We start from the raw sequence: 57671 nt of genomic DNA, 5'->3' as shown, positions 1-57671 counted from the left end.
TCGGTGCCTGGGCAGCCTACGGGGCGGATGTCCTGAGCTATGTGTTCGTTATCGCTGCGCTGATCTGGTGGAAGCGGCCGCATAAAGCGAAAAATGAGCTGTCTGAACATTTCTTCGGGGCGTTCCGTGCGGGCATTCGCTACGTCAAAGCCAGCCGTGAATTGCACCGGGTGCTGGTGCGCACCGCGATTTACTTCTTTTTTGCCAGCGCCATTTGGGCACTGCTGCCGTTGGTGGCGCGTCATTTGTTACAGGGCAGCGCCGGGTTTTACGGCACGCTGCTGGGCGCGGTTGGTATCGGGGCGATTACCGGGGCGCTGCTGCTGCCTGTCCTGCGTCAGCGGATGAACGTTGACGGGTTAATGCTGCTGTCGGCGGGGCTTTCCGCGCTGGTGATGGTGGTCATTGCCCTGCTGCCGATCAAAGCGCTGGCTCTGCCGCTAATGGTGCTGCTGGGCATCAGCTGGATTATTGCGCTGACCTCACTGAACGGTGTGGCGCAGGCGGTGCTGCCCGACTGGGTGCGGGGTCGCGGTCTGGCGGTCTATCTGATGATTTTCAACGGTGCTATGGCCGCAGGCAGCCTGTTCTGGGGGCTGGTGGCACAGGAAACCGGCCTGGTGGGAACCCTGCTGATTGCCGCTCTGGCGCTGACGCTTTCCGCGCTGTTGTGTCTGCGCCTTAAACTTCCGGCAGGCGAGGCTGACCTGCAACCGTCCGGTCACTGGGATCAGCCCGCGTTAGAAACACCCGTCACGGCAGATCGTGGCCCGGTGATGATTCAGATTGAGTACCAGGTCGCACCCGAAGATCGTCCGGCGTTTCTGGCAGAGATTAAAAACCTGTCGCTTACCCGCCGCCGTGATGGGGCTTACGCCTGGGGCATTGCCGAGCACAGCCACGATGCCACCACGCTGATCGAGTGGTTCCTGGTGGAGTCCTGGCATGAGCATCTGCGTCAGCATCAGCGCGTCTCCCATGCCGATGCGGATTTACAAAGCAGCGTGACCCGTTTCCATCAGGGAGAGGAAAAACCGTTGGTCAGGCACTTTATTTCGCTGGGCTGAAGGGCAGTGATCTCGCAGCGATCAACGAACAGCGCAGGCTCCCACTCCCCACCGACAGAGTCGATATGACTGACTGCATGATAATCATCCCTCCAGGGCCGTTATTGCGGCCCTTTTGTTACGTCTTGTTCGTATTATCCTGCTGGCACTCTAACGCCTGCATCAGCTGAGAGAGAGACGCATCAAGACTCGCCAGCACCTCCGCGGGCAACACCGATAGCATCTGACGTTCGTTCTCAACATGCGGCCCCACGGCGCGTTCAATCAGTTCCAGCCCCTCGGGTGTGAGCTGCACCAGGGTGCTGCGTGCATCTTGCTGGCTGGCTGTACGCATTATCAGCCCCCGGGTTTCCAGCCGCTTCAGGCGGTGGGTCATGGTGCCCGATGTCACCATCAATGTGGAGAATAGTGCGGTCGGGCTGAGGCAATAAGGTGCGCCAGAACGACGCAACGTGGCCAGCATATCGAACTCCCAGCTCACTAAATCAAAGCGGGCAAAACCCACTTCCAACTGCTGCTCAAGCAGGATGGCACAACGCTTTATTCGTCCGATCGGCCCCATCGGGCTGGCATCCAGATCGGGGCGTTCGCGCCGCCATTGTTCGAGAATGATATCGACCGCATCACGCGGCGTTGGAGGGGTTCGATTATTCATTTGCCTTGACTTCAAGATAGTTGATCAACAGAATCATAATATCTTGAATTGAAGGTAATGTCATGAACACTACACCCTCTTTGCGCTACTGGCGCGATGTCTTGCTGACCGCCCTGGCGCCTGCCATCTGGGGCTCCACCTATATTGTGACCTCTGAACTTCTGCCACCCGATCGGCCATTCACCGCGGCATTAATCCGCGTGTTGCCCGCAGGCCTGTTGCTGCTGCTTTTCACGCGACAGATGCCCGCCCGGCGTGACGTGTGGCGGTTGATCGTGCTCAGTGCCTTAAACATTGGTGTCTTCCAGGCTCTGCTGTTTGTCGCGGCCTATCGCCTGCCCGGTGGCCTGGCTGCGGTGCTGGGCGCTATCCAGCCGTTGCTGGTGATGGTGCTGGTCTGGGCGGTGGATCGCCGATCACCGGCACAAGCCACACTGTGGTCCGCGGTGGCGGGAGTGGTGGGAATGGCCGTGTTGCTGCTCTCGCCACAGACGGTGTTCGAACCCCTCGGCATGGCAGCGGCATTCCTGGGCGCCGCCTGCATGGCGACAGGTGTCTGGCTGACGCGCCGCTGGCGAGTGGATCTCCCCGTGCTGTCGCTCACCGGCTGGCAGTTAGTGATTGGTGGGTTGATGCTGGCGCCCGTGGCGTGGCAGGTCGATGCGCCACTGCCGGAACTGACTCTGACGCAGTGGGCCGCCTACAGCTATCTCAGCCTGGCCGGGGCACTGCTCGCCTATTCACTCTGGTTCCGCGGTGTGGCCCGTTTGCCGACGGTGGCCGTGGCTTCGTTAGGTTTACTTAGCCCGCTGGCTGCCGTGGTACTGGGCTGGGCGTTACTGGGGCAATCCATCACCGGTACGGCGTTACTGGGGCTGGTTGTCGTGCTGGCGAGCGTATTTGCCGTGCAGTGGACAACCACACGCGCCCGCTAAGAGCGGCAAAGGCTGATGCCCGGGTGACCCCGGGCGCAGTATTCACTCCGCGGCATACACGCTGCGAATACCCTCGAAGTTCTGGAGCCGCTCACGCCACCACATGGCCGCATTCCCGGTGGCGCTGTCGCTCCAGGCCAGAAATGCCTGGTCACGCCGGGTTTCACTGTCCAGCTGGCGTTCGACCAGCGCGCCGCTTTCCAGATGCGGGGCCGCCAGATAGCGCGGGAGATAGCCGCAGCCCAGCCCGTCCACCTGTGCCTGCAGTTTATCGCTGAAACTGTGCACGCTGAGAATCGGCTGCTCATCCAGTACGCGTAAATCGGTGCCTTCGGCATGGCGTGAGCTGTCGTGGACCACTACCGCGCGGTACTGGCGGATCTGCTCGCGCAATAATGGGGCAGGCAGCGCCGCCAGCGGGTGATGGGGCGCAATGGCGAAGGCATATTCCAGCCAGCCAACCGGCACACAGCTGACACCGCTGTGGCGCACCGGTTCCTGAACCGCGCCGAATACAATATCGGCCAGCCCATAACTCAGCGCCTCCCAGCAGCCCGCCAGCACATCCTGGCGGAACAGCAACTGAGTATGATGATGCTCCTGATAAAACGCATCAATCAGGCCAGAGAGCAGGGAAAACGGCACCGAAGCATCAAGGCTGATCGTGAGCTTACTTTCCCAGCCGCTTTCCACATACTGCGCCTGCTGCTCAAGCTCCCCCACGGCGCGCAAAAGAATGCGACCTTTTTCCAGCATTAAGCGCCCGGTGGGGGTAAATGTTGCACGATGACCGGAGCGATCCAGCAGCGTGATATTCAAATCGCTTTCCATCTTTTGCACCGTGTAACTCAGCGCAGAGGCGGTTTTAAACAGCCTGGCCGCCGCTGCGGCAAAGGTTCCGTGTCGGTCCAGTGCATCCAGAATCAGCAGCGCTTCAAGGTTTAATCGCATGGTTTTCCCCAAACCCAAAATTTGTTTAACAACAACCTCAATTCTTTCCGTTATCAACCCGGGCGGCCATTTCGTATTGTGTTAACACGCAAGACAAACCCGAAACCTGAAACGTAAAAGGAATAAAAAAATGTCTAAATTCGACCTGCTGGACCCACAGAACTCCACCCTGATTTTCATCGACCATCAGCCGCAGATGTCCTTCGGTGTTGCCAACATCGATCGTCAGCAGCTTAAAAATAACACCGTTGCTTTGGCAAAAGCAGGAAAGATTTTTAACGTGCCGACGATTTACACCTCGGTGGAAACCGAAAGCTTCAGCGGCTATATCTGGCCGGAGCTGCTGGCAGTGCACCCGGAGTCTACGCCGATTGAGCGTACCTCGATGAACTCCTGGGAAGATGAAGCGTTCGTGAAGGCAGTGAAGGCCACCGGGCGTAAGAAGCTGATTATCTCGGCCCTGTGGACCGAAGTGTGCCTGACTTTCCCGGCGCTGATGGCGATGAAAGAGGGCTTCGAAGTTTACGTGGTGACCGATACGTCCGGCGGCACCAGCGTGGATGCGCACGAGCGCTCTATCGACCGTATGGTGCAGGCGGGCGCGATCCCGGTGACCTGGCAGCAGGTGTTGCTGGAGTACCAGCGCGACTGGTCACGTAAAGAGACGTACGACGACGTGATGGATCTGGTGCGCGAGCACAGCGGAGCGTACGGCATGGGCGTGGATTACGCCTACACGATGGTACACAACGCCCCGGCCCGCAAAGCCTGATGGCCTGGCCCCCCTGGCGGGGGGCATTAAGGAGAACGTCGTGGATTACCCCCATCAGCCTGAACACATTACCCTGGTGATTACGCATCGCCTGCTGCCCGCGAAGCAAGACGACTATCAACGCTGGCTGAAAACTATTTTACCGCAGGCGGCGCTGTTCCCCGGTCATCTTGGCGTGAATGTACTGCGCCCGGTACACGGTGAAATGACCTGGACGATACTGGTCAGATTCGACAACCTGGATAATCTTTATCAGTGGCTTAACTCGCCACAGCGGGCGGCGCGTGTGGGAGAGCTGGCGGGGATGCTGGCGGGGCAGGAGCATATTGAGATGCGCCCCGGGGCGGCGTTCTGGTTTACCCCGGCCGAGCCGGGACGGGCAGCACCGAAACAGTGGAAACAGTTTCTGGTGACGCTGGTGGTGATTTTTCCCTCCACTAATCTGGTTCCCTGGTTTTGGGGGGCGTTGCTGCCCGCCAGTAAAGGAACGCTGTGGGGACACTTTCTTAACGATGCCTGCGTGGTTGGCCTGGTGGTATATCTGTGGATGCCGGCGATAACGCGCTTATTAAACGACTGGTTGTCCCCGCGCGGGAAAACCAGCCTGGAGAGTAATGATGAATAATGCCTCATTGATTCTGACCAACGGTAAATTCCATACGGTTGACCGTGAAAACCCACTGGCGACGGCGGTAGCGATTAAAGACGGTAAGTTCCTGGCCGTAGGCAGCGAAGCAGAAGTGATGCAGTTTGCCGGGGATGACACAAAGCGGGTGGATCTGAAAGGCCACACCGGTATCCCGGGGCTGAACGACTCGCATCTGCATTTGATCCGCGGCGGGCTGAACTACAACCTTGAGCTGCGCTGGGAAGGCGTGCCGTCGCTGGCCGATGCTTTACGTATGCTGAAAGAGCAGGCGCTGCGTACGCCAAATCCACAGTGGGTGCGTGTGGTCGGTGGCTGGAACGAGTTCCAGTTTGCCGAGCGCCGTATGCCAACGCTGGATGAAATCAATGAAGCCGCACCGGACACGCCGGTCTTTATTCTGCACCTCTACGATCGTGCGCTGCTGAACCGTGCCGCCCTGCGTGTGGTGGGTTATACCAAAGATACGCCAAACCCACCGGGCGGCGAGATCCAGCGCGACGGTAACGGCAACCCGACCGGGATGCTGATTGCCCGTCCTAACGCGATGCTGCTGTACTCCACGCTGGCAAAAGGGCCGAAGCTGCCGCTGGAACAGCAGGTGAACTCCACCCGTCAGTTTATGCGCGAGCTGAACCGTCTGGGCCTGACCAGCGCCATTGATGCAGGCGGCGGTTTCCAGAACTACCCGGATGATTACGAGGTGATCAGCGAACTGCACGAGAAAAAGCAGCTGACGGTACGCATTGCCTACAACCTGTTTACTCAGCGACCGGGTCACGAGCTGGAAGATTTTGAACGCTGGACCGATATGCTGAAACCGGGGCAGGGCACAGACTTTTATCGCCATAACGGCGCGGGCGAGATGCTGGTGTTCTCGGCCGCTGACTTTGAAGACTTTCTGGAGCCGCGTCCGGACCTGGCACCCGGAATGGAAGATGAGCTGGAGCGTGTGGTACGTCACCTGGTCGAACACCGCTGGCCGTTCCGTCTGCACGCCACCTATAACGAATCGATCAGCCGTATGCTGAACGTGTTCGAGAAGGTTAACCGGGAGATTCCGTTCAACGGTCTGCACTGGATTTTTGACCACGCAGAGACCATTACCGAAGCCAATATCGAGCGGGTTAAAGCGCTGGGCGGCGGGATTGCGGTCCAGCATCGCATGGCGTTTCAGGGCGAATATTTTGCCGAGCGCTACGGTCATGAAGCGGTGAAGCAAACGCCTCCTGTGGCGAAAATGCTGGAAGCGGGGGTGCCGGTTGGTCTGGGCACGGATGCCACCCGAGTGGCCAGTTACAACCCGTGGACGGCGCTCTACTGGCTGGTGTCTGGCCGCACCGTGGGCGGTATGGCGATGTATGACGTCAATGCTCGTCTGGACCGTGAAACGGCGCTGATGCTGTGGACGCAGGGCAGCGCCTGGTTTTCCAGCGAGCAGGGGAAAAAAGGGCAGATCAAAGTGGGGCAACTGGCTGACCTGGCAATCCTGTCACAGGATTATTTCAGCGTGCACGAAGAGGCGATCAAAAGCATTGAGTCGGTGCTGACCGTGGTGAATGGCGATGTGGTGTATGCCGCAGGCAGTTTCAGCCCGTTGTCACCGCCGCTGATACCGGTCTTGCCGGAATGGTCTCCGGTCGTGACCACACCAGGCCATTACCGCAGTGCGCCACCGCTGGCGAATGGTCGCGTGGCCTTTGCCTCACAGCCGCACCAGTGCAGCGGACCTTGTGGTGTGCACAGTCATTCGCATGATGTCGCGCGCCGTTCCAGCGTGCCGGTATCCGATGACAATGCCTTCTGGGGGGCGCTGGGCTGTTCCTGCTTTGCGTTCTGATCGCAGGGGGTCAGGCATGCCTGACCCCTACATTGACCTGCTAATCACAGGTTCCTGTCACGGGCTTAGGGCACACTCAGTGCACGAATCACCGGGTCGCGATAGTTCTCATCAATCCTGATGCCTGCCGCGCGCAGTCGTGCTTCCTGCTGCGCACGCTGTGTGGCCATCTTTTTCAGTAATGCAGGCAGCAGGGTTTTCCAGCGGTGGCGATCCTCATACTTGAAGTAATCCTGGTACGTCTGTTCCTCACTACGGAACGCCAGGGTGAACAGATAAGTGCCGCGCTCGGCGGGCGCGGTTTTACTGTTCTCACGCTGTGCGCTGAGGGTCAGGTATTCGTTACCACGATAAAAATACCAGTCCGCTAAAAACGGCAGTGCCAGCCACTGGGCGTTATTGAGGTGGGATGACGGATCGTTAAACGGTGTCGAAAGGCTGGAAGCGGTCATCACCTGTTCAATCCGCATGGCATTAGCCACTTCAGACCCCGGAAGACGCGGTTCATTCTGGGTGATAAAACGCTGCCAACCGGCAGCCTGAAGGCGGCCGACCAGTTGATAGAACCACACCCTGCTATCCGCCAGCAGGCTGTCTTCCGGCAGGCCGAGAGGGTAAATATTGATTTCATCAAAACGATCGTGGTTCTCTTTGTAGACCGGGGCGGAAAAAGAGAACACACCATTGATGGTGAAAGAGCGATCGCCGCCGAGGATCAGATTGAGGGTATTGCCGCTTTTCGAGGGCTTGGTGAAATTATACCAGCACATCGTGTCATCGCAGTCGCGGGTGAGATCCTTGCCTAATGCCGCCTGCATCGGTTCGATACTGTCGCCCAGCCACACCTTTACGGTGCGGGTCACTGGCGTACTGGCGTTATCACACCCCGACAGTAGCACCAGCAGAAAAAGCAGTAACGATTTCACTGTCCAGCCTCCCTGTCTGATCATCAGCGCTGCTCTAGTTTCAGCAGTTTTAACAGCTCTTTGTCATTGAGATGAAACGCCAGTTTTTCAGGTAAGGGGCGTTCAAAGTCGCGTAGGTCACTCAATTCATAGAAAAAGTTGTTGCTGTAGAATGCATTAATCGCGGCCAGCTCTGGCATGAGATCCAGCATCGGGGTGGCGGTGTTGTAGCCCGATCGCACCCGGGCCAGCGACTCGAGGGGAGAACTGCATGCGGCGCATCCCAGATTCACCCCTTTTGCCCACAGTCGGTAAGCGTCTAAACGATGTCCCTGCATCCATGCCAGCTTGCCAAGGCTGGCATACGCCGGGGCATAACCCTGTTTAACGGCACATTCCAGCATCGCTTTGCCGATCGGATGCAACTCTCTGGCCTGCGGAACAATGGTCCCACCGGCCAGGTCCATCGCCTGCGGGCTGCCGTGATCGACCGCCGCTGACAGCAGCGTATACATGGTGTTGTAATCACGGCCATAAAGTGAGGCGGCATAGTCAGACATGGCGATGGGGATACCCTGTTGAATCATCTTTTGCAGGGTGGCACTGGCCTGTGTTGCGGCCTCAGGGGTGGCCGGATAACGCAGTGTCCAGAGAGTATCGAGGTAAACCGCCTTCCAACTGCCGGCCTTCACCGCGGCTGCCAGCAGGTCTTCGCGTTTTTTACGATTCCCGGCATCCAGCCAGAAGTTTTCCACCGGGTCGCCCTCTGCTGCATAGTCCACCAGCTGGCGGAAGGCCGCGGCTGCCGCGGGGCTTTCCTTCGGCGTGGCGCCCTCCTCCGTGCGACAGACAAATTTTTTATCTTTAAATTCTGCCAGCAAATGCGGCTCAGGGGAGAGTTGATCCGAACTGCCATAGACGGGGGGCAAGTGATTGAAGTCTTCTAATGATTTTGCCGATGCGCTGGCACAGAACGCAAACAGGCCGGAAAACACCAAAGCAGAAAGCGAAACGAGTTTCATTGAGTCCCTTTAAGCGGGCCTGGCGTATTGGCTGGCCCGTCAGAATACGCGACACTGCGCGCAAAATGGCAATAATCCATTAGAGCATTGTTCGACTCAGGGGGCTATCAGACCCATAAAAAAACAGGCCAGCAATCGCTGGCCTGTTTCGTTCTTACCGGGTTCAGAATGCGTCAGGCTTATGGCAGCGCGTAAGCAATCACATCATCACCACGGTTGTCGTTAGTGCCGGTGCGCGTAGCGCCGCCTGCGACTACGACCACGTACTGTTTACCGTCTTCCGCGATATAGGTCATCGGTGCGCCCTGTCCGCCAACGGGCAGACGGCCACGCCACAACTCTTTACCGGTGTTGTTATCCAGCGCGCGAACGAAGTAGTCCAGCGAGCCGTGGAAGAAGGTCAGGCCACCTTTTGTCACCAGCGGGCCACCCATGGTTGGCATACCCAGTGGGATATCCAGACCCGGTGCCACGCCGTTGATTGGCGCATCTTTAATGCTGCCCATCGGCATCTGCCAGCGGGTTTTACCGGTTGCCAGGTCGATGGCTGTCATCGAACCAAACGGCGGTTTGAAGCAAGGAATGCCCAGTGGCGACATAAACATCGAACGTTCCACGCCCCACGGCGTACCCAGCTGTTTGGAGTACTCGCCCTCGGTGCTGGCTTTCATCCCTTTCTTCTCGGCATCTTCACGTTTGATAAATTTGCCCCACTGCGCCATACGAATATCATTGACGATCAGCGTACCAGTAGACGGGTCAATCGCCCCGCCGCCCCAGTTGAAGCCACCGTAGTAGCCCGGGTAAATCAAGGTGCGTTTTTTGTCAGAGAGCGGAGTGAACTCGCCTTCCCAACGCATCTCTTTAAACTGCACGCGGCAGTAGAGCTGGTCAAAGATGGAAGCGCCCCACATGTCAGATTCTTTCAACGCAGCGGTGCCCACGGAGATCGCCGAGTACGGCTGAGTTGCCGCCACTTTCATGCCCGGCATCGCGTCGGTAGAGACGTTACGTTCCTCAACCTGCACCACTGGCTTACCGGTACGACGGTCAAGCACGAAGATCTGGCCACGTTTGGTCAACTGGATCAGCACTGGCGTGGTGGTGCCATCTTTGCCCGGCATATCGTAGAGGATCGGCTGGGAAGAGACGTCATAGTCAAACTGGTCGTGATTGGCGGTACGGAAATGCCAGATCTCTTTACCGGTTTTCAGTTCAACGGCAACGATAGCGTCATTGTATTCATCAGAATAGTCATGACGGTTACCGGTCCAGAAGTCAGGCGTCTGGTTACCTGTAGGGAAGTAGGCAATGCCCAGCTTCGCATCATAGGCCGCCGTACCCCAGAAGTTCGGGGTTTCAATGGCGTAGGTCTGGCCTTCCGGCAGCGGAGAGCTGTCTTTCGCGCCACGGGATGCATCCCATGCCCAGAGGATTTTGCCGCTGCGGGCGTCAAAACCACGCACCACGCCGGAGGCTTCACCGGTGGTCAGGTTATCGTTCAGCTTACCGCCGACCATCACCACGCCATCAGCCACCAGCGGCGCAGACGTCAGATAGTAAGAGCCATGCGCCGTTGGGCCAAGGCCGTTCAGCAGGTTCACAAAGCCGTTGTCACCGAAGCTAGTGTCCAGCTTGCCGGTTTCGGCATCCAGCGAGAAGATGCGGCCATCAACGGTGGTGCTGATAATGCGTTTGTTACCGGCAATCGCAGGCGGAGTGCCATCCTGTTGTGCCGGGCTTAGCTCGGTATATGCCACGCCACGGCAGCGTTTCCACTGCTTGTTACCCTCGGTTTCTTCGATTTTTGGATCGAAGCGCCACTTCTCTTTCCCGGTAACCGGGTCAAGTGCAATGACTTTGTTCAGCGGGGTACACAGGTACATGGTGTTACCGACTTTCAGTGGCGTAACCTGATATTCGGAGCCGTTAATCGCCAGATCGCCCGTGTGATACGTCCAGGCAACCTTCAGATCTTTCACGTTAGTGGTATTGATCTGGTTGAACTGCGCGAAACGTTGACCACCGGTATTACGACCATAGGCCGCCCAGTCGTTGCCGCTGTCGTCAGCTGCTTTTTCATCCAGAACGGCGGCAGGCTCGCCGCTGGCTTCCACTTCCGGATGGATACGGAACATGTTGGCAAAAATCGCCACGATAGCGATAGCCAGTACCACGGAGAAACCGCCTGCCATTTTGCAGCCGATGACGCGGGTCTGGTCTTTTTTGCGCAACAGCGGGGCACACAGCGTGGCCAGCAATGCGACAACCAGGAAGGTGACGGTACGCGGCACTAACTGCCAGAAGTCAGTACCGACTTCACTGAATGCCCAGATCAGGCTGACAATCAGTAATGCCCAGGCGAGATACAGCGCCCAGCCATTTCTCCTGACCAGTCCCAGACCGGTGGCGGCCATCGCCAGGCCGGCAGGGAGGTAGAACCAGGACCCCTTCAGGGTGATCAGGTAGATACCGCCACCGGCAAGGGACAGGCCCAGAAGTACCAGGGCTATCCCGATGATAGTAACCAGAATATTGCGACTGTTTTTCATGATGAGATATTTTCCATACTGAACAATTCCTTTTCAGGACGATAGGTGAATCGACTCTTGCCCGACATCAATGAAGAAATATTTAAAGTTGTTATGCGCTTGCACCACTTTCCTTTTGCACCGCGTTGCACCTTTCTGCCACGTACTGATAACATTTTTTTCAAAAGGCGGTTTTTCGCCAAATATTAACCACAGCAAAAGATGGGGTAATGCGGTTTTTAGTCATTTAAAAACAGTGGGTTATGGCAATAGTGTGAGCGGGGTCGGATTTTACCTGACTTTGCTACCGTTGGCAAAGGATGTTGCCAACGGTAGCAATAATAAACATCGATGTAACATGTTGATGATAAAGGGGGACGTAAAGGCGGGGGAAATCACACATCCGCCACCCCGTACTTTTGGGGGCGGCGAGATTACTCTATTCTGTTGGCAACAGGTTCAGCCACCGGAGTGCGGGCGTTTAACTCATCATGAAAAATACAGTGAAAGAAAAACAGACTCAGAAAGCGACGGCCAGTGATGTGGCAGAACTTGCCGGGGTTTCTAAATGGACCGTGCTGCGGGCGTTCAAAACGGATGCCTCAATCTCCCCGCTGGCACGGGAAGAAGTGCTGGCGGCGGCGAAAAAACTCGGCTTTCGGCCTAACCTGCTGGCACGCAGCCTGAAGCAGCGAAAAACCCATATTATTGGGGTGGTGGCCGATGAGTTTACCAATCCCCACACACTGAAAATGCTCAACGAGGTTACGCGTCAGTTGAATGAGCGCGGCTATATGGCACTGCTGCTGAATGTGGATTCTGACGCGAACTACCAGTCAGTGCTGCAAATGGCCGGGCAGTTGCAGGTTGATGCATTGCTGTTCCTGGCCACCATCTTCAGTGATGAACTGATTGTTGCCGTGGACGAGTTGCACCAGATCCCCAGTATTCACGTGTGCCGCAGTACCGACAGTGCCGATGTTGAAGTGGTGAGTGTGGACGGGTATGCCGCCGGCGCCGAGATCGGGCGTCTGCTGCTGTCGCAGGGTTATCACCGTTTTGGCTATATGAAAGGCCAGGAGACATCGTCGACCCACCTGCTGCGTATGGAGGGCTACGCCGCCAGTCTGGATGCCGCGAATAAAACGCTGGATAAAGTGCTGGTGGCGGGTCACTACGATCGGGAAATGGCCTATCAGACGATGATGACCTACCTGAAAAACACCTGGGCCTCTGAGCGCGTGGATGCGCTGTTCTGCGAAAATGATGTGCTGGCCTTTGGTGCGATGCAGGCGATCCGCGACTTCGGTCAGGGTGCACATATCGGGGTGGTGGGTTTTGATGACGTAGGAGAAGCCCGCTCTTCCATGTGGAACCTGACTACCTGGGCGCAGCGCTGCGACTTGCAGATTACCGAAGCACTGAACCGCCTGCTCGACAACCGTGCGGATGAAGAGGGGGCCTGGCGCAAAGGTGAACTGAAGATCCGCCATTCACACCTCAGCCGCGAAGTGCATGGCGAAATGGCTCAGTGCGGATGTGCCTGCCGCAGCTGATTGCCTGGGCTCTGTTCAGCATCCCTTCGGCTAGCGCGCGGAACGTCTCAACCCCCTTGGTGGGGATGAGGCGAAAAAAAACCATGACACAAGGTCATGGTTTTTTGTTGTACTTATCCGCTAAAGGGATCAGCGCATCGTCACAAACTCTTCCGAACCCGTTGGGTGGATCGCCACGGTATTGTCGAAGTCTTTCTTGGTCGCGCCCATTTTCAGTGCGACGGCAAAGCCCTGCAACATCTCGTCCATACCGTAACCGATGCCATGAATACCGACGATTTTCTCATCGGCGCCCACGCACACCAGCTTCATGCGGCACGGCTGGCGGTGCTGGGTCACAGCGGTGTACATGGCGGTGAATGAAGATTTGTACACTTTCACCTGGTCATCACCAAACTTCTCGCGTGCTTCTGGCTCGCTCAGGCCGACTGTGCCGATTGGCGGGTGGCTGAACACCACGGTTGGCACATTGCTGTAGTCCAGATGCTCGTCCGGCTTGTTGTTAAACAGGCGCTCGGACAGGCGACGACCTGCGGCAACCGCTACTGGCGTCAGCTCGACCGCGCCGGTGTTATCACCGACGGCGAAGATGCCTTTCACGTTGGTGTTCTGGTACTTATCAACGCTGATGTACCCTTTTTCGTTCAGCTTCACGCCGGTCACTTCAAGGTTCAGGTTGTCGGTCATTGGCTCACGACCAATCGCCCACACCAGGCAGTCAACGGTCTGCTCTTTGCCGTTTTCCAGCTGTAAGGTCAGGCTACCGTCGGCGTTTTTCACTACCGCTTTAGGAACCGACTCGGTGTGCAGCGTCGGGCCTTCGGTGTTCATCACTTCCACCAGCGTGTCGACGATCAGCGGATCGAAGCTACGCAGCGGCGCATGTTTACGCACATACAGATGGGTTTCAGAACCCAGCGCGTTCAGCACACCAGCAATTTCGACGGCGATATAGCCTGCACCGACAACTGCAGTGCGTTTCGGCAGGGCCTGAAGCTCAAAGAAGCCATCGGAGTTAATGCCGTATTCTGCGCCCGGGATGGTTGGCTGGCTTGGGCGGCCGCCGGTGGCGATCAGAATATGATCAGCAGTGATCTTCTCGCCGTTGACTTCCACTGTGTGCGCATCGACGAAACGGGCATAACCTTTGATCACGTCAACGTTATTCTTGCCCAGCACGTTGTCGTAAGAGGTGTGAATACGGTCGATATAAGCGCTGCGATTTTTCAGCAGAACGTCCCAGTTGAACTGGTTAACGGTGGTATCGAAGCCGTAGTCCGGGCCGTAGTTATGGATAGCTTCGGCGATCTGTGCCGCATGCCACATCACTTTCTTCGGTACGCAGCCAACGTTCACGCAGGTGCCGCCGAGATCTTTCGCTTCGATTATCGCGCATTTCTGGCCATACATGGCCGCACGGTTGATGGAGGCGATACCGCCGCTGCCGCCGCCGATGGCAAGGTAGTCATAATGTCTGGTCATCGAGTCTTCCGGTTAAGTGAGAGTCTGTCCCACCAGGCTATTTTATTTGCCATTTTGAACCCGGGCAGTGCTCAGAATCCTCACGTACTCCGTGTACGCTCCGGTTCCTCCGCGCTTTCCGTGTCCAAATTGGCTGTAACAATAACGCCTGGTGGGACAGACTCTGAGTGAGTTAAATCAGCTGGCGTAGAGTGTAACGCCACAAGGGGAAAACCCCCAAAGATTGCGTCTATGATTGTGATAGGGAAGGCACAGAGCAAGCCCTGTGCCTGGGATGGCTTGGGGTAGCGCTGACTACATCAGCAGGTAGCTATTTTACGGGTGTTTTCTTTTTAATATTCATACTTCACAATCTCACCCTTTTTATTCATGCGATATATTCCATCGCGCACAGTGAATAATATGTCATTATTTCTACCCGTCTCAACGGAAAAAACCCGTTTTTTATCAATGCAGTTTTCTTTAGTTTTCATATCAATAAAGCATCGTCGGTCGTACTTACCTTGCTCTTTATATCCATCACCAAATAACCAGAAAACAATAGTAAAACTGCCATCACTATCTGAATTGGGTATTTTATATTTCGAATCCAGTGCTTCTTTGTTTTTCAACCACCAGTTTATTTTTCCACTATTAGTTAATGGGAAGTTTTTAACCAAAACTGAGCTGAACTCACCATCATTATGAATGGCGACTATCTCTACTGGACGAAGGGACAACCAAGTGCAGAGACAGAGGAGAACCGCACAAACACAGGAGGAAGCATAGAATGCTTTCTTATTTTTTACTTTCATTACGGTTTCCAGTAATTTCAATGTTTGCTTCCATATTGGTCATAAAAGGTTTAAATCCGAATTTATCGTAGCGCTGAAGAACGAACCATATACGGAAAAAAATAAAATCTTTGAATTTAGTGTTTAAAATATCAGCGTTATCGAGACCAAAGTGATCCTGCACTTTGTAATGCACTACCGCACGATAGCGATCGTAATCAATCTGCAACAATTTTAGTGTGATATGCGTTGCCCATGTATCGTGGACGGTAATCCCCATACCATTGAAGTTATCCTTAAATCTGTCAAATTTAGGGAGCTTTCCATCAAGGATATATTTGATCATTTTTTCCTTTTTATTGACTGGATAATATTTATTTTCCCAATCTATATTTACACTAAATGCTTTTTTCAAGATTAAACGTGTACTGTTTTCCGGAGAGTTATCATTCAATATTTGCTCTTTCAACGCCGAATCCAAATGCATACTGGTAAATGCCGCACCGTTTCCGTTCTGCATATGCGTGATCATCTGAGCGATGACATGTCTGTAAGGGCCGTAAATAGAGAATATCCGGGATAAATCGCGGAACTCGTCAAACAAAATGCGGGCACACTCCTGACGGCTTATTTTTTCACTCGCGCCGTGTGAGCTACTGTACATTGATGGTGGTCGGTTAGACGTGGTGAATTTTGTCAGCGTGAAAGGGTTTACTCGCCCGGAGACATGAGCAAGGCGAAACCGTGTTTTTAACTGTTCTGCCGTCAGGTCACCGCATTGCATATCTTTGGCATGGTGATCGTCCATGCGGTTTTGTGTTTCGAACAGCGTGCAGGGTAAGTGTAGTGCGGCCATAATAAAACGCTCCTTGTGTGATACCCGTTTCCAAAATGGTTTTGGGTATGTCGTCCTTGATGCTTGTCATTGGTGAAATAGTAAGCGGTAGTGGGGTGTTTTGTAAACAGAACGGCCTGCATCAGCAGGCGATTCAGCACGCTGAGATTTCGTCTATTCGTATTTTCGTTTTACCATCTGACCGTTTTCTTTAATGAAATACTCACCATCATGAACGCCAAATGAGATATCATTATTCCTGCCATTCCAGACGGTAAAGTACTTCTCTTTATCAATACAGTTGATGTTTGTTTTCATATCATCAAAACAGAGTCGGTCATAGCCATCCGTTTCTTTATAACCCTCGCCAAAATCCCAAAAAATCACAGAATAAAAACCCTCTTTTTCTGGGTTGGGAATGTCATATTTTTCTTTCAACATGGCTTTGTTTTTCGCCCACCAGTTGATCTTTTCTTTATCCAGAAACGGGAAGTTTTTTACTAAAACATAGCTATGGCTACCGCTTTTATGAACGGCAACAATATCCACTGGCCGCTTTGACCACCAGAGTAAGCCAGCATGCAATATAACCGCTAAAACCAATAAGGCATAAAGGGTTTTCTTAATTTTTCTTCTCATTGCGTCCTCCGGTAATTTCAACGGTGGCTTCCATATTGGTCATAAAAGGTTTAAATCCGAATTTATCGTAGCGCTGAAGAACGAACCAGATACGGAAAAAAATAAAATCTTTGAATTTAGTGTTCAAAATATCAGCGTTATCCAGTCCAAAGTGATCCTGCACTTTGTAATGCACTACCGCACGATAGCGATCGTAATCAATCTGCAACAATTTTAGTGTGATATGCGTTGCCCATGTATCGTGGACGGTAATCCCCATACCGTTGAAGTTATCCTGAAATCTGTCAAACTTAGGGAGCTTTCCCTCAAGAATCGCTTTGCGTAATTCATCTTTTTTATCTGCGGGATAACATTTATTTTCCCAGTCTATAAATAGATTAAATGCTTTCTCTAACAATTTTCGGGTACTGTTTTCCGTATTATCTCTAAGAATGTGCTCTTTCAATGCCGAATCCAAATGCATACTGGTAAATGCCGCACCGATGCCGTTCTGCATATGCGTGATCATCTGACCGATCAGATGTCTGTAAGGACCGTAAATAGAGAATGTCCGGGATAAATCGCGGAACTCGTCAAACAAAATGCGGGCACATTCCTGACGGCTTATTTTTTCACTCGCGCCGTGTGAGCTACTGTACATTGATGGCGGTCGGTTAGACGTGGTGAATTTTGTCAGCGTGAAAGGGTTTACTCGCCCGGAGACATGAGCAAGGCGAAACCGTGTCTTTAACTGTTCCGCCGTCAGGTCACCGCATTGCATATCTTTGGCATGGTGATCGTCCATGCGGTTTTGCGTGGTGAACAGCGTGCAGGGTAAGGGGAGTGCGGCCATAATAAAACGCTCCTTGTATGATACCCGTTTCCAAAACGGTGTTGGGTAGGTCGTCCTTGATGCTTGTCATCGGTGAAATAATAAGCAGTGGTGGGGTGTTGTGTAAATACAGCTGGCGTCCATAAAAGGTCGCACCATGATGGGGGCACAGAGCGAACCCTGTGCCTGTTTGCATTACGGTGTCAGCACGGTCTGCATCAGCAGATGGTTTAGTGCGCTGACATCACGTCGGGCGCAATCGGAGAGCGGCGGGCGTTCCTGCTGCGCCAGCTGTTGTTCAATAAAGGCATGGATGCGTTCACGGCGCGGGCCGTGTTCAGCTTCGCCCGCCTGGCGTTTACGCTCCAGCAATGCCTCGATCTCCGCACGCAGCAGCGGGTCACTGACCGTATCCGCCATCAGTCGATCAAAACGCATCGGCGGAACGCCTTTTCCGGCCTCAATCCACTGCACGGCCAGCAGCGGGCGCAGCACGTAAAAGTACTTTTTCAGCCGCACCTGTTCGCCCTGAAGATAGCCGCGAAAGTTCTTCTTCGCCATGGCCAGATAGTGATAGCGCGCCCGCAGATCGCTGAAGAAATCCGGCACCAGCCCACGTAACGCCTGTACCGTTTCAGGGTGCTGGCGATAGATGACGGGTGAATCCAGCCACTCCATCAGCGTCGGGTTGGCGGCTTTCAGCAACCCCAGTGTTTTACGCAGCTCCCAGCCGCAGACATCCAGCTCGCTGTCGATCGGCAGTTCGATAACATCCCGCGGTGGCTCGATGCGCAGATACCACTCGGGCTGATGCACATAGATAAAGCGCACATCGTAATCACTGTCGGGGGAGGAAAATCCCCAGCCCCGGCTGCCGGACTCGCAGGCATACAGCACGCGCACGTGGTGGCGGGCTTCGATCGCTTCTAACGCTGCCAGCACACGTTCATGCATAGCCGGGCTGATCGTTTCTTCCATTTTCATCAGGTTGCTCCTTATCCTTTAACACACACGACCTGACGCAGCGTATGCACAATTTCTACCAGTGATGACTGTGCGGCCATCACGGCATCGATATCTTTATACGCCATCGGGATCTCATCGATGACGTTGCTGTCTTTGCGGCACTCAACGTGGGCGGTGGCGCGCTGCTGGTCGGCCACCGTGAAGCGGTTTTTCGCTTCGGTGCGGCTCATGACCCGCCCGGCGCCGTGGCTGCATGAACAGAAACTCTCTTCATTGCCCAGCCCGCGCACGATAAAGCTTTTTGCTCCCATCGATCCGGGAATAATCCCCATCTCGCCTTTACGAGCTGACACCGCGCCTTTACGGGTCACCAGGATGTCTTCACCAAAGTGCTGTTCACGCTGCACATAATTGTGGTGGCAATTCACCGCCTGCTCTTCGGCGATAAACGGCGTCGACAGTGCCAGGGCCAGTGCCGTCAGCGTCTGCTGCATCATCACCTGGCGGTTGTGACGCGCAAACTCCTGCGCCCATTCCACCGCCTCAATGTAGTCGGCAAAGTGCTGGCTTCCTTCGCTGAAGTAAGCCAGATCGCGGTCCGGCAGATTCGCGATGTGCTGCTGCATATCTTCCCTGGCGAGGGTGATAAACAGGTTACCGATGGCATTGCCGACGCCGCGTGAACCGCTGTGCAGCATCACCCAGACGCGCTGCGCTTCATCCAGGCACAGCTCAATAAAGTGGTTCCCGGTGCCCAGCGTACCAAGGTGGTGGTAATGGTTGGTTTTCAGCAGCGCCGGGTATTTATCGGTAATGCGTTTAAAGCCCGCGTCCAGTACCTGCCAGTGGATATCCACGGCATGCGGTGGCGTATTCCATGCCCCCCGGTCATTACGTGAACGTCCACTGCTGCGACCATGCGGCACCGCACGTTCAATGGCACTGCGGATGCCGAACAGATTATCCGGCAGATCGCTGGCCATTAGCGACGTACGCACTGCCATCATCCCGCAGCCAATATCCACGCCAACCGCCGCCGGGATAATCGCCCCTTTGGTTGGGATCACGCTGCCGATGGTCGAGCCTTTACCGACGTGCACATCCGGCATTACGGCCAGATGGCGGTAGATAAATGGCATCCGTGCCGTATTCAGCAGCTGTTGCTGCGCTTTGGGATCGACGGGGACGCCCTCGGTCCACATTTTTATCATTGCCGCGCCTGGCGCGGTCAGTTGTTGCATACTCATTGTCAGTTTCCTTTGATCTGTACCAGTCCGTTCAGCACCTGGTCCAGGCCGCCGAACACGGAGATTTTATCGATGCGCTCTGCCACCCTTTCCAGGGTTTCCAGCTCTTTCAGACGCAGTGCTACCGGGTTGTTCTCCATCACTTTGGCGGTGTTCAGCAGCGAGCGCGTGGCGGCGGTCTCTTCACGCCGACGGATCACGTTAGCCTGCGCAGATTTTTCCGCTTCCACCAGTCGGGAGAGGATGGTCTTCATCTCTCCCGGCAGGATGATGTCTTTGACACCCACGGATATCACCTCCATCCCCCAGGCGGCGACATTCTGGCGGATCTGCGTACTGACCAGTTCGTCAATCACCTGCTTGTTTTCCAGCAGCTCATCCAGGCTGCGTGTTCCCACCGCTTCCCGCAGCGCAAACTGTAACTCACGGTAGAGGTATTCCAGCGGTTTGGTCAGTTGCCCCCAGGCACTCATCACATCGCTGTAACGCCAGTTGGCAGCAAGGTTAATGCGTAAGCTGACTTTATCGCGCGTCAGGATCTCCTGGCCGCTGACTTCCAGCGCCTGCACGCGGGTATCCACCACGTCGACCTCAACCTGATGATTAAAGCGCCAGTAGCCGCGAGTACCAGGTGGCAGCAGCGCCTGCGCCATACCATCCACTTTCAGGATCCCCACATGCCAGGCGGGCACCAGCGCCAGCAGTACCCCGGCGTGACCGGCCACCACGTGCTGGCGCAGTTGGGGTTGCATCAGGCTGGCAACAATGGAGGTCGGGATCGCCACGTCATCGGTGGGCAGCAGATCGACGCGCTGCTCGCTGCCGTTCAGCCACCACAGGCGGCGTGTACCCGGCGGCAGGAGTTCTACCAGCAGGTCATTTTTATAGTGCAGCCCGACGCAGGTTTCAGGCACCGCGACGGTCTGGCAAAACTCGCTCACCCACTGCGGATGGTGCTGCTGCAGGTAGTCCGCCAGCGTGTTATCCAGCGGTTGATTCAGCTCAAAGGTGGCCACCTTGAGCTGACGTCGCCAGTCGCGGAAACGATATTCCCCGGCTGGCAGAATCTGTTGGTATTCGTCGTTCTTTACCAGCAACGCGATATGGCCTTTCCGTATTTTGATGTTGTTAAACATATTATCTCCTTCATTAAGGGTGCACCGCAGAGCACGGGCAGCAGCGTGAAGTCAGGGGGAGCATCTGAGCGGCACCCGAAACTGGCGGTGGCGCGGAGGTGATGCCCCAGACCCGACGCGTTTGCCGGTGCTCCGGGTGGGCTGCTGACTGCACAGCCTGGGTACTGCTAATAGTCTCTTTGGAGAGAGGTGCGAAATCGGGAGTCGAACCCGTTCTGGCCCTGTACCCTTCGCTCAATGTCTTCATGCTGGCAGAACGCCTGCGGGAAAACGGTCATCCGTTCCCGGTGCGCTGGCGGGGTTCGTAACCCGTGCAATTCCAGCATGTTGACGGGGTAACTATCATGTTGACGGGGTAACTATTGCCAGAAGCGTGCCAGGTGAAGAAATATCGCGAATAAAATTATAATATATTGATTATTAATGGATTTATATTTTCAGGAACAAAAGGTATTGCTGGCAGGGGAACACTGAATTTATCCTGTGGGATAAATGTTGCGATAAAGAGATAGGGTATGAAGCGCAGAGTCGTGATCGGTATGCTGGGGACCACCCTGGACAAGCGTGGTAAACGGGAAAACCGCTGGAACAAATGGCGGCCCACGCTGGGGCTGTGTATGCAGCCCGATTTGCCCATCGATCGCCTTGAACTGCTGCATCAGCCTGACCGTCAGACGATGGCGCAGCAGATGGCTGAAGATGTGGCGCTGGTCTCAACGGACACCGAAGTGCGGCTGAATCAGATCACCCTCAATGACCCCTGGGACTTCGAAGAGGTGTATACCACGCTGCTCGATTTTTCCCGCCATTATCCTTTTGATACTGAGAACGAAGAGTATCTGGTGCATATCACCACCGGAACGCATGTGGTTCAGATCTGCTGGTTCCTGCTGACCGAGGCGCGTTACCTGCCAGCCAGCCTGCTACAGACCGCGCCCGCCCCGCGTGAACAGGAGAGCGGAAAAACCGAGGGTGTTTATACGCTAATCGACCTCGATCTCAGCCGTTATGCCACGCTGACCAGCCGCTTTATGCGCGAACGTCAGGAGTCGGTGTCGTTGCTGAAAGGTGGGATCTCCACGCGTAATGCGACCTTTAACAACCTGATCGACCAGATTGAGCGTGTGGCGCTGCGCTCGGATGCGCCGCTGTTGCTGACCGGGCCGACAGGAGCAGGAAAATCGTTTCTGGCAGAACGGATTTATCAGCTGCGTCAGTCGCGCCATCGGGTCAGCGGACGGCTGGTCGCGGTGAACTGCGCAACGTTACGCGGCGATAACGCGATGTCTACGCTGTTTGGTCATGTGAAAGGGGCCTTTACCGGGGCATTGCAGGCACGTAACGGGCTGCTGCGTGAAGCGGACGGCGGGATGCTTTTCCTCGATGAAATTGCCGAACTGGGGCTGGATGAGCAGGCAATGTTACTGAAAGCCATAGAAGAGAAACGCTTTCTGCCGTTCGGCGCGGATAAAGAGGTGAGCAGTGATTTTCAGCTGATTGCCGGGACGCATCGCGATATGCGCCAGTGGGTGGCGGAAGGGCGCTTTCGTGAGGATCTCTACGCCCGCATCAATATGTGGAGCTTTACCCTACCAGGACTGGCGGCGCGGCGGGAAGATATTGAACCTAACCTGGAATTTGAACTGTTGCGTTTTGCCAGCAATGCGCAGTCGCAGGTGCGTTTTGAGCCGCAGGCTCGTCAGCGTTATCTGCAATTTGCCTGCGCGCCTGCTGCCGTGTGGCGCGGGAACTTCCGCGAACTGAGTGCCTCGGTGACGCGCATGGCAACGCTGGCAGACAATGGGCGCATTGAGCTGCCGCAGGTGGAAGAGGAGATTGCCCGCTTACGCGCCAGCTGGCAGCTCGAACCTGCCGTTGTTTTACCGGAAACGCTGGATTTGTTTGACCACAGCCAGCTGGAAACGGTTTTGAAGGTTTGCCGTGAGTCATCTTCCCTGTCCGAGGCCGGACGCTCGCTGTTTGCCGTTTCGCGCCAGCAGAAGAAGCAGCCTAATGACGCCGACCGGCTACGCAAGTATCTGGCCCGCTTTGCCTTAGACTGGGAAAGCGTGAAGTCCGGCGGAGTGCCGGAGCGATAACGGCAAGCGAGTGAAGGATGGCAGCCCCGGCGCGTTATATTGCGGGGCTGTGCCGATCGTTTTACGATGCGCTTCAGTGAATTCGGCGGGTAAATTCACCACACTTCATAGTGATCAACATATTTCACGACTTCGCCATTTTTTTGCAAACGATAAGTGCCATCGTAGGCCTCAAACATGGTTCCCATATTCCTACTGTTGTCGACTGAGAAAACGATGTCCTTTTCTATGCAATTTTTCTTTGTTTTCATATCCTCAAAGCATAATCTGTCGTACTTTCCCTCTTCTTTATAACCATCTCCAAATAACCAGAAAGTAAGGTAAAATGTGCCATCTGGGTCAGGATTAGGTATGTTATATTTACCCTTCAGTATCTCCTTATTTTTCAGCCACCATGCTATTTTACCTCTATCTGTAAAAGGAAAATTTTTTACTATTACAGAATTAAAATGACTGCCTCTGTTATGAATGGCGATAATTTCTACAGGGCGCATCGACAGCCAGTAAAGGTAACCGAGTAGCAGGCCACTCACAAAGAGAAGCGTATAAAATGCCATCTTAGTTTTTGCTTTCATTACGGACTCTCATAATTTTAGTCGTGGTTGTCATAAACGGTCCTTGTCTATTTATAACGTTTTATGAGTGACGATCTTGACGTTAGTGATATACGTATTTCACGATCTCGCCATTTTTTTGCAAACGATAAGTACCATCATATGTTCTGAACACCATCCCCATATTTATGCTGTTGTCGATGGAGAAGATTGCGTCTTTATCGATGCAATTCGCTTTTGTTTTCATATCCTTAAAACAGAGGCGATCATACTTTTCCTCTTCTTTATAACCGTCACCGAACAGCCAGAAAGTAAGATAAAATGAGCCCTCTTTATCCGGATTAGGCACATTGTATTTTTCATTTAGCATCACCTTGTTTTTCAGCCACCAGTGTATTTTACCTTTATCAGTAAAGGGAAAATTTTTGACAAGAACATCGCTGAAGCCACTGCTTCTGTGATGTACGGCAACGATTTCTACAGGGCGATGCGAATACCAGAGGAAACAACCGTGCAGAATACCGCCCGCCAGTAGTAGTGTGTAGGCGGTTTTTTTAATATTTATTTTCATTACGGGCTCCCGTAATGTGGGTTGACTTCATAAACAATCCTTGTTTAATCGTTAACGATGATTCTGATCAACGCACAGGCTTGTCCTGTGCGGATGGTTTAATGTCGTTCTTTATTGAATCTGGCAGATAAATTCACCACACTTCATAGTGATCAACATATTTCACGACTTCGCCATTTTTTTGCAAACGATAAGTGCCATCATAGGCCTCAAACATGGTTCCCATGTTTTTGCTGTTGTCGACGGAGAAAACGATGTCTTTTTCGATACAATTCACTTTCGTTTTCATATCTTCAAAGCAGAGTCGGTCATATTTACCCTCTTCTTTGTAACCGTCTCCGAATAGCCAGACGGTAAGAGAAAATGAGCCGTCTGGTTCCGGATTAGGCACGTTGTATTTTTCCTTTAGCATGGCCTTATTTTTCAGCCACCAGTGAATTTTACCTTTATCAGTAAAGGGGAAGTTTTTGACAAGAACATCGCTGTAACCACTTCTTCCATGATGAACGGCAACGATTTCTACAGGGCGATGCGAATACCAGAGGAAACAACCGTGCAGAATACCGCCCGCCAGTAGTAGTGTGTAGGCGGTTTTTTTAATATTTATTTCCATTACGGGCTCCCGTAATGTTGTGAGTATTTTTCATAAACGCTCCTTGTTTAATCGTTAACGATGATGAAAATTACCACACAGGCTCGGCCTGTGCGGACCGTTTAATGTTGTTTTTTACTGAGTGTGAGGGAGGATTCACCAGGCCTCAGAATGAGAAATGTATTTCACGATCTCGCCATTGTTTTTCAAACGATAAGTGCCATCGTAGGCCTCGAACATGGTTCCCATGTTTTTACTGTAACTAACCGTGAATACTATGTCCTTTTCAATACAGTTTTTTTTCGTTTTCATATCCTCAAAGCAAAGTCTGTCGTACTTACCCACCTCTTTATAACCGTCACCGAACAGCCAAACATTAAGATAAAATGAACCATCTGGATTTGGATTAGGCACGTTGTATTTTTCTTTTAGCATCTCTTTATTTTTTAGCCACCACGCTATTCTACCTCTATCGGTAAATGGAAAGTTTCTGACAAGAATATCACTAAAACTACTGCTTCTATGATGAGCTGCAACAATTTCTACAGGGCGCATCGACAGCCAGTAAAGGTAAACGAGTAGCAGGCCACTCACAAAGAGAAGCGTATAAAATGCCATCTTAGTTTTTAATTTCATTGCGGCGTCCTACTATATCAACAGTGGCTTCCATGTTCGTCATAAAGGGTTTAAAACCAAATTTATTGTAGCGCTGGAGTACAAACCAGAGGCGGAAAAAATGGAACTGTTTGAATTTAGATTTAGAAATATCCAGAGTATCCAGGCCGAAGTGGTCCTGCACTTTGTAATGCAATACCGCATGGTAGCGCTCGTTATCAATCTGTAGGGCTTTCAGCGTGATCTGCGTTGCCCAGGTATCATGAACGGTGATACTCATGCCATTAAAAACATCCTGGAGTCGGTCAAATTTGGGTAATTTCCCCCCAGCTATAGCTTCTATCAGCTCCCCTTTCGCTTCTGAAGGATAATTTTTTTCCTCCCAGTTTATTTTATCTTCTAGAACTTTTTCTATTCTCAATCGTGTGCTGTTTTTTGTTGTGTCACGCAATATCTGTTCTTTCAGCGCCGCATCCAAAATCATACTGGTAAATGCTGCACCGTTGGCGTTTTGCATATGGGTGATCATGTTGCCAATCAGGTGTCTGTAAGGGCCGTAAATTGAAAACGTATGGGACAATGAGCGGAATTCATCAAACATAATCCGGGCGCATTCACTACGGGAAATTGTCTCGCCATCGGTCTCACGACGGGAACCAGCAAACATCGACTGTGGCCGATTGAAGGCGGTAATCTTCTTCAGCGCGTAAGGGTCGACCCGTTCAGATACTGTTGTCAGAAGAAAATTTTTCTTTAACTGCTCCTGGGTTAAATCACCATATTGCATATCCGGGGCGTTATAGTCGTCCATCCGTTTTTGCGTCTTGAACAGAGTGCAGGGCCATTGCAGTGCGGTCATATGAAAACTCTCCTTGTGTTAAACCCGTCATCAATGATTAAGGGTTAAATCTTCCGTTATGATTTTTTTCGCTGAAATAATAAGCGGTGGCGGAGCGGATGTCAGCACCGCTGGCGGAAATGGATATTTTGCGACGACACCAGTCTCGGTACATTTTGCGTTAAACTGGGCGTGTTGAAGTGAGGTGGGTCATCGGATCATAACGGAAGGAGTGGGTTGATTATGCAATTGCAGTTTTTAGGCACCGGCGCCGGAACGCCAAGCCGTGAACGTAACGTCACCAGCATCGCGCTGGATTTGCAGGGCGTGCGTAATGCCACCTGGCTGTTTGACTGCGGCGAAGGGACGCAACATCAGATCCTGCGCACCCCGATCAAACCGGGCAAGATCGAAAAGATCTTTATCACCCACCTGCACGGCGATCATATTTTTGGCCTGCCGGGGCTGCTGACCAGTCGATCGATGAACGGCTCCACCGATCCAATGACGATTTATGGCCCGGCAGGGCTCAAAACCTTTGTCGACACCGCGATCAGCCTTAGCGGATCGTGGCTGACCTTCCCGCTGGAGATTGTCGAGATAACGGCGGGTGAAGTGTGCCGCGATGAACATTTCCTCGTCACGGCATACCCGATGACCCACCCGGTTGAGTGCTACGGTTACCGCATTGATGAACATGATAAACCCGGCGCGCTGGATGCGGCGAAGCTGGCGGCAGACGGCGTGCCTGCCGGGCCGTATTTTTACGACCTGAAGCACGGACGCAGCGTCACGTTGACTGATGGCAGAGTGATTAATGGCTGGGATTATGTCGGCGAGAAGATAAAAGGGCGCAGCCTGGCCATCTTTGGCGATACCGCTCCGACAGCGGCAGCCACGGTGCTGGCAGCGGGCGTCGACCTGATGGTGCATGAGGCAACGCTTGAAGTGGCGATGGAAGAGAAAGCCAACAGTCGCGGGCATTCCACCACGGCGCAGGCAGCAGCAGTGGCGCAGGAGAGTGGGGCGAAACGGCTGATTGTGACGCATCTCAGCTCTCGCTATCTGCGGGCTGACTGTGAACGGCTGCTGGAGGAGTGTCGGGCGGTATTTCCGCACACCGAGATGGCGCACGATTTCGCGGTGTTTACATTATAAACCCGGGCGAGTTGTGCCTCATAAACCTGGGCGAGGCATGCCCCGCCCCTACAGGGTAGGGCGGGTTTTGTTGGGGTCGGACATGCCCGACCCGCAGGCCACAACGTTATTCCGGCACAATCCAGCTGACTTTGGAGTAACCGGTGCCCGATGGCACCAGCACTTTTTCCAGCCACGGCAGCACGTTTTTCATCTGCTGCTCCAGCTTCCACGGTGGGTTAATCACAATCATCCCGGAGGCGGTCATGCCAAAGCGGTCACTGTCCGGGCGAACGCCCAGCTCAATTTGCAGAATACGGCGAATGCCGGTGGCCTGCAGCTCGTTGAACATACGCTTGATTTGCTGGCGCAGCACCACCGGATACCACAGGGCAAACACGCCCGTACCGAAGCGTTTATACCCTTCCTGAATACCCTGCACCACGGCCTGGTAATCGCTTTTCATTTCGTACGGCGGGTCAATGAGGATCAGACCCCGGCGTGACGGCGGTGGCAGCTTGGACTTCAGCTGCTGGTAGCCGTCGGCGCGGGCGAGACGTGCACGATCGTCCTTCTGGAATTCACTGCGCAGCATCGGGAAGTCGCTGGAGTGCAGCTCAGTCAGCTGTAACTGGTCGTACTCACGCAGCAGATGGCGTGCAATTAGCGGAGAGCCCGGGTAGTAACGCAGCTTGCCACCGGGATTGTAGTTCTTCACCACGCTGATATAAGGCGCCAGCTCTTCCGGCAGATCATCCTGCTGCCAGATACGTGCAATGCCTTCCAGATACTCTCCGGTACGTTCCGCATGCTCACCGCTTAACAGGTAGCGCCCGGCACCCGCATGGGTATCGAGATAGAGGTAGGGTTTTTCCTTCTCATTCATCGAGCTGATAATCAGGCTCTGCACGGTGTGTTTGAGAACGTCGGCATGGTTGCCGGCATGGAAGCTGTGGCGATAACTGAGCATGTATTGGGATAATCCGGATGGTAAAAACAAGCGTGCCGCCAGTGGGCGGCACAGGTTGCGGTCATTATAGCGAAAACGGCTTAAAAAAGCGCGTTCAGGTCGGAATGTGCTGCCAGAACGGATAGGTAAACAGCAGCAGGTGCAGCATATTAAAGGAGAAATGCACCAGTGTAGCCACCCACAAACGTCCGCTCCACAGCCAGGCAAGGCCGTAGATCACACCGGCCATCGTGGCAAACAGCACCAGCAGCAGTCCGCCGGAAAAATGGGCCAGACCAAACAACAGTGCTGCAATCAGCAGCGCCCGTTTGTCGCCCAGCAGCTGGCTTAAACGCTGCTGGATATAGCCGCGAAATAGCGCTTCTTCTGCCAGACAGACAAAAAACAGATTGGCCAGCATAAACGATCCCAGCCACGAAGGCAGATGGGGTTCCACCTTCAGGCCGCCAGCAAAGGTCGCCAACAGCAACAGCAAAGGCATCGACATTAGCAGAACCAGCCACCAGAGCACGTTAGCCGGGGGCTTTGCCGGGCGCTTCAACAGCGTGGGCAGGCAGGCCAGTAACAGAAACGGGATCAGCGCTTTATCAAGGTTGTAGTAAAAGGTAAAGGGCGCACTCTGTGGCCCGGCCTGTTCACCAGAAACAATGATGAGATTATTCACTCCAGGGATCATGTGCAGCATCAGCGCCACTGCGCTGAAAACCAGGATAATTTCACCGGGTAGCGCGAAAGCGTGAGGTTGTTTCTGAACCGCGCAGTACACCGCGACAACACCCATCACCGTCAGTGCGATAATGCCGGGCGGCAGCAGCGTCTGATCCAGCACAGCCAGGACGAGGGCGATCGTCAGTAATATCAGTGAACTGCGCAGATAAAAGGGTAAAAAAAGTAACGAGGCCGCCAGCGTATACCACATAAATAAACTCCCTGTTTGTAACGGAGTAATACGATGTATGAAAGCGGGGGGAGTATGCAATGCTCACCTGAGTGTGGCAATGCGTAAAATGCGGTGAAAAGGGTGGGTAGCACGGGGGGAAAGCCGTTGCCGACACGCTGACCCATTGATTTTCACTACACTTACCCTCATGTTAAAGAAATCGTGCGTGAAAACGCGCCCCATACAACGATTAAAGGACTGCGCTATGACCAATCCGTTACTCTCTTCTTTTACGCTTCCCCCTTTCTCCGCCATTAAACCTGAACATGTGGTCCCCGCTGTGACCCAGGCGCTGGATGACTGCCGTGCGGCGGTAGAACGCGTGGTGGCCCAGGGGGCGCCGTACAGTTGGGATAACCTTGAGCAGCCGCTGGCCGAAGTGGGCGATCGCCTGAGCCGCCTGTTCTCGCCGGTCAGCCATCTGAACTCGGTAAAAAACAGCCCTGAACTGCGCCAGGCGTATGAGCAGGCGCTGCCGCTGTTGTCAGAATACAGCACCTGGATGGGGCAGCACGAAGGTCTGTACCAGGCCTATCGTGACCTGAAAGAGGGCGACAACTTCGCGGCTCTGGATATTGCGCAGAAGAAAGCTATCGATAACGCGCTGCGTGATTTCGAGCTGTCTGGTATTGGTCTGTCGAAAGAGAAGCAGCAGCGTTACGGTGAAATCGCCGCGCGTCTGTCAGAGCTGGGTTCGACCTACAGCAACAACGTGCTCGATGCCACAATGGGCTGGAGCAAGCTGATTACCGATGAAAAAGAGCTCTCCGGGATGCCGGAAAGTGCCCTGGCCGCAGCGAAAGCACAGGCGGAAGCCAAAGAGCAGGACGGCTGGTTGCTGACGCTGGATATTCCAAGTTATCTGCCCGTCATGACCTACTGCGACAACCAGGCGCTGCGCGAAGAGATTTACCGTGCTTACTCCACTCGCGCCTCTGATCAGGGGCCAAATGCCGGGAAGTGGGACAACAGCAATGTGATGGCGGAAGAGCTGGCACTGCGCCATGAACTGGCTCAACTGCTGGGTTTTGCATCCTATGCTGAGAAGTCGCTGGCGACCAAAATGGCCGAAAACCCGGCACAGGTAATTGATTTCCTGAACGGGCTGGCAACACGCGCCCGTCCGCAGGCTGAGCAGGAAGTCGCTCAGCTGCGTGCCTTCGCGAAGAAAGAGCACGGTGTTGAGGATCTGGAGCCCTGGGATCTGACGTACTACGGCGAAAAGCAGAAACAACATCTGTACACCATCAGTGATGAGCAACTGCGTCCGTACTTCCCGGCCCAACGTGCGCTGGATGGTCTGTTTGAAGTGGTGAAACGCATTTATGGCATCACCGCCAGCGAACGCCACGATGTGGATGTTTATCACCCTGATGTGCGTTTCTTCGATTTGTTCGATGAAAGCGGTGAGCTGCGCGGCAGCTTCTACCTTGACCTGTATGCGCGTGAACATAAACGCGGTGGGGCGTGGATGGATGACTGCGTGGGACAGATGCGTAAAGCCGATGGCACGCTGCAAAAACCCGTGGCCTATCTGACCTGTAACTTCAATCGTCCGGTTAGCGGCAAACCTGCACTGTTCACCCACAATGAAGTCACCACGCTGTTCCATGAGTTCGGTCACGGCCTGCATCATATGCTGACACGCATTGAAACCCCAGGCGTGTCCGGCATCAGCGGTGTGCCGTGGGATGCCGTCGAACTGCCAAGCCAGTTTATGGAAAACTGGTGCTGGGAGCCGGAAGCGCTGGCGTTTATCTCCGGTCATTTCGAAACCGGTGAACCGTTACCTCAGGATCTGCTGGAGAAAATGCTGGCGGCCAAAAACTATCAGGCAGCGCTGTTTATCCTGCGTCAGCTGGAGTTCGGCCTGTTCGATTTCCGCCTGCATGCCGAGTTCGACCCGGCGAAAGGTGCCCGTATTCTTGATATTCTGAAAGAGATCAAAGCGCAGGTCGCTGTGGTGCCTGGCCCATCGTGGGGCCGCTTCCCGCATGCGTTCAGCCATATCTTTGCCGGTGGCTATGCCGCAGGTTACTACAGCTACCTGTGGGCCGATGTGCTGGCGGCAGATGCCTACTCCCGCTTTGAAGAAGAGGGGATTTTTAACCGGGAAACCGGGCAGTCGTTCCTCGACAATATCCTGACGCGGGGCGGATCGGAGGAGCCGATGGAGCTGTTCCGTCGCTTCCGTGGTCGTGAGCCACAGCTGGATGCGATGCTGAAACACTACGGTATCAAAGGGTAAGTCATCAGTGAACATCTGTTTGTTAGATGAAACGGGCGCCGGAAACGGCGCCTTATCTGTTTTAGCTGCCCGCTGGCAGCTGGTGCATGATGAAAACGCGCTGATGGCGCTGGTGCTGACCCCGGAACATCTGGAGCTGCGTAAGCGCGATGAGCCGAAGCTGGGCGGCATCTTTGTTGATTTCGTCTCCGGGGCGATGCTGCACCGGCGTAAGTTCGGCGGTGGCCGCGGTGAGGCTGTGGCGAAAGCCGTCGGTATCAAAAGTGGCTATCTGCCGGATGTGGTGGATGCGACCGCCGGGCTGGGGCGTGATGCATTTGTACTGGCATCGATTGGCTGTCGGGTGCGGATGCTGGAACGTAACCCGGTCGTCGCCGCGCTGCTCGATGACGGTTTACGTCGTGGCTATGCCGATACGGAGATTGGTTTCTGGCTGCGTGAGCGTCTGACGCTGCTGCATGCTTCCAGTCTCAATGCACTGACGGATATCAGCCCTCCGCCTGATGTGGTGTACCTCGATCCGATGTACCCGCATAAGCAAAAAAGCGCGCTGGTGAAGAAAGAGATGCGTGTTTTCCAGTCGCTGGTGGGCCCGGATGAAGATGCCGACGGGCTGCTGCTGCCCGCGCGCCAGCTGGCCAAAAAACGCGTTGTGGTGAAACGGCCTGATTATGCGCCGCCCATCGCCGATGTTGCCACACCGAATGCGGTCACCACCAAGAGCCACCGTTTTGATATTTATTCACCCGTAAATGCCCCACGGGACGACCGGGAAGAAGGGGCGTCCCTGACATAATGGGGCTGATCTTCTTTTTTGGCGTAGCGGCTGACCTTCTTTTTCGGTCAGCCCGCCCGGCACATTAATCTTCGTCTTCGTCGCGCAGCGGTACGATCAGCATATCGATATGCACGGTGTTGATCAGCTGGCGTGCGGAAGACATCAGCTTGCTCCAGAAATCCTGGTGGTGCCCGCAAACCACTAAGTCCACCTGATACTGCTTAATGGCATCGACCAGCACCTGGCCGAGGTCACCGCTACCGCTTAACGTTTCCGCAATCGGATAGCCCGCGCTGTTGGACAAATCCGTCAGTGCAGTGTGCGTCTCTTCAGAAATACGTTTTTGCATATCCCCAAGGTTGACGTCAATCAGGCCGGTGTAGAGGTCTGAATAGTTCACATCAACGTGGATCAGGGACACCTTCGCATCGTAAGGTCGTGCCATCGAAACCGCTTTGTCGACCAGCAGTTTACTTTCCGGCGATAGATCGACGGCAATCAGAATATGTTTATAGGCCATTTGAATACTCCTTTTCACGTAAGTGTTGAGAGTGAGTATAGCGAAAAATGTTACCGGGTGTTGTGGCATGCGGCGGCGTTTGCGAGGGCGATCAACATGAATTTTTGTCCCTTTGCTGGTGGACGCAGTAAACATCGCTGGAAAAAATTTAAACATATCTCCTACACTGATAATTGACGGCAGCAAAAGCGTTATGTGGCGTCAATCGGCATGCAGCAATCATCTTAATAATAAGGTTGGCGAAACCATCGTGGGGCGTATCCGGCTTTGCCCGGGTTATGCATTTCCGTGATGAGTGGCCGGGAGGGGATCATGATCAGCACCATTGCGCTTTTCTGGGCTCTTTGTGTCGTTTGTTTGGTGAATATGGCGCGCTATTTCTCTTCACTGCGGGCGCTGTTAGTGGTGCTGCGTGGATGCGATCCGTTGCTGTATCAGTATGTAGATGGCGCTGGATTCTTTACGTCTCATGGGCAGCCGAGTAAACAGGTGCGGCTGATCGGGTATATCTGGGCACAGCGTTATCTTGATCATCACGATGATGAATTTATCCGACGCTGCGAGCGCGTTCGTGGGCAGTTTTTATTAACCAGTTCACTCTGTGGGTTGGTGTTTATCAGTCTTATTGGGCTGGCCATCTGGCATTAAAAAAGGCGCCCCTGATAAGGGGGCGCCTTCTGGATGAATCATGCGTTCTATCGGGCGGACCTTTTTCGGTCCACCCGCTGCGCATCAAATCAGCTTCAGTGCCAGCCAGTACAGGCTACCGGAAAGGACAATCGAGACCGGCAGGGTGAAGACCCACGCCAGCAGGATGTTCTTAATGGTGCGCCCCTGCACGCCGCCGCCGTCAACCAGCATCGTACCGGCAACGGAAGAGGAGAGGACGTGGGTGGTTGAAACCGGCATCCCGGTATAACTTGCCACACCGATTGAGACGGCTGCCGTCATCTGAGCAGACATCCCCTGTGCGTAAGTCATGCCTTTTTTACCGATTTTCTCACCGATAGTGGTGGCAACACGACGCCAGCCAACCATGGTACCCAGTGACAGCGCCAACGCGACGGCCAGGATAATCCACACCGGAGCATACTCAATGGTGTTGAGCAGGTCGCCCTTCAGCTTGTTGAGGAAGCGTTTGTCGTCAGGCTTGGTTTCCGGCAGCTTGGCGGCTTTCTCTGCGGTGTCTGAGATACACATCAGCAGGCGACGCAGCTGTCCGCGCTGTTCCACGCTTAACGCATCATAGCTGGAGAGGTTGTTCAGCAGACCCTGAGCACGCTGGATGGCAGGCAAAGCACGCGCCGCATCACAATGGAACTCATGAGGACCTGTTGGCACCTCTTCCGGCGTTGGCAACGCAGGCGGTGACATCTCGATGATATGCTTCAGCGAGGTGGCATGCTGCTGGTAATACTGTTCCAGATGGTTGACCGCATCGCGGGTGCGAGTGATGTCATAACCGCTGGAATTCATATTGACCACAAAGCCTGCCGGTGCAACGCCAATCAGTACCAGCATAATCAGGCCGATACCTTTCTGGCCGTCGTTTGCGCCGTGCGAATAGCTGACGCCAATCGCCGAGACAATCAACGCGATACGGGTCCAGAACGGTGGCTTTTTCTTGCCATCGATCTTTTCACGCTCGGCTGGAGTCATATGAATCCGCTGACGTTTTTTATTCCCGCTCCAGAAGCGGCGCAGGATAAACACCAATCCACCGGCAATCACTAAGCCGACAATCGGTGAAATAATCAACGACATAAAGATACCGATCATTTTGGGAATGTTCAGCGCATCCACCACCGAGGTGCCAGTCAGCAACGCGTTGGTCAGGCCGATACCAATGATGGCACCAATCAGAGTATGAGAGCTGGAAGCCGGTAACCCGAAGTACCAGGTGCCGAGATTCCATATAATAGCGGCAAGCAACATGGAAAAGACCATGGCCAGCCCGTGAGCCGATCCCACATTCAATAGCAGATCGGTGGGTAGCAGATGGACGATAGCGTAAGCCACGCTTAAGCCGCCCAACAGTACACCAAAGAAGTTGAACACCCCTGCCATGACAACCGCTAACTGCGAGCGCATTGCACGGGTATAGATCACGGTAGCGACTGCATTGGCCGTGTCATGGAAGCCATTGATTGCTTCGTAGATCAAGACAAACAACAGAGCGAGTACCAGTAACAGGCCGGTATGAAAATCAAGACCAGCAAACAGATGTAGCATAAGCGTTACGCCATTTTGGAGGACATGAACGCGGCGCATTATCAGCGACAAACCGCACCCGGGGAAAGGGAAATATAGACTTTTTTTGACAGTAACGTGTCAATGTGATGACAGTTACGGGTGAAAAGACTAAAAAATCATAAAGTTACAAAATGTTTCAACCCCGATTGGGGCCTGAAGCTGGTATCCCCGGCCCCAACTCACTACAATCAGCGTTTTTGAGAGTCGGCGCGGAGTGTGTGGTGGAAAAGTTTGACGTTATCGTAGTAGGCGCAGGCGCAGCGGGTCTGTTTTGTGCAGCCCAGGCGGGGCAAAAAGGGCTGCGGGTGCTGCTGATTGATAATGGCAAAAAAGCCGGGCGTAAAATCCTGATGTCGGGCGGCGGACGCTGTAATTTCACCAACCTTTACACCGAACCTGCGGCTTACCTGTCGCATAACCCGCATTTTTGTAAATCTGCGCTGGCGCGTTATACCCAGTGGGATTTTATCGATCTTATTAACCGTCACGGTATTGCCTGGCATGAGAAAACCCTGGGACAGTTGTTCTGTGACGACTCTGCCCAGCAGGTGGTTGACCTGCTGCTGAAAGAGTGTGAGAACGGGCAGGTCACATTACGCTTGCGCAGTGAGGTGGTGTCCGTCACGCGTGACGACAGCGGCTACACGCTGCAACTGAACGGCACAGAGGTACAGGCAGAGAAACTGGTGATCGCCAGCGGTGGATTATCGATGCCGGGGCTGGGTGCGTCGCCGTTCGGCTATAAAATGGCTGAACAGTTTGGCCTGAAGGTGTTTCCCACCCGCGCCGGGCTGGTGCCGTTTACCCTGCATAAACCGCTGCTGGAACAGCTTCAGACACTATCCGGCGTCTCGGTGCCATCGGTACTCACCGCCGAAGACGGCACGGTATTTAAAGAAGCGCTGCTGTTTACCCATCGTGGCCTGTCTGGCCCGGCGGTCCTGCAACTCTCCAGCTACTGGCTACCGGGTGAATTTGTCACCGTTAACCTTTCCCCAGGCCAGGATATTGACGCGTTTATTAATGATGAGCGTAACAGTCATCCTAATCAGAGCCTGAAAAATACCCTGGCAAAACTGCTGCCGAAACGTCTGGTTGAGTGCCTGCAACTGCTGGGGACCGTACCGGAGTGCACGCTGAAGCAGCTGAACAGCCGTCAGCAGGCCGATCTGGCGACTGCGCTGCACCAGTGGCTCGTGCAGCCTAACGGAACCGAGGGCTACCGCACCGCCGAAGTCACGCTGGGCGGCGTCGATACCACCCAGCTGTCATCGAAAACGATGGAGGCGCGTGATGTTCCAGGGCTCTATTTTATCGGTGAAGTGGTGGATGTGACCGGCTGGCTGGGAGGCTATAACTTCCAGTGGGCGTGGAGTTCCGCATGGGCATGTGCGCAGGCGCTGTGAGTGAGTATGACGTCATCATCCTGCGCATAGCTGTCTTATTTACTGCGCTGTCAGAGTGAAATTCGGATGGCGGCCTGCCAGCAGCAACAGGAACTCATATTCAACCTGACTGAGTAGCGCCGGCTTACTGGCGGCCTCTTTCGTTTGCCAGACACGCAGGCTGAGGTTAAAGCGCTCGGCTGCGCCTTCCTGAGAAAGACCGGCGGCGAGGCGAAGTTCACGCACGTTAGTCATGACTGGCACGGGGCGCTGTGATGTGCGGGTTGGCATAGGCGTTTCTCATTATTGTACGGGGCCACCAGGGTGGCCGGGATTAAACGAAAGCAGCCTTTATCTGAAGAACGACATCACGGTGTCAGTCGGCTACAAGCTGAAATCAGAATGTCTAAATGTGGCTGTCACGCTGACAAAACCACGTATCTGTAAGAGTTTTCCCTGGTGTTGCAGGTATTAAAAATCCCCGGTGTTGCATCTTTTTTATGATCAATCGTAGAACTTTAAGTAGCGCGCTATTTAATCGCGCATTATGTTTCTGATTTCATTGTGGCACTGTTTAGAAAAAAGAGAAGGGAATTTTGATTAAATGTATGCATCGTCAAAGTGACGGAAATTTATCAAAAACGAGGGCACAAAATGCCAGGCCGCGCCGTGCATAGCCTGGAAGGGGAAGTGAATCTTTAATCGTTTTTTCCTTTCTGACTGATAGGGCACACAACGCTTCGGTGGCCCTGTTTTTTCAGCTTACTGTGGCGACTGAACGATTGTCGGCTCGCACAGCACCGGGAAGTTCAGCGAGTTGGCAATATAGCAAAGGGAATGGGCCACGGATTCCTCAATTGTTATTAGCGGGAGGTAGTCATATCATGGTGAGCTGTCGACAGAACGTAGCGTATGTTTCTGAGGCGTAATGACATGGTTTGCCTGGCCGCGAAAGGCATCTCTTAACGAATCTTTAAGAAACGCTCTTATGGTTTGCGCTGACGGTTATTACTCAGTGACATGCAAAATAAACGTCAGGATCCCATCCAGCGTTGACAGGTTCTTCTCCAGATCAAAGTCAGGATTAATCGCCTTGCGCGAAATCAGCCCGTCAATCAGGGCATAAATCGCAATGGTCGCCATCTCCGCATCCAGTTGAGGGGCAAAGTCGCCTTTGGCCATCCCGTCGAGGATGATGGTTTTAATGCCCTCGCGCATAATCAGGTCGGTCGCGACAAAGGTGGCTTTGACTTCATCATTGCGCGCCGCCTCAGCAATAATCTCAACCCATAACCGGTGATCGGCCGGATAGCCGACTTCATTAATACAGGATTTGACCAGTTGAGAAATGCGCTCAAAGGGGGAACAGTGATAGGCCTGGCTGTAGTTCACCAGTGCGGTGTTTTTCTCTTCTTCGACAATGGCAGAAATCAGCGCTGACTTGCCTTTGAAATAGGTGTACATCGCGCCCTGGCTAACCTTTGCCTGCCGGGCAATGTCACTGATGCTGGAGGCATTAAAGCCTCTCTCAGAGAAGCAGGTGGCTGCGGCGGTAATTAATCGATGGTAGGTGCTGCTTTTCTCGCGGCTCATTTCACTCTCGTCGTCTGAACGTTCATTCACTACGGTAGCCTAAGGCCCTGATGATGTACAGATATCGGGACGGCGAACGCCCTCCTCTCTCTTCATCACGTTGGGCTATAGACAGCGGGAAAAAACCAGGATAGTTTATGAATGAACGTTCATTCATTTTGTGGTTGAGGCGATTTCATGCTGACAGAAGAAGGGCACCGATGAGTAAGATGAAAACAATCCGGCTGGTGATACCACAGTGGCAGGGCGGCAATAACCCGGCCTATCACTTTGGTGCTGAACTGCTTGCGTGGCTTGCCCCAGCAGGCCGCTGTCCCGTCATCCACATCCCGGTGAGCCCACCAGAAAGTAATCCCCTAACCAATGAAGGCGGCATTGTTGGACGTCAACAGGTGGTCGCCCAGCTCAAGCTTGCACAACAGGTTATCGCGGAACACGCGCCCGATAAAATCGTGGTACTGGGCGGTGACTGCCTGGTGGATCTGGCCCCCTTCGCCTGGCTGGCAGAAAAATACCAGGATGGCCTGGGCATTCTGTGGATTGACGCCCATCCGGATGTGATGACACCGGCGCAGTTCAGCCATTCACATGCTCATGTTCTGGGGGCGCTGATGGGGCATGGCGATGCGGAGCTGACGGCTGCCGTTACCCGCCCGGTTGCCGCCCGACAGGTGTTGATTGCCGGTCTGAATGACCCCAGCGACTATGAAGTCGATTTCATCCAACAGCACGGTATCAACACCTGTTCACCACAAGAGATGAAAGCGGGCAGTCGTAAGATTGTTGAGTGGATTGAAAAAGAAAACATTACTCACCTCGCGATTCATTTTGATCTGGATGTGCTGAATTTTAAAAAATTCAGATCGGTACTTTTCGCGAATCCTGATATCGATGAACAGACTTATGATGGCGTGGGAAAAGGAATGCTTGAAATAGAGGAAGTGATGAATATTATTCAGCAGATGAATGATTTTACCACCATTGTTGGGCTGGGTATTGCGGAACATTTGCCCTGGGATGCAATCAACATGAGGAATATGCTGGCCAGCCTGCCATTGCTGAACGACTAATTTTAATTTTAAAAAAGGCACACCACAAATGGTGTGCCTTTTTGTATTTAAAAATCAGTGTGTGATATATTTTTTATTAAATACATTAAGATCCATTTTAAATCAGATGCACCATTTTTATTATTTTAATGCATTAATTTGGTGCGCGCGGTGGTAATAAATTACTGAACATCAATGAATAACAGTGAATAGAATATTGGCATGCTCTTTGCAAAGTATGGTTGGCGAATTATTTTTCCCACCCCGCAGTGAAAAGGCAATTTCATGCCTCTTTCTGTGGCTGTATCCTGTATTTAGAGGCAATATTATGTTCAGAAAAATATCAGGACTGATGTCCGTGGCACTGTGTTTTATTTTTGTTGGTTCCAGCTATCCTGTAGCCAAAGAGGCAATGGACTCTATTCCCACCTGGATCTTTACCTGTATTACTTTTGCAATAGGTTTTTTATTCCTTCTGCCATTAACACTGGTGAAAGACAAAACCAACTGGTTGCGAATTGGCGTGCAAGACTGGCTGATTGTCAGTGTCTTATCCTTACTCGGGGCGGTACTGTATACGGTATTCCTGCTCTATGGTCTACCTTCCACTACCGCATTAACGGCATCAGTGATCACCAGTACGGCACCTGCTGTTGTCTTGTTGATTACAATATTGTTCTTTAAGGAAAAAATAAGGGTTAATGCCGCAATTTCGGTACTGCTGGCGGTGATAAGTGTGGTGATAATGACCCTGCCAGGCAGTGCCGATGCCGGGCGTAACACCTTTATTGGGCTGTTATTCCTCTCGTTATCGACGCTGGCGAATGCGCTCAACATTATTATTGCCAACAAAATTCAATCCACCCTTAAGCCGCTGACCATGGCGGCGGGAGTGTGTCTGACAGGAATGATATTTAGTTTACCTCTCGCGTTGCATGAACTTCAGCGTTATCAACTATCCAGTATTACTCACGATCAGGGAATTACTCTTTTTTATTACGGTGTGTTTGTCTGGGCCCTGCCGTACATATTATTCTTCAAGGGGGTTAATAAAATTTCTGCTGCTTCTGCAGGTATGTGCGTTGCCCTTATCCCAGTGGCATCGATGTTATGCTCGGTGATTGTCTTTGGTGACAGCATTAAGAACCGAGACCTGATAGCTACGTGCGTTATTATTTTGTCGGTTTTTTTATCTGAAGTGAATTTCAACGTTTTTTTCAAAAAAAGAAAAAATGTCAAATTAACCAGCGAACTGTGAAAGGAATACAATGAAAATGCGACTGAATAAATCGCTTCTTGCCATGGCATTCGGATTGCTGTTGTGCCAGTCGGCGATGGCCGTTAATCTCCCTAAGCCCATTGCATATGTTGATTTAAATCATCCTCTTGAATCGGGAATGCAAACTTATCCCGTATTAAGCGAAGTGGAAATAACTCAAACGGCTCCGCGTTATAAAAATGGTGCGCTGATCGACAGGATTCAATTTTTGGGTATTTCTGCGACCTATATTGATGCCCCTTATCATGCCGACGAGAGCGGGATGAAAATATCGGATTACCCACTGGAAAAGCTGGTGAATTTGCCAGTGATAGTGATTAATCTTGGTAAAGATAGTGGTTTTTTTGACTTGGCCGATTTTTACGGTAAGGAGGTGAAAGGGAAGGCGGTACTGCTGAATAGCGGCAAAAGTCACTATTTCGGCCAGCCAGAATATGCACAGAATCCGCCCTATCTGACCACCCGGGCGGCACAGTGGCTTATCGAACATCAGGCTGCGCTGCTGGGTATTGACGCGCTATTGGTCGATAACTACAACAAAAATGACAGTATCCCGGTGCATGATTTGCTGCTAAAGCATGGGATTGTTATTGCCGAGGATATGACCAATATCAATGCGGTGGTGGGCAAGGACGCGTATCTGACCGCTGTTCCGCCCAGGGCGCCTATGGCTAGTTTCCCGGCGCGTATATTTGCCGCCGTGTACTAACAGAAAGGGGCGGAAGCCCCTTTTATCGACAGGCTATCAGAGCACCCCGTGACATTTACTGCTGCACAATCGTTGGTTCGCACTGCACCGGGAAGTTCAGCGAGTTGGCAATATAGCAAAGCGAATGGGCCCGGTGATGCAGCATGCGCGCCAGCTCCGGGTCGCCTGAGGAAATGCTCACCTGCGGTTTTAGCACAATGCGGGTAAAGCAGCCTGTCTTGCCTTCCACCATTGTTCCCTCCGCGTCATCCCGGTAAGCCTGGACAATAATTCCGGCTTCAGCGCACAGGTGCAGATACCATAATTTATGGCAGGCCGAAGCCGAAGCAACCAGCAGATCCTCAGGGTTCCATCGTGTGGCATCGCCCAGAAATGCCGGATCGGATGAGCCTGCAATCGGTGCTTTCTCGCCCGCACTCATCTGGTAGTCGCGGTCGTATGCCTTGTAGGATGCGGTGCCCTGTCCTTTATTCCCTGTCCATTCAACCGAAACCTGATAGTGATGTTCACGTTGTGCCATGTTGCTTGCTCCTGAGGGAAATGCGGATAACCGCGCACGTTGATTGTGCAAGTAAAGCAGATGGTATACCATTATTCCAACTGTTTTGTTGAGAATACACTGATGCTGACTAAACCAGGCTCCACGGCAGATGTTATTGCTGCCTCCCTGCGCGACATGATCAATCAGGGCGAACTGCCTGATGGCGCACGCTTGATCGAACGTGAACTGGCCAGTCAGTTTGCCGTTAGCCGCATCCCGCTGCGTGAGGCCATCCAGCAGCTTGAACGCGAAGGAATTGTTGAAACGCAGCGTAACCGAGGTGCTGCTGTCAGAGCCCTAACCGTCGATGATGTGAATGAGATCTACACGCTGCGTGCGCTGCTGGAGGGGGAGGCGATTTATCACAGCGTGATCCACCGCGACGAAGAGACGCTGGCGCGTGTCAGACTGGTTCATCAATTACTGGAGAGTACGGTGAGCGTGCAAAAGCAGGGAGAGCTGAACCGCGAGTTTCACACCCTTCTTTATCGCGGCTGTCATAACGGCAGGCTGTTGAAAATGATCGCAGAGTTATGCGCGCAGATTGAGCGCTACGAATATCTGCAACGCCGACTGCTGGCGGATACTCCCGCGTTCCAGCATGAACATGCCGCCATTCTTGATGCGTATGCGCGCGGGGATGCGCAGCAGGCACGCGAGGAAACCATCAGGCATATTGAGTCTGCCCGGCAGGTGGTACTGACACGAATCTCCCTTCAATAACCCCTGACGTTGATAGTCAGGGGCATTGATGGTTTCAACGATATTGTGCAGTATCGCCAGACTAGCCCTGGCGGTCTGCCTGCATCATCGTCTTATCACCAAATTTCTGCAAATCGCGGTACAGGCTTGCCATATACAGCACGATCACCACAGAGAAGGGTAAGCCACAAATCACGACAGCGGTTTGCATGGCGCTGAAGCTGCCAGCATACAACAGGCCTGCACAGACTAACGTGGTGACAGAAGCCCAGAAAATGCGTAGCCAGGCAGGTGCATCATCGTCATTGGTTCCCCCCTTGCTGGATAGATTAGCAATCATCAGCGTGCCTGAATCGACAGGTGTCAGGAACAGCACAAAACTGATGACAATAGTGAAACCCGCAGTGATTTTAGTGAAGGGGAGGTATTCGAAAAGTTTGAAAACCGCCATAGGGGGATCTTTCAACGCAACCTGACCCAGAATTTTATCTGAATGCTCCAGCACAAGACTGATCGCGGTATTGCCGAAAATAGACAGCCAGGCGAGGGTGAAGCCTAACGGGATCAGCATGACACCCAGGATAAGCTCACGGATGGTACGTCCCTTTGAGATACGGGCAATAAACAAGCCGACAAACGGTGCCCAGGCAACCCACCACGCCCAGTAGAAAAGCGTCCATGCACCCTGCCAGCGACGCGCTTTGCCATAGAGATACACATCAAAACTCTTCCCGACAATCGATGTCAGGTAATCGCCCGTATTCTGAAGCATCCCGTTGATCAGATTGAGCGTTGGGCCGGTGACGAAGACGAACAGCAACAGTAAGCACAGGAAGCCAACGTTGATGTTAGAGAGCATCGCGATGCCTTTCTCGACGCCGGTGACGGCGGCTAGCGTTGCCACAATCATCATCACAACAATCAGTATCAACAGCACATGTGGCGTTTGTGGGATATCAAACAGATAGTGCAGGCCGGAGTTCACCAGCAATGCCCCGATACCGAGGTTAGTGACCATCGAAATCACAGTGACCAGAATGCCAAAGCTGTCGACTAAATGCCCGGCCCAGCCGTGAACCCTCTCGCCAAAAAAAGGGTAAAGGGCCGAACGCAGCGCCAGAGGCAATCCGCGGCAGTAAGCAAAATAGGCCAGTGCTGTGGCGATGAGCGCATACAGCGCCCAGCCGTGAAGGCCCCAGTGCAGGAATGTAATCGCCATTGCCTGACGGGCGGCCTCAGGCGTTCCCCCCTGGCCTTCTGGCGGTTGCAGAAAGTGGTCCAGTGGCTCATAGGCACCGTAATACACCAGTGCGATTCCAATACCCGCTGAGAAAAGCATGGCAATCCATGAAGGGTAACTAAACTGCGGTGCTTCCCCCTCCTCGCCCAGTCTGATGTGCCCGAAGCGGGAAAGGGCAAGCCAGAATACAAAAATCATGCACGCGATCATCAGCAGCATGTAGTACCAGCCAAACACATCTGCCATCCAGATTTGGGCGCTGTTAAGCCATTGATGGCTTCCGGTAGGAAACATCACCACCAGCAGTCCTAACAGCAGGATAACGACAGCAGAGCTAAAAAAAACGGGAGCATTCAGTCTGATCGGTGCATGGCCGATCGGTTTTGGCGCGATCTCAGTCATATGAACAGTTCCATGGTGTAAAGCGTAAAATCCATCTTATAAAGACATGGTCATTAACATTTAATAACCACGCCTTTGACATTTTCGTAGCATAATGTAGATTGATTGAACGTTCAATCAGTGAATTTTAAATGTGTGGTCGCTGCCACCTGGAGTTGAAATGTCCCGTAAAGCCATACCTGAACAACGCAAAGAGCAGTTGATCACTGCGGCCTTCGAAACCATAGGTGACGTCGGTTTAGCGGGTGTGACGTTATCTCAGGTCGCCAGCCAGGCAGGGATGTCTACGGGTATTGTCAGCCACTACTTTGGCGACAAAGACGGTTTGTTAAACGCCACGATGCGCCGCATCCTGTGCGACCTGCACGATGCAGTGGCTACCTGCCGGAGTAGCGCGCAGGACACCCCTGAAGCGCAACTGTTCGCCATTATCGAAGGCAACTTTCACCGCAGCCAGACCAGCGGAACATCAATGCGTGCCTGGCTTGATTTCTGGGCAGCAAGTCTGCATCAGCCCGCGTTACGTCGTTTGCAGCGGGTCAACGATCACCGACTGTATTCCAACATTTGCTGCCAGTTTCGCCGCTGTTTACCGCAGGACGAAGCACGCAGAGCTGCCCGAGGCCTGGCGGCAATGATTGACGGATTATGGCTACGCGGTAGCCTGGCTGGCATCGATTTTAATGCACGGAAGGCATGCGAAATTGCCTTCGACTATGTTGAAAATAAGCTAAGTAACAGAATCTGAATCCCCAAGCCAACTGACAAAAGGAACCGTACTGATGGCGAAACTCCCCCTGCAACAACTTTATATTGATGGTCGTTTGACTGACGCCAGTGGCCCAGAGACGTTTGAAACGATCAACCCGGCAAACGGTGAGGTGCTGGCTGAGGTGCAGCGCGCAACCGAGGACGATGTTGAACGAGCGGTCACGAGTGCAGAACGTGGCCAAAAAATCTGGGCCTCAATGACCGGAACGGAGCGTTCACGTATTTTGTTACGTGCCGTAGACATCCTGCGTGAACGCAATGATGAGCTGGCCCACCTGGAGACGCTGGATACCGGCAAGCCTTTCTCTGAAACTTCGGTTGTCGATATCGTCACGGGCGCGGATGTGCTGGAGTATTACGCTGGCCTGGCAACATCCATTGAAGGTGAGCAGTATCCGCTACGCGATAGCAGCTTCTTCTATACGCGGCGTGAACCGCTGGGCGTGACGGCCGGGATCGGTGCCTGGAACTATCCGATCCAGATTGCGTTGTGGAAATCGGCCCCCGCGCTTGCCGCAGGTAACGCGATGATTTTCAAACCTAGCGAAGTGACTCCGCTGACCGCACTTAAACTGGCTGAGATCTACACGCAGGCGGGTCTGCCAGATGGTGTATTTAACGTGGTTCAGGGGGCAGGGCGTTTAGTCGGTGAATGGTTAACACAGCACCCACGTATTGAAAAAATTTCCTTCACTGGCGGTATTGAAACCGGTAAGAAAGTCATGGCCAGCGCGGCGGCTTCATCGCTTAAAGACGTCACGATGGAGTTGGGTGGCAAGTCACCGCTGCTGATTCTGGCCGATGCTGATATCGAACTGGCCGCAGACATCGCAATGATGGCGAATTTCTACAGCTCCGGGCAGGTGTGTACCAACGGGACACGCGTGTTTGTGCATCGTTCACAGAAAGCCGCACTGGAAAAGGCGCTGGAAATTCGCGTTAAGCGTATTCGCATGGGGGAACCAATGGATCCCCGCACCAATTTCGGTCCGCTGACCAGTTTTTCCCATATGGAAAATGTCCTGCGCTATATCGACAGCGGCAAAGCGGAAGGGGCACGTTTATTGTGCGGTGGTGCGCGCGAAACATCAGGCATTTTTGCACAAGGTGCTTACGTTCAGCCGACGATTTTCACCGACTGCGAAGATCATCACACCATCGTCAAAGAAGAGATTTTTGGGCCGGTCATGAGCATTCTGACCTGGGACGATGAGCAGGAAGCCATTGACCGTGCGAACAATACCCACTTTGGCCTGGCGGCAGGTGTCATCACACGCGATCTGGCAAAAGCTCACCGCACCATTCATCAGTTAGAAGCCGGTATCTGCTGGATCAACAGTTGGGGAGAATCGCCTGCGCAAATGCCGGTAGGCGGCTACAAACAATCCGGTGTTGGACGTGAAAATGGGATAAGCACGCTCGCCCATTACACGCGTATCAAGTCAATCCAGGTTGAGCTGGAACGCTATCAATCTGTTTTTTAAATAAGGACATTGAGGTTTTTATGACGACTATCAGGGAATATGACTACATCATTATTGGTGCGGGTTCAGCGGGTAACGTACTGGCGACGCGCCTGACAGAAGACGCTGATGTCAGCGTGCTGTTACTGGAAGCCGGAGGCCCGGACTACCGTCAGGACTTCCGTACGCAGATGCCTGCGGCACTGGCTTATCCGTTACAGGGACGGCGCTATAACTGGGCCTATCTGACCGATCCAGAACCCTTTATGGACAACCGACGCATGGAGTGCGGTCGTGGTAAAGGGCTGGGCGGATCGTCGCTGATCAATGGGATGTGTTACATCCGTGGTAATGCCATGGATTATGACGGCTGGGCGAAACAGAAAGGTCTGGAAAACTGGAGTTATCTTGACTGCCTGCCGTACTTCAAAATAGCGGAACGCCGCGATATTGGCGGCAATGATTATCATGGTGACTGTGGTCCGGTCAGCGTGACTACGCCAAAACACGATAACAACGTGCTTTACCACGCAATGGTTGAAGCGGGTGTGCAGGCAGGTTATCCGCGTACTGACGACTTAAATGGTTACCAGCAGGAAGGTTTTGGCCCGATGGATCGCACCGTAACGCCACATGGGCGTCGTGCGAGTACCGCACGGGGCTATCTGGACATGGCGCGTCAACGTCCAAACCTGACGATTGAAATCCATGCCGTGACCGATCGTATTTTGTTTGAGAACAAACGGGCGACCGGAGTGGCCTGGCTACAAAAAGAGATCCCGCACTCGGCACGTGCGCGACGTGAAGTGTTGCTTTGTGCGGGGGCGATTGCTTCTCCGCAAATCCTGCAACGCTCAGGCGTTGGCCCGGGTGAGCTGTTAAAAAGCCTGGATATTCCAGTTGTTCACGATCTGCCCGGTGTTGGCGCAAACTTGCAGGATCATCTGGAAATGTATTTGCAGTATGAGTGCATGCAGCCCGTTTCGCTGGTCCCTGCGCTGAAGCTGCATAATAAGCCGTTGATTGGTGCGGAGTGGATGTTTATGGGGAGGGGTATTGGTGCCAGTAACCATTTTGAAGCGGGCGGATTTATTCGCAGCCACGAAGAGTTTGAATGGCCAAATATTCAATATCATTTCCTGCCGATCGCGATTAACTATAACGGCTCGAATCCGATTAAAGTCCATAGCTTCCAGGCACACGTAGGTTCGATGCGTTCAATGAGTCGTGGCCGTGTGCAGGTCACCTCGAAGAACCCGCATGACCATCCGAGTATCCTGTTTAACTATATGTCCCAGGATCAGGACTGGCGTGAATTCCGTGCGGCTATTCGCCTTACGCGTGAAATCATCCAGCAGCGTGCGCTGGATCCTTATCGTGGCAAGGAAATTTCGCCGGGTGCGAGCTGTCAAAGTGATGCCGACCTGGACCGTTTTGTCCGCGAGCATGCTGAAACGGCCTATCACCCCTCCTGTTCGAATGCGATGGGTTATCATGAAATGGCCGTGGTTGGACATGATGGCAAAGTGCATGGCATGGAGAACCTGCGCATCGTGGATGCCTCCATTATGCCGCGTATCACCACCGGAAACCTTAACGCGCCAACGATCATGATCGCTGAAAAAATAGCCGATATGATCCGTGGGCGTCCGCCACTGGCCCGTAGTGACGTTCCGTACTATGTGGCTAATGGTGCACCTGTACGGCGTGTTCGGGATTAAATAAGCGTATTCAAAGTAACGTGTTCACAGAACGCTTCCGACCTGTAAAGGCGGGAGCGTTCTGCTGTCCGGGGCGGCAATAAAAAACCGTCGCCGCCATTCGTATTGCATTCCGCGAGTCCGGCCTCTCAGGCAGGGAGTGTACGTCCTTTGCGCTTCACTGACATCGCATAGCCTGCCGCTGAACAAACCGCGATAAACCACGGGATGAGCTGCACCAGCTTCGAGTCGCTGCCGCTCAGAATTTGCAAATTGTTGATCACCAGAATAATAGTGACTGACATCGCCGTCATGGCCAGCAGTGGTGCCCAGAAGACCTGCCAGGCGCTATTATTGTGGTGCTCTAAACGGCGGAAGAACAGGATCACCGCCGCCGATACACCCACCTGCAATACCAGAATCGACAGCGTGGCGATCGCCGATCCAAAGGCAAAAATCTGTGCCATTGGGTCAAGGTCGATGCTGCCCATGCCCACCAGCATCATCAGTAGGATCACGCTGTGCACGTGGCTGGCTTTGTGCGGTGTGCCGTTGGTCGGATGTGTCTCGCACAGCTCTTTCCAGATCAGGCCATCACGGCTGATACTGAAAATGTAGCGTGAAATATTATTATGAAATGCCATCGCTGCCGCGAACAGGCTGGTGATCAGCAGCACCGACATGGTCTCCACCGCCCACTGGCCGACATACTGACGGGTAATATCAAAGACGAAGTTGCCGGGGTCTTTACGCGCAATCTCCACCAGCTGATCGATGTCATACGCCTGCACCAGCGCCCAACTGGTAAAGCAGAAAAAGACGGTGATCAGCAGCAAAGCACAGATCGTGGCACGCGGTACGGTTTTATGCGGATCGCGGCACTCTTCGGCATAGATGGCAGTGGATTCGAAGCCGATAAACGAGGCAATCGAGAACATAAAGGCAATGCCGAGGTTACCCTGCATAAACACGGAAGGTTCAAACGAGCTGATATTGAGATCGCCGGATTTTTTGATCAGTAGCATCACATCGGTCAGCAGGACGATAGCCACTTCTGCCACCATCAGCACGCCCAGCAGCTTACCGCCCACCTCCACGCGCTTAATGCCCAGCACCCAGGCAATCACCACAAACAGCATACTCAGCGCCCACCAGGGAATATGCACGCCCAGATGCTGCTCAACAAACAGCTGGCTAAAGAAGCCGAGCATCGCCACCACGGCCGTTTGCACCGAGAAGTAGGCGATCAGTGCCAGCACTGAGGCCGACGCCCCCCAGTTTTCCCCCAGCCCTTTCGAAATATAGGTATAGAACGCGCCCGCGTCGCTGACATGGCGGCTCATGGCGATATAGCCGACCGAGAAGATCATCAAAATGGCGCAGGCCATAATATAGATCACAGGAATACCGCCGCCGTTCCCGGTGAACATAGCCACCGGAAGTCCGCCGACCACGCCGGTCAGGGGAGAGGCTGCCGCCACAACAAAGAAGACCAGGGAAAATAAGCCCAGGGTATTTTTTCTTAAACCGGTAGAGTTGCTCATCGCCAGCGCCTTAGATGACAGTGAAATCGTACTCAGGAAGTGTTCTTCCGAGGCCAGGTACTGCTGGCATCATTTATCAGTGACGGCGGGTGCGGATAGAAAAAATCGGACAGCACCAGGGTGCAACAGTCGCACTGTTTTAGTGCTACTTCACGCTAACCTGGCGCTAACTTTTCGCCCTTAGTGATAACGAATACGCTCGCCCCACGCACCGAGCAGGGTCTGACGCTGATAGTCGAGTGGTGTGGTACTGATCAGCTTTTTAAACTCGCGCAGGAAGTGCGACTGGTCGCTGAAACCGAGGTCGAGCGCCAGGTCAGAAAACGACACCGGCCCTTGCTGGTGCAGGGAATGCAGTGCCGCCTGGCAGCGCATAATGCGGCCAAACGCCTTGGGTGACATGCCAGTGTCCTGACGAAACTGGCGCTGAATGGTGCGGCAGGTATAGCCGGTTAACGCCTCCAGATGCTCCACGCGGATATTGCCTTTCTGTTGCAGGATGGTATGAATGATCGTTGCGGTGACCAATGACGTTTTGCGTACCAGGCGCGGAGTGAAATGGGTGTTAAACAGGGCGATCTGCTGTAAAAACAGTGGGGTACGCAGGATTTGTTCGCAGGCCTGGCGTGCATCCGGCACCACATCGAAGAAGTTAAACTCACGATCTGTCAGCTCCTCTGCCATCACATCGAGAAAATCCGGGGTCACTCCCGGCGCAAAGCGCACGCCAAAATAGCGGTGGTTGCGGTTCAGCGCAGCACTGCGTGCCGCAAGCGTAGTACCGCACACTCTCGCCACAGGATGCGTAGCATCACAGTCAAACACGATATCCACGCAGCCATCAGGCACTGCCAGCGTCAGGCTGGCCGACTCGGCGACTTCAAAGCTATAGAAATGGGAAATCGCCGGGTGGCTGCTGGCCTTCAGTGAGTAGTGTTTGGCTGCACTGAGAACAAACCAGGGTTGCTGCGGTTGAATATCGGCCGCCGAATGTGAAGCCAGAGTGTTTGACATAAGACGAGTCCTGCAACAGGGATGACAAACTCTCACTGCAATTCGGGTGCCACTTTCCGTTTGTCGATTCGCCCTCATGTCGCAAAAGTTCAATACAGGCCGGAAGATCCCTCGTTATTTTCATGGTGTAGCGCAACGTCGACCGCGCAACGTCATTCACTCATTTAACGGGGTAACCGGCATGTCTGACTCAACTAAAATCGATTTCATCTACCTTTCAGAACCGGACATGATCCGCGCCGGGGTCACCGATATGTCCGCCTGCGTGGATACGATGGAAGAGATGTTTGGCCTGCTGTATCAGGGCGACTATCGCATGGCAGGATCGAACAACGACTCGCACGGTGCGATGGTCACCTTCCCGGAGGACTCACCGTTCCCGACCATGCCGAAACCCACCGCCGATCGCCGTTTAATGGCGATGCCTGCCTACCTGGGCGGCAGTTTTTGTACCGCTGGCGTCAAATGGTACGGCTCGAATATTGCCAACCGCCAGAAAGGGCTGCCGCGTTCCATCCTGATGTTCACGCTTAACGATGCCGATACAGGCGCCCCGCTGGCGCATATGTCCGCCAACCTGCTTTCGGCCTACCGTACAGGCGCTGTCCCTGGCGTGGGCGCCCGCCATTTAGCGCGCAAAGATGCAAAAGTGATTGGTCTGCTGGGGCCTGGCGTGATGGGCAAAACCGCCGTCGCGGCGTTTATCGCCGTCTGCCCGCTGATCGACACCATCAAAATCAAAGGACGCGGGCAGAACAGTCTGGACACCTTTATCTCCTGGATCACCGTGACGTTCCCGCAGATCATCACCATTGAGGTGGTCGACAGCCTGGAAGCGGTGGTGCGCGGGTCGGATATCGTCACCTATTGCAGCTCTGGCGAAGTGGGCGACCCGTCTACCTACCCGCTGGTGAAACGTGAATGGGTAAAACCCGGTGCATTTCTGGCGATGCCTGCGTTGTGCAATATCGATGAAGGCATGGAACAGGCCGATGTCCGCAAAGTGCTGGATAACACGGGGCTCTATCACGCCTGGTATGAAGAAGTGCCCAAACCCGCGCATCACACCATCCCGGTGATTGGCGTGCGCTTTATGGACATGGTGGCGGAAGGCAAGCTGACCCACGCGCAGTTAGAAGACATCGGCAAGATTGTCGCCGGAGATGCACCCGGCCGTCAGAACGACGACGAGATCATCATTATGTCGGTGGGCGGGATGCCGGTAGAGGACGTGGCGTGGGGCACGGTGGTTTACCGCAATGCGCTGGAGAAAGGTATTGGCGTGAAGCTGAATCTGTGGGAAACCCCAGAATTACATTAATCCTCGTCATCCTTGACGCTGCAACGGCGTTGGCTGCGCACATTCACCCCGGTCACTTACCTGAGTAAGCTCCCGGGGATTCATGTCCTTGCCGCCTTGTCGCAACGCCAATGATTTAGAGGATGGTCTGCATATATCAAAAGGAAGAAAAATGACTCAGATAACCAAAGTAAAAACCGGATCGATTTTTGAAGAGAAGGCCAGCTACTCGCGCATTGTGGCAGTGGATAACTGGATTTTCGTGTCGAACACCGCCGGACGTAACCCGCAAAGCAAAGAAATTCCTGAGGATATCAGCGAACAGACGCATCAGGTGTTCGCCAATATCGAACAGGCACTGGCAGCCGTAGATGCCTCGCTGGCCGATGTGGTGATGTCGCGCGTCTTTATTCAGGACCCGCAGGACGTGCCGACGGTGATGGCGATTATTGGCGACAAGTTTCGCGGGATAAACCCGGCTTCGACGGTCACCTGCCCGCCGCTTGGCTCCACCGTGTATAAAGTGGAGCTGGAAGTGACCGCGTATCGTGGTGCCTCTGCGGCAAATGTTGTCGAACTCACCGTGGCGCTGTAACGCCCGCTAAGAAGGTATGTATGGCCCCTGTGATCACCCCGGTTCAGACCGCCACGACATTGCCCCTTGCCACCACCGTCGTGGTGATTGGCGGCGGTATCGTCGGGTTAACCGCCGCGCTGGCGCTGGCAGAACGTAATATTCCCGTTGTACTGTTGGAAAAAGGCCGCCTGGCGGGGGAGCAATCTTCACGTAACCTCGGCTGGGTGCGTAAAACCAGCCGCATGGCCGATGATATTCCCCTGGCACTGGCTTCCGACCGCCTGTGGGCCGCAATGCCGGAGCGCACCGGGCAGGATGTAGGTTATCGCCAGGCGGGCATTATGTTTGTCGGCCGAACTGATGTGCAGATGGCGATGCATGAGGGCTGGCTGAAATCGGTTGAGCATCTTGGCCTGGATTCACAGTTACTGACGGCGCAGCAGATTGCGGCGCGGGTGCCGGGCGGCCGGGGCAACTGGGCGGGAGGGATTTATACCCCATCCGATGGCCGGGCCGAACCGACGCTGGCTTCCAGCGCCATCGCTCGCGCGGCCATTGCCAAAGGGGTGACGATCGTTGAGAACTGCGCGGTACGTACCCTGTCGCTGGCGGGGGGTAACGTCAGTGGCGTGGTGACGGAAAAGGGTGAGATCCGCTGCGAGCAGGTGCTGCTGGCGGGCGGGCTGTGGTCACGACGTTTTCTCGGTAACCTCGGTGTTTCGCTGCCAACGCTGCCGCTGATCTGCTCAGTATTGCGCACCACGCCGATGGAAGGGCCGACAGACATTGCCGTGGGTGCACCGGATTTCTCGTTTCGTAAGCATCATGACGGCGGCTTTATCATTACTCAACGCGGTGCGCTGGATGCCTCGCTGACGCTGGACCATCTGTTAATCGGTTCGCGCTACCTGCAACAGTTGCGCACGCAGCGCAGCTTCCTGCGTATCTCCGTCGGGAAAAATTTTGTCAGGGATCTGGCGTTGCCGCGTCGCTGGAAAGCCCATGGCCGTTCGCCGTTTGAACAGGTTCGCACGCTGGACCCGCAGGTGAACCCGGTGCTGAATCAGGAAGCGATGACCAACCTGAGAGCCGCCTGGCCCGCGTTTGAAAAGGCAGTGATTGCGGATGCCTGGGCCGGAGCTATTGATGTCACCCCGGATTCGAACCCGGTGATTGGTCGGGTGGCGAAAATTCCGGGTCTGACGCTGGCAACAGGATTTTCAGGGCATGGGTTCGGGACGTCACCGGCGGCGGGGCAGTTGGCTGCCGATCTGGTGTCGGCTGCAGCGCCGATTATCGATCCGCGCCCTTATCGGTTTGAGAGGTTCTGAGGCTCCGGCTGCCAGAGCTGGATGCCATCGCGGCCCGTGCGTTTGACGTTGTACAGCGCCTGGTCGGCATTCCGCAGCCACTGATGAATGGAGTCTGCTTTGGCCGCCGGGGCAATGCCGATGCTCACCGAACACTGAAAGTTCGGTGACGCCGGTAGCTGTATTTGAGCAATTTTCTCTTTCAGCGCCGCCGCCAGTATCACAATGCTGTTACTGTCGGCATCGCGCACAATCACCCCCAGTTCATCACCCCCAAAACGGGCGGGAATATCCCGGATGCCCACTTCCGTGCGCAGCAGCATGGAGATTTCTGCCAGCAGATAATCCCCGGCTTCATGGCCGAAACGATCATTCACCTGTTTGAAATTATCCACATCCAGCAACAGAAGCCAGGCATGGCTGTCACCGCGCTGGGTACGCAGATATTCGCTTTCCAGGCGGCGGTCAAACAGGCGGCGGTTAGGGATTTTCAGGCTGGGGTCCATCAGTGAAATGCGTTCCAGCTCGCGGTTTTTACGGCGCAGGCTCAGGGTTAACTGATAGGACACGGCGCTCAGCACCATCATATAGCAGGTCGCCAGCGGCAGCGACAACCACACCGTGCGGGTGCTGAAGGTCAGCTGTAATGGCATACCGGCCACGCTCCAGGTGGGAATAAAGGCCAGCAGAAACGCGGCAAGCGCAGGTCTTAACTGCGCCCAGCCACCGGCGGCATAGCGATCAGACGCCAGCACCGCCATGATAATCAGTGACGGCAGCGGGCTGATGCCCATCAGGGCTACCCAGACACCCCCAAAGGCGGCATCAATGGTGAGGTTTCGCCGTTCGGTGGCGGTGGGATCGCTGGACGAGTGTGCCAGTATCCATGCAATGACCGGCCAGATAAAAGCGTTAATACTGAGCAAAATGGTCAGCCACATGCCCCGACCCAGCTCCAACAGCACCGACAGGATAGGGAAAAAACACAAAAAGGTGCCCAATTGCCGCATGGCGAACATGCGACGAATAAAGCGCTCAGAGCGCTGTTTTAATTGTCTGTCATCAGGTGAGTAATAGTGCATGAATAAGCGACATTGTGCCGATCGATGGTGCAGTGTAATCGGAAAAAAAGTCACGCGTTGGTATTTTTATCAGGGCGGGGTAACAATGCCAGCCGCGATAGCAGGCTGGCATTGTAGAGAAGGGAATTTATCTAATTAAAACGAGTAGTTAGCAGATACTGTGAAGTTACGCGGTGCGCCATAAACCACGTAAGTTCCCATATAATCGTAATACTCTTTATCGAACAGATTGTTAATGTTTGCCTGTACGGAAACCTGCCTGGTCACCTGGTAGCGGCTGAACAGATTTACCAGCGTCACAGGGGACTGATCGATGTAGTCACTCCCTGCCGGGCCGCCTGCAACAGTGGCCCAGGTTTTATTCTGCCAGTTAACACCCCCACCTACGGTCAGGTCCTGCAACATCGGCAGACGATAGCTGGTAAACAGCTTAGCGGTGGTGCGTGGTACTTCCGGCATCACGGCGGTGCCGTTACGTTGTTCTGCAATGTAGCGAGATGCACCGAAGGTCATCTGCCAGTTATCGGTCAGCGCACCGTTCACTTCAAACTCTACGCCACGGCTGACGGCATCGACTTCGTCATAGGCATATTCAGTGGTATTAGGAATATAGACGTAACTGTTGACACCCAGGCCGTTCTGTTCGGTACGGAAGAGCGATAGCGTGGCCGTCAGGCGGCTGTTATTCCAATCCCCTTTCAGGCCTGTTTCGTAGCTTTTCCCGGTCACCGGGCTAAGGTACTTCGCATCGCTGCTACGCGAGGTCTGCGGCTGGAAGATACTGGTGTAGCTGGCGTATACCGAGTAAGTGTCGTTAATGTCGTACGTCAGGCCCGCATAAGGAGCGACCTTATCGCTATTGTTACTGCCTGAAGTGCCGTTAGCGCTCCAGTCGGTATAACGTGCGCCCACTAACAGTGACAGCGGGTCCGTCAGAGAGAAGCGGGCGGCGGTATAGACTGATTTCTGACGGATAGTATCAGCCAGAGAGTTTGTCCACGGTGACCACGTACCTTCTGTGACGTTACCGTTCCAGTTGCGGTAATCACCGATATTGACCCCTGTCAGGTCAGAGACGCTATTGAAGAAGGTATTTTCCTGTTTGCTGTAGCTGCCACCGACCATCAGCTGATGTGTACGGCCAAACAAATCGAACGGGCCATTGGCATACAGATCGGCGCTGTCTGTAGTGCGGCGGCCTTTGTTCCAGCCACTGTACAGAACGGAGCCGGTACCGGTTGTTTTATCCGGGTAGCCATCGGCATACATCAGACGGGTGTCAAAGTTAGTTCTGGTATGGCTGCCGCTGACCTGGGCCTGCCATCCGCTATCAAATTTCTGCGTCAGAGTCGCGAAAAACTTATTCGATTCTTTATCGCTATAAGTCCAGTCAGCACCTGAGTTGAAGCTGCGATCGAAGTTTGTGCGCTCGCCATTGCTGAAGAACGTCGGGATCCCGCCCCAGCTTGGATCTTCACTGCTGCTGGACTGATAGTCCCATCCCAGTGACAGCTGAGTTGAATCGGTCAAATCAGCATCCACTACCGTGGTCAGGAATTTCTTACGCGCGTGATAACGGTCCAGCCAGGTATCGTTCTCCTGGTATCCGCCAATGGCACGGGCACGCACAGTGCCGGATTCATTTAACGGCACGGTGATATCACCCACGTAGCGCTGTTTATCCCAGCTGCCGGTTTCAGCAGACAGGCTGCCCGTCAGTACTTTGCTGTCGGCGTGTTTACGAACCATATTGATAGAGGCTGACGGATTACCGGAACCCAGCGCCAGGCTGTTCGCCCCACGAATCACTTCAACACGGTCATAGATGGCGGTGTCTGAACGGGCATCACCCAGATCCCAGACATCGGTCACGACTGTCGGTACGCCGTCGAACAGGTAGTTATTAATCAGGAAGCCGCGTGAATAATAATTTGAACGATCGGAGTCGATATTGGAGGCGGACACACCGACGGTATTGTTCAGCACCTCACCAACAGTTTGTAACCCCTGATCCTGCATACGCTGCTTACTAACGATAGAAACAGACTGGGGAATATCACGCAGCGTCAGCGGCATCTTAGTGCCCGCTGACGTCACCGGAACGCTGTAGTCGGTGACGTCCTGCTGTGCAGCCGCATTAACATTCGCTTCAACGGTCAGTGTGTCAGTTTTGGCGTTGTCGGCGGCAAAGGCAGGCTGCAATGCCGACATTACCAACAGTGCGGCAACAGACGGGGTGAAAATACGTGATGCAGATAATGGCGCTGAGTGAGGCTGCTTACGGGGTTCAGAGCGAGACATTGGCACGATCATTCCTGGAATAAGTTGCTGATGTTGAGTCAATACCTGCACCGGGCACGAAAATATCTACCGGTTATCCCTAGGCGGTATTGGCACGCTGACTTATCCATGATTTGACGGTGAGGTCCACTGGCACTGCAATCAGACAAGATTCTGCCTGTAATGGGAAAGCAAATGAGAACTATAATTATTTGAATATAGGATGTAAATAAATATTGCATGAAGGGTGAACTAAAACGGGAACAAGGAGTCTGCCGATGAAACGGGTCGGGCATGCCCGACCCCTACAATGGATGATGCCGGGGATCTCGCAGGGGCATGCTGGCCCCTGGAATGGATGATGCCGGGGATCTCGCAGGGGCATGCTGGCCCCTGGAATGGATGATGCCGGGGATCTCGCAGGGGCATGCTGGCCCCTGGAATGGATGATGCCGGGGATCTCGCAGGGGCATGCTGGCCCCTGGAATGGATGATGCCGGGGATCTCGCAGGGGCATGCTGGCCCCTGGAATGGATGATGCCGGGGATCTCGCAGGGGCATGCTGGCCCCTGGAATGGATGATGCCGGGGATCTCGCAGGGGCATGCTGGCCCCTGGAATGGATGATGCCGGGGATCTCGCAGGGGCATGCTGGCCCCTGGAATGGATGATGCCGGGGATCTCGCAGGGGCATGCTGGCCCCTGGAATGGATGATGCCGGGGATCTCGCAGGGGCATGCTGGCCCCTGGAATGGATGATGCCGGGGATCTCGCAGGGGCATGCTGGCCCCTGGAATGGATGATGCCGGGGATCTCGCAGGGGCATGCTGGCCCCTGGAATGGATGA

General features: G+C 53.8%; 52 protein-coding genes (1 of these 52 running past the window's edge). 22 read left to right on the top strand and 30 right to left on the bottom strand.

The genetic code is table 11. The features are described 5' to 3' along the window. Positions 1-1067, top strand: partial view of an MFS transporter gene (locus WH277_RS03485; protein WP_133844413.1) — the 3' portion only. 511 nt of this gene lie to the left of the window's left edge; only the last 1067 of its 1578 coding nucleotides appear in the window; the start codon falls outside the window, past its left edge; the stop codon is at positions 1065-1067. 118 nt (positions 1068-1185) lie between these two features. Here WH277_RS03485 and WH277_RS03480 read toward each other — a convergent pair whose 3' ends face one another. Continuing rightward, entirely contained in the window at positions 1186-1722 is a 537-nt protein-coding gene (locus WH277_RS03480; RefSeq protein WP_133844411.1) for a MarR family winged helix-turn-helix transcriptional regulator, read from the bottom strand. Between the two features lie 62 nt (positions 1723-1784). Between WH277_RS03480 and WH277_RS03475 the strand changes: the two genes are divergently transcribed. Next, positions 1785-2657: an EamA family transporter gene (locus tag WH277_RS03475; protein ID WP_133844409.1), complete on the top strand. Its 873-nt coding sequence runs from the start codon at positions 1785-1787 to the stop codon at positions 2655-2657. A gap of 42 nt (positions 2658-2699) precedes the next feature. Here WH277_RS03475 and WH277_RS03470 read toward each other — a convergent pair whose 3' ends face one another. Continuing rightward, positions 2700-3608 (bottom strand): LysR family transcriptional regulator, encoded by a 909-nt coding sequence (locus WH277_RS03470; RefSeq protein WP_133844407.1) that lies wholly within the window; start codon positions 3606-3608, stop codon positions 2700-2702. A 130-nt stretch (positions 3609-3738) separates the two neighbouring features. On the opposite strand from WH277_RS03470, the gene WH277_RS03465 reads away from it, so the two are divergent. The 3 genes from WH277_RS03465 to WH277_RS03455 are packed head-to-tail and all read left to right on the top strand — an operon-like array spanning position 3739 to position 6866. Beyond that, entirely contained in the window at positions 3739-4380 is a 642-nt protein-coding gene (locus tag WH277_RS03465) for a hydrolase (protein ID WP_133844405.1), read from the top strand. A 40-nt stretch (positions 4381-4420) separates the two neighbouring features. After that, complete coding sequence (locus tag WH277_RS03460; protein WP_339504370.1) at positions 4421-5005, top strand: antibiotic biosynthesis monooxygenase; 585 nt, start codon at positions 4421-4423, stop codon at positions 5003-5005. Next, positions 4995-6866 (top strand): amidohydrolase, encoded by a 1872-nt coding sequence (locus WH277_RS03455; protein ID WP_208868843.1) that lies wholly within the window; start codon positions 4995-4997, stop codon positions 6864-6866. The genes WH277_RS03460 and WH277_RS03455 overlap by 11 nt, the downstream gene beginning before the upstream one ends. A gap of 65 nt (positions 6867-6931) precedes the next feature. Here WH277_RS03455 and WH277_RS03450 read toward each other — a convergent pair whose 3' ends face one another. From WH277_RS03450 to WH277_RS03440, 3 genes are all read right to left on the bottom strand, one after another. Beyond that, a complete protein-coding gene (locus tag WH277_RS03450; RefSeq protein ID WP_167864220.1) occupies positions 6932-7792 on the bottom strand; it encodes a hypothetical protein in 861 nt (286 codons plus the stop codon). Between the two features lie 23 nt (positions 7793-7815). Further along, positions 7816-8793 carry a hypothetical protein gene (locus WH277_RS03445; protein WP_339504367.1) on the bottom strand — a complete coding sequence of 326 codons (978 nt, stop codon included), beginning with the start codon at positions 8791-8793 and terminating at the stop codon, positions 7816-7818. 179 nt (positions 8794-8972) lie between these two features. Further along, positions 8973-11345 (bottom strand): membrane-bound PQQ-dependent dehydrogenase, glucose/quinate/shikimate family, encoded by a 2373-nt coding sequence (locus WH277_RS03440; RefSeq protein WP_339504365.1) that lies wholly within the window; start codon positions 11343-11345, stop codon positions 8973-8975. Between the two features lie 470 nt (positions 11346-11815). On the opposite strand from WH277_RS03440, the gene WH277_RS03435 reads away from it, so the two are divergent. Next, positions 11816-12880, top strand: coding sequence for a LacI family DNA-binding transcriptional regulator (locus WH277_RS03435; protein ID WP_133844395.1), 1065 nt, complete (start codon positions 11816-11818; stop codon positions 12878-12880). Between the two features lie 129 nt (positions 12881-13009). On the opposite strand, the gene gorA is transcribed toward WH277_RS03435, so the two are convergent. From gorA to WH277_RS03395, 8 genes are all read right to left on the bottom strand, one after another. After that, positions 13010-14362 carry a glutathione-disulfide reductase gene (gene gorA / locus WH277_RS03430; protein WP_133844393.1) on the bottom strand — a complete coding sequence of 451 codons (1353 nt, stop codon included), beginning with the start codon at positions 14360-14362 and terminating at the stop codon, positions 13010-13012. A gap of 332 nt (positions 14363-14694) precedes the next feature. Further along, a complete protein-coding gene (locus WH277_RS03425) occupies positions 14695-15156 on the bottom strand; it encodes a DUF943 family protein (protein ID WP_212813568.1) in 462 nt (153 codons plus the stop codon). Then, positions 15140-15991, bottom strand: a complete 852-nt coding sequence (locus tag WH277_RS03420; protein ID WP_339504360.1) for a YPO3983 family protein — start codon at positions 15989-15991, stop codon at positions 15140-15142. The genes WH277_RS03425 and WH277_RS03420 overlap by 17 nt, the downstream gene beginning before the upstream one ends. A gap of 153 nt (positions 15992-16144) precedes the next feature. Further along, on the bottom strand, positions 16145-16609 hold the full coding sequence (locus WH277_RS03415) for a DUF943 family protein (protein WP_159337753.1): 465 nt from the start codon (positions 16607-16609) through the stop codon (positions 16145-16147). Further along, a complete protein-coding gene (locus tag WH277_RS03410) occupies positions 16593-17441 on the bottom strand; it encodes a YPO3983 family protein (protein ID WP_339504357.1) in 849 nt (282 codons plus the stop codon). The genes WH277_RS03415 and WH277_RS03410 overlap by 17 nt, the downstream gene beginning before the upstream one ends. Positions 17442-17615: 174 nt before the next feature. Continuing rightward, the gene (locus WH277_RS03405; protein ID WP_339504422.1) at positions 17616-18398 is read right to left on the bottom strand and encodes a nucleotidyltransferase domain-containing protein; all 783 of its coding nucleotides are present in this window, start codon (positions 18396-18398) and stop codon (positions 17616-17618) included. A 17-nt stretch (positions 18399-18415) separates the two neighbouring features. Beyond that, positions 18416-19633: an RtcB family protein gene (locus tag WH277_RS03400; protein WP_133844382.1), complete on the bottom strand. Its 1218-nt coding sequence runs from the start codon at positions 19631-19633 to the stop codon at positions 18416-18418. Positions 19634-19635: 2 nt separating this feature from the next. Continuing rightward, the gene (locus WH277_RS03395) at positions 19636-20769 is read right to left on the bottom strand and encodes a slipin family protein (protein WP_133844380.1); all 1134 of its coding nucleotides are present in this window, start codon (positions 20767-20769) and stop codon (positions 19636-19638) included. A 515-nt stretch (positions 20770-21284) separates the two neighbouring features. Between WH277_RS03395 and rtcR the strand changes: the two genes are divergently transcribed. Then, a complete protein-coding gene (rtcR, locus tag WH277_RS03390) occupies positions 21285-22868 on the top strand; it encodes an RNA repair transcriptional activator RtcR (RefSeq protein ID WP_339504355.1) in 1584 nt (527 codons plus the stop codon). A gap of 95 nt (positions 22869-22963) precedes the next feature. Here rtcR and WH277_RS03385 read toward each other — a convergent pair whose 3' ends face one another. The 5 genes from WH277_RS03385 to WH277_RS03365 form a co-directional block, all read right to left on the bottom strand. After that, positions 22964-23443: a DUF943 family protein gene (locus WH277_RS03385; protein WP_212813574.1), complete on the bottom strand. Its 480-nt coding sequence runs from the start codon at positions 23441-23443 to the stop codon at positions 22964-22966. 82 nt (positions 23444-23525) lie between these two features. Then, positions 23526-23993 (bottom strand): DUF943 family protein, encoded by a 468-nt coding sequence (locus WH277_RS03380; RefSeq protein ID WP_212813576.1) that lies wholly within the window; start codon positions 23991-23993, stop codon positions 23526-23528. A gap of 133 nt (positions 23994-24126) precedes the next feature. Beyond that, positions 24127-24606 carry a DUF943 family protein gene (locus tag WH277_RS03375; protein WP_212813578.1) on the bottom strand — a complete coding sequence of 160 codons (480 nt, stop codon included), beginning with the start codon at positions 24604-24606 and terminating at the stop codon, positions 24127-24129. A gap of 135 nt (positions 24607-24741) precedes the next feature. Further along, complete coding sequence (locus tag WH277_RS03370) at positions 24742-25221, bottom strand: DUF943 family protein (RefSeq protein WP_133844370.1); 480 nt, start codon at positions 25219-25221, stop codon at positions 24742-24744. After that, the gene (locus WH277_RS03365) at positions 25205-26059 is read right to left on the bottom strand and encodes a YPO3983 family protein (protein WP_212813580.1); all 855 of its coding nucleotides are present in this window, start codon (positions 26057-26059) and stop codon (positions 25205-25207) included. Before WH277_RS03365 ends, WH277_RS03370 begins: the two co-directional genes overlap by 17 nt. Positions 26060-26281: 222 nt before the next feature. On the opposite strand from WH277_RS03365, the gene rnz reads away from it, so the two are divergent. Then, a complete protein-coding gene (gene rnz / locus WH277_RS03360) occupies positions 26282-27196 on the top strand; it encodes a ribonuclease Z (RefSeq protein WP_212813582.1) in 915 nt (304 codons plus the stop codon). Positions 27197-27302: 106 nt separating this feature from the next. Here rnz and WH277_RS03355 read toward each other — a convergent pair whose 3' ends face one another. Both WH277_RS03355 and WH277_RS03350 read right to left on the bottom strand, forming a co-directional pair. Then, on the bottom strand, positions 27303-28145 hold the full coding sequence (locus tag WH277_RS03355) for a 23S rRNA (adenine(2030)-N(6))-methyltransferase RlmJ (protein WP_133844363.1): 843 nt from the start codon (positions 28143-28145) through the stop codon (positions 27303-27305). Between the two features lie 94 nt (positions 28146-28239). Beyond that, the gene (locus WH277_RS03350; protein ID WP_133844360.1) at positions 28240-29064 is read right to left on the bottom strand and encodes a CPBP family intramembrane glutamic endopeptidase; all 825 of its coding nucleotides are present in this window, start codon (positions 29062-29064) and stop codon (positions 28240-28242) included. A gap of 226 nt (positions 29065-29290) precedes the next feature. Here WH277_RS03350 and prlC point away from each other — a divergent pair, with 226 nt between their 5' ends. Together prlC and rsmJ are read left to right on the top strand one after the other, a co-directional pair. After that, a complete protein-coding gene (gene prlC / locus WH277_RS03345) occupies positions 29291-31333 on the top strand; it encodes an oligopeptidase A (protein WP_339504350.1) in 2043 nt (680 codons plus the stop codon). 7 nt (positions 31334-31340) lie between these two features. Next, entirely contained in the window at positions 31341-32129 is a 789-nt protein-coding gene (gene rsmJ / locus WH277_RS03340; protein ID WP_167864234.1) for a 16S rRNA (guanine(1516)-N(2))-methyltransferase RsmJ, read from the top strand. 64 nt (positions 32130-32193) lie between these two features. Here rsmJ and uspA read toward each other — a convergent pair whose 3' ends face one another. Then, positions 32194-32631: a universal stress protein UspA gene (uspA, locus tag WH277_RS03335; RefSeq protein ID WP_133844354.1), complete on the bottom strand. Its 438-nt coding sequence runs from the start codon at positions 32629-32631 to the stop codon at positions 32194-32196. Positions 32632-32943: 312 nt separating this feature from the next. On the opposite strand from uspA, the gene uspB reads away from it, so the two are divergent. Then, positions 32944-33279, top strand: a complete 336-nt coding sequence (gene uspB / locus WH277_RS03330) for a universal stress protein UspB (protein WP_133844352.1) — start codon at positions 32944-32946, stop codon at positions 33277-33279. A gap of 84 nt (positions 33280-33363) precedes the next feature. Here uspB and pitA read toward each other — a convergent pair whose 3' ends face one another. Further along, the gene (gene pitA, locus WH277_RS03325) at positions 33364-34863 is read right to left on the bottom strand and encodes an inorganic phosphate transporter PitA (protein WP_133844350.1); all 1500 of its coding nucleotides are present in this window, start codon (positions 34861-34863) and stop codon (positions 33364-33366) included. Positions 34864-35105: 242 nt separating this feature from the next. On the opposite strand from pitA, the gene WH277_RS03320 reads away from it, so the two are divergent. Next, positions 35106-36290 (top strand): NAD(P)/FAD-dependent oxidoreductase, encoded by a 1185-nt coding sequence (locus tag WH277_RS03320; RefSeq protein ID WP_339504347.1) that lies wholly within the window; start codon positions 35106-35108, stop codon positions 36288-36290. A gap of 39 nt (positions 36291-36329) precedes the next feature. On the opposite strand, the gene WH277_RS03315 is transcribed toward WH277_RS03320, so the two are convergent. Both WH277_RS03315 and WH277_RS03310 read right to left on the bottom strand, forming a co-directional pair. Beyond that, a complete protein-coding gene (locus tag WH277_RS03315) occupies positions 36330-36560 on the bottom strand; it encodes a transcriptional regulator (protein WP_133844346.1) in 231 nt (76 codons plus the stop codon). A 717-nt stretch (positions 36561-37277) separates the two neighbouring features. Further along, positions 37278-37892, bottom strand: a complete 615-nt coding sequence (locus WH277_RS03310) for a TetR/AcrR family transcriptional regulator (RefSeq protein ID WP_339504345.1) — start codon at positions 37890-37892, stop codon at positions 37278-37280. A gap of 170 nt (positions 37893-38062) precedes the next feature. Here WH277_RS03310 and WH277_RS03305 point away from each other — a divergent pair, with 170 nt between their 5' ends. From WH277_RS03305 to WH277_RS03295, 3 genes are all read left to right on the top strand, one after another. After that, a complete protein-coding gene (locus WH277_RS03305; protein ID WP_339504343.1) occupies positions 38063-38932 on the top strand; it encodes an arginase family protein in 870 nt (289 codons plus the stop codon). A gap of 184 nt (positions 38933-39116) precedes the next feature. Beyond that, entirely contained in the window at positions 39117-40169 is a 1053-nt protein-coding gene (locus WH277_RS03300) for a DMT family transporter (RefSeq protein WP_339504341.1), read from the top strand. A 10-nt stretch (positions 40170-40179) separates the two neighbouring features. Further along, positions 40180-40899 carry a cyclase family protein gene (locus WH277_RS03295; RefSeq protein ID WP_339504340.1) on the top strand — a complete coding sequence of 240 codons (720 nt, stop codon included), beginning with the start codon at positions 40180-40182 and terminating at the stop codon, positions 40897-40899. Between the two features lie 55 nt (positions 40900-40954). Here WH277_RS03295 and WH277_RS03290 read toward each other — a convergent pair whose 3' ends face one another. Next, the gene (locus tag WH277_RS03290; RefSeq protein ID WP_339504338.1) at positions 40955-41419 is read right to left on the bottom strand and encodes an OsmC family protein; all 465 of its coding nucleotides are present in this window, start codon (positions 41417-41419) and stop codon (positions 40955-40957) included. 102 nt (positions 41420-41521) lie between these two features. On the opposite strand from WH277_RS03290, the gene WH277_RS03285 reads away from it, so the two are divergent. Next, positions 41522-42163 (top strand): GntR family transcriptional regulator, encoded by a 642-nt coding sequence (locus WH277_RS03285; RefSeq protein ID WP_159337786.1) that lies wholly within the window; start codon positions 41522-41524, stop codon positions 42161-42163. A 61-nt stretch (positions 42164-42224) separates the two neighbouring features. Here WH277_RS03285 and WH277_RS03280 read toward each other — a convergent pair whose 3' ends face one another. Beyond that, positions 42225-43784: a BCCT family transporter gene (locus WH277_RS03280; RefSeq protein ID WP_339504336.1), complete on the bottom strand. Its 1560-nt coding sequence runs from the start codon at positions 43782-43784 to the stop codon at positions 42225-42227. A 160-nt stretch (positions 43785-43944) separates the two neighbouring features. Between WH277_RS03280 and betI the strand changes: the two genes are divergently transcribed. The 3 genes from betI to betA are packed head-to-tail and all read left to right on the top strand — an operon-like array spanning position 43945 to position 47739. Further along, the gene (betI, locus tag WH277_RS03275) at positions 43945-44532 is read left to right on the top strand and encodes a transcriptional regulator BetI (protein ID WP_133844338.1); all 588 of its coding nucleotides are present in this window, start codon (positions 43945-43947) and stop codon (positions 44530-44532) included. 34 nt (positions 44533-44566) lie between these two features. Beyond that, positions 44567-46039 carry a betaine-aldehyde dehydrogenase gene (betB, locus tag WH277_RS03270; RefSeq protein WP_133844336.1) on the top strand — a complete coding sequence of 491 codons (1473 nt, stop codon included), beginning with the start codon at positions 44567-44569 and terminating at the stop codon, positions 46037-46039. A gap of 20 nt (positions 46040-46059) precedes the next feature. Further along, a complete protein-coding gene (gene betA, locus WH277_RS03265) occupies positions 46060-47739 on the top strand; it encodes a choline dehydrogenase (protein WP_133844334.1) in 1680 nt (559 codons plus the stop codon). 128 nt (positions 47740-47867) lie between these two features. Here betA and WH277_RS03260 read toward each other — a convergent pair whose 3' ends face one another. After that, positions 47868-49262: an APC family permease gene (locus WH277_RS03260; RefSeq protein ID WP_133844332.1), complete on the bottom strand. Its 1395-nt coding sequence runs from the start codon at positions 49260-49262 to the stop codon at positions 47868-47870. Positions 49263-49442: 180 nt separating this feature from the next. Beyond that, positions 49443-50276 (bottom strand): AraC family transcriptional regulator, encoded by an 834-nt coding sequence (locus WH277_RS03255; RefSeq protein ID WP_238337090.1) that lies wholly within the window; start codon positions 50274-50276, stop codon positions 49443-49445. 181 nt (positions 50277-50457) lie between these two features. Between WH277_RS03255 and WH277_RS03250 the strand changes: the two genes are divergently transcribed. The 3 genes from WH277_RS03250 to WH277_RS03240 all read left to right on the top strand — a co-directional run bounded on the left by WH277_RS03250 (position 50458) and on the right by WH277_RS03240 (position 53484). Then, the gene (locus WH277_RS03250; protein WP_339504329.1) at positions 50458-51597 is read left to right on the top strand and encodes a tyramine oxidase subunit B; all 1140 of its coding nucleotides are present in this window, start codon (positions 50458-50460) and stop codon (positions 51595-51597) included. A 151-nt stretch (positions 51598-51748) separates the two neighbouring features. Further along, positions 51749-52171 carry a RidA family protein gene (locus WH277_RS03245; protein WP_133844326.1) on the top strand — a complete coding sequence of 141 codons (423 nt, stop codon included), beginning with the start codon at positions 51749-51751 and terminating at the stop codon, positions 52169-52171. A gap of 20 nt (positions 52172-52191) precedes the next feature. After that, positions 52192-53484, top strand: coding sequence for an NAD(P)/FAD-dependent oxidoreductase (locus WH277_RS03240; protein ID WP_339504327.1), 1293 nt, complete (start codon positions 52192-52194; stop codon positions 53482-53484). On the opposite strand, the gene WH277_RS03235 is transcribed toward WH277_RS03240, so the two are convergent. Both WH277_RS03235 and fhuE read right to left on the bottom strand, forming a co-directional pair. Then, on the bottom strand, positions 53463-54545 hold the full coding sequence (locus tag WH277_RS03235; RefSeq protein WP_133844320.1) for a diguanylate cyclase: 1083 nt from the start codon (positions 54543-54545) through the stop codon (positions 53463-53465). The two genes, WH277_RS03240 and WH277_RS03235, sit on opposite strands and share 22 nt — an antisense overlap. A 135-nt stretch (positions 54546-54680) precedes the next feature. Beyond that, a complete protein-coding gene (gene fhuE, locus WH277_RS03230; protein WP_238337091.1) occupies positions 54681-56846 on the bottom strand; it encodes a ferric-rhodotorulic acid/ferric-coprogen receptor FhuE in 2166 nt (721 codons plus the stop codon). Positions 56847-57671 lie beyond the last annotated feature (825 nt).

This window comes from Erwinia sp. MYb416, from assembly GCF_037479575.1.
Taxonomy (GTDB): Bacteria; Pseudomonadota; Gammaproteobacteria; order Enterobacterales; family Enterobacteriaceae; genus Erwinia; species Erwinia rhapontici.
The sequence above is the reverse complement of the archived record's forward strand: the minus strand, read 5'-3'. Positions and strand labels throughout refer to the sequence as shown.

Excerpts from the sequence above, each read along its gene's own strand:
- uspA (WP_133844354.1), bottom strand. The coding sequence starts at position 32,631 with ATGGCCTATAAACATATTCTGATTGCCGTCGATCTATCGCCGGAAAGT.
- WH277_RS03435 (WP_133844395.1), top strand. The coding sequence starts at position 11,816 with ATGAAAAATACAGTGAAAGAAAAACAGACTCAGAAAGCGACGGCCAGT.
- prlC (WP_339504350.1), top strand. The coding sequence starts at position 29,291 with ATGACCAATCCGTTACTCTCTTCTTTTACGCTTCCCCCTTTCTCCGCC.
- WH277_RS03290 (WP_339504338.1), bottom strand. The coding sequence starts at position 41,419 with ATGGCACAACGTGAACATCACTATCAGGTTTCGGTTGAATGGACAGGG.
- WH277_RS03240 (WP_339504327.1), top strand. The coding sequence starts at position 52,192 with ATGGCCCCTGTGATCACCCCGGTTCAGACCGCCACGACATTGCCCCTT.
- WH277_RS03470 (WP_133844407.1), bottom strand. The coding sequence starts at position 3,608 with ATGCGATTAAACCTTGAAGCGCTGCTGATTCTGGATGCACTGGACCGA.
- WH277_RS03315 (WP_133844346.1), bottom strand. The coding sequence starts at position 36,560 with ATGCCAACCCGCACATCACAGCGCCCCGTGCCAGTCATGACTAACGTG.
- WH277_RS03255 (WP_238337090.1), bottom strand. The coding sequence starts at position 50,276 with ATGTCAAACACTCTGGCTTCACATTCGGCGGCCGATATTCAACCGCAG.
- betI (WP_133844338.1), top strand. The coding sequence starts at position 43,945 with ATGTCCCGTAAAGCCATACCTGAACAACGCAAAGAGCAGTTGATCACT.
- WH277_RS03455 (WP_208868843.1), top strand. The coding sequence starts at position 4,995 with ATGATGAATAATGCCTCATTGATTCTGACCAACGGTAAATTCCATACG.
- gorA (WP_133844393.1), bottom strand. The coding sequence starts at position 14,362 with ATGACCAGACATTATGACTACCTTGCCATCGGCGGCGGCAGCGGCGGT.
- WH277_RS03245 (WP_133844326.1), top strand. The coding sequence starts at position 51,749 with ATGACTCAGATAACCAAAGTAAAAACCGGATCGATTTTTGAAGAGAAG.
- WH277_RS03365 (WP_212813580.1), bottom strand. The coding sequence starts at position 26,059 with ATGACCGCACTGCAATGGCCCTGCACTCTGTTCAAGACGCAAAAACGG.
- WH277_RS03395 (WP_133844380.1), bottom strand. The coding sequence starts at position 20,769 with ATGTTTAACAACATCAAAATACGGAAAGGCCATATCGCGTTGCTGGTA.
- WH277_RS03260 (WP_133844332.1), bottom strand. The coding sequence starts at position 49,262 with ATGAGCAACTCTACCGGTTTAAGAAAAAATACCCTGGGCTTATTTTCC.
- WH277_RS03445 (WP_339504367.1), bottom strand. The coding sequence starts at position 8,793 with ATGAAACTCGTTTCGCTTTCTGCTTTGGTGTTTTCCGGCCTGTTTGCG.
- WH277_RS03305 (WP_339504343.1), top strand. The coding sequence starts at position 38,063 with ATGAGTAAGATGAAAACAATCCGGCTGGTGATACCACAGTGGCAGGGC.
- betB (WP_133844336.1), top strand. The coding sequence starts at position 44,567 with ATGGCGAAACTCCCCCTGCAACAACTTTATATTGATGGTCGTTTGACT.
- rtcR (WP_339504355.1), top strand. The coding sequence starts at position 21,285 with ATGAAGCGCAGAGTCGTGATCGGTATGCTGGGGACCACCCTGGACAAG.
- WH277_RS03350 (WP_133844360.1), bottom strand. The coding sequence starts at position 29,064 with ATGTGGTATACGCTGGCGGCCTCGTTACTTTTTTTACCCTTTTATCTG.
- betA (WP_133844334.1), top strand. The coding sequence starts at position 46,060 with ATGACGACTATCAGGGAATATGACTACATCATTATTGGTGCGGGTTCA.
- WH277_RS03415 (WP_159337753.1), bottom strand. The coding sequence starts at position 16,609 with ATGAGAAGAAAAATTAAGAAAACCCTTTATGCCTTATTGGTTTTAGCG.
- uspB (WP_133844352.1), top strand. The coding sequence starts at position 32,944 with ATGATCAGCACCATTGCGCTTTTCTGGGCTCTTTGTGTCGTTTGTTTG.
- WH277_RS03405 (WP_339504422.1), bottom strand. The coding sequence starts at position 18,398 with ATGGAAGAAACGATCAGCCCGGCTATGCATGAACGTGTGCTGGCAGCG.
- WH277_RS03280 (WP_339504336.1), bottom strand. The coding sequence starts at position 43,784 with ATGACTGAGATCGCGCCAAAACCGATCGGCCATGCACCGATCAGACTG.
- WH277_RS03400 (WP_133844382.1), bottom strand. The coding sequence starts at position 19,633 with ATGAGTATGCAACAACTGACCGCGCCAGGCGCGGCAATGATAAAAATG.
- WH277_RS03480 (WP_133844411.1), bottom strand. The coding sequence starts at position 1,722 with ATGAATAATCGAACCCCTCCAACGCCGCGTGATGCGGTCGATATCATT.
- WH277_RS03380 (WP_212813576.1), bottom strand. The coding sequence starts at position 23,993 with ATGAAAATAAATATTAAAAAAACCGCCTACACACTACTACTGGCGGGC.
- WH277_RS03375 (WP_212813578.1), bottom strand. The coding sequence starts at position 24,606 with ATGGAAATAAATATTAAAAAAACCGCCTACACACTACTACTGGCGGGC.
- WH277_RS03465 (WP_133844405.1), top strand. The coding sequence starts at position 3,739 with ATGTCTAAATTCGACCTGCTGGACCCACAGAACTCCACCCTGATTTTC.
- WH277_RS03295 (WP_339504340.1), top strand. The coding sequence starts at position 40,180 with ATGAAAATGCGACTGAATAAATCGCTTCTTGCCATGGCATTCGGATTG.
- rnz (WP_212813582.1), top strand. The coding sequence starts at position 26,282 with ATGCAATTGCAGTTTTTAGGCACCGGCGCCGGAACGCCAAGCCGTGAA.
- WH277_RS03425 (WP_212813568.1), bottom strand. The coding sequence starts at position 15,156 with ATGAAAGTAAAAAATAAGAAAGCATTCTATGCTTCCTCCTGTGTTTGT.
- fhuE (WP_238337091.1), bottom strand. The coding sequence starts at position 56,846 with ATGTCTCGCTCTGAACCCCGTAAGCAGCCTCACTCAGCGCCATTATCT.
- WH277_RS03235 (WP_133844320.1), bottom strand. The coding sequence starts at position 54,545 with ATGCACTATTACTCACCTGATGACAGACAATTAAAACAGCGCTCTGAG.
- WH277_RS03410 (WP_339504357.1), bottom strand. The coding sequence starts at position 17,441 with ATGGCCGCACTCCCCTTACCCTGCACGCTGTTCACCACGCAAAACCGC.
- WH277_RS03250 (WP_339504329.1), top strand. The coding sequence starts at position 50,458 with ATGTCTGACTCAACTAAAATCGATTTCATCTACCTTTCAGAACCGGAC.
- WH277_RS03475 (WP_133844409.1), top strand. The coding sequence starts at position 1,785 with ATGAACACTACACCCTCTTTGCGCTACTGGCGCGATGTCTTGCTGACC.
- WH277_RS03440 (WP_339504365.1), bottom strand. The coding sequence starts at position 11,345 with ATGAAAAACAGTCGCAATATTCTGGTTACTATCATCGGGATAGCCCTG.
- WH277_RS03355 (WP_133844363.1), bottom strand. The coding sequence starts at position 28,145 with ATGCTCAGTTATCGCCACAGCTTCCATGCCGGCAACCATGCCGACGTT.
- WH277_RS03370 (WP_133844370.1), bottom strand. The coding sequence starts at position 25,221 with ATGAAATTAAAAACTAAGATGGCATTTTATACGCTTCTCTTTGTGAGT.
- pitA (WP_133844350.1), bottom strand. The coding sequence starts at position 34,863 with ATGCTACATCTGTTTGCTGGTCTTGATTTTCATACCGGCCTGTTACTG.
- WH277_RS03385 (WP_212813574.1), bottom strand. The coding sequence starts at position 23,443 with ATGAAAGCAAAAACTAAGATGGCATTTTATACGCTTCTCTTTGTGAGT.
- WH277_RS03285 (WP_159337786.1), top strand. The coding sequence starts at position 41,522 with ATGCTGACTAAACCAGGCTCCACGGCAGATGTTATTGCTGCCTCCCTG.
- WH277_RS03420 (WP_339504360.1), bottom strand. The coding sequence starts at position 15,991 with ATGGCCGCACTACACTTACCCTGCACGCTGTTCGAAACACAAAACCGC.